At 55.6% G+C, this 57,671-nt stretch carries 54 protein-coding genes (2 of these 54 running past the window's edge); 31 read left to right on the forward strand and 23 right to left on the reverse strand.

From position 1 onward, the window contains the following. Positions 1-519 carry the 3' end of a phosphate ABC transporter permease PstA gene (pstA, locus tag AAGR08_RS04445; RefSeq protein ID WP_345828752.1) on the forward strand. Its footprint begins 1,080 nt before the window's first position, so 519 of the gene's 1,599 nt are visible here — the last part of the coding sequence; the start codon falls outside the window, past its left edge; its stop codon occupies positions 517-519. A 12-nt stretch (positions 520-531) separates the two neighbouring features. Beyond that, positions 532-1,299, forward strand: coding sequence for a phosphate ABC transporter ATP-binding protein PstB (gene pstB / locus AAGR08_RS04450; RefSeq protein ID WP_097096449.1), 768 nt, complete (start codon positions 532-534; stop codon positions 1,297-1,299). Between the two features lie 62 nt (positions 1,300-1,361). Here pstB and purN read toward each other — a convergent pair whose 3' ends face one another. Both purN and purM read right to left on the reverse strand, forming a co-directional pair. Next, a complete protein-coding gene (purN, locus tag AAGR08_RS04455) occupies positions 1,362-2,000 on the reverse strand; it encodes a phosphoribosylglycinamide formyltransferase (protein WP_345828753.1) in 639 nt (212 codons plus the stop codon). Beyond that, positions 1,997-3,037: a phosphoribosylformylglycinamidine cyclo-ligase gene (gene purM / locus AAGR08_RS04460; protein ID WP_345828754.1), complete on the reverse strand. Its 1,041-nt coding sequence runs from the start codon at positions 3,035-3,037 to the stop codon at positions 1,997-1,999. Before purM ends, purN begins: the two co-directional genes overlap by 4 nt. 241 nt (positions 3,038-3,278) lie before the next feature. Here purM and upp point away from each other — a divergent pair, with 241 nt between their 5' ends. From upp to hda, 3 genes are all read left to right on the forward strand, one after another. Next, positions 3,279-3,905 (forward strand): uracil phosphoribosyltransferase, encoded by a 627-nt coding sequence (upp, locus tag AAGR08_RS04465; RefSeq protein ID WP_007884850.1) that lies wholly within the window; start codon positions 3,279-3,281, stop codon positions 3,903-3,905. 123 nt (positions 3,906-4,028) lie between these two features. Continuing rightward, the gene (uraA, locus tag AAGR08_RS04470; RefSeq protein ID WP_097096451.1) at positions 4,029-5,312 is read left to right on the forward strand and encodes a uracil permease; all 1,284 of its coding nucleotides are present in this window, start codon (positions 4,029-4,031) and stop codon (positions 5,310-5,312) included. Between the two features lie 93 nt (positions 5,313-5,405). After that, positions 5,406-6,107, forward strand: a complete 702-nt coding sequence (gene hda / locus AAGR08_RS04475; RefSeq protein WP_176519210.1) for a DnaA inactivator Hda — start codon at positions 5,406-5,408, stop codon at positions 6,105-6,107. 193 nt (positions 6,108-6,300) lie between these two features. On the opposite strand, the gene AAGR08_RS04480 is transcribed toward hda, so the two are convergent. Together AAGR08_RS04480 and AAGR08_RS04485 are read right to left on the reverse strand one after the other, a co-directional pair. Further along, on the reverse strand, positions 6,301-7,764 hold the full coding sequence (locus AAGR08_RS04480; RefSeq protein WP_345828755.1) for a M48 family metallopeptidase: 1,464 nt from the start codon (positions 7,762-7,764) through the stop codon (positions 6,301-6,303). Continuing rightward, positions 7,757-8,095 carry a hypothetical protein gene (locus AAGR08_RS04485; protein WP_345828756.1) on the reverse strand — a complete coding sequence of 113 codons (339 nt, stop codon included), beginning with the start codon at positions 8,093-8,095 and terminating at the stop codon, positions 7,757-7,759. Before AAGR08_RS04485 ends, AAGR08_RS04480 begins: the two co-directional genes overlap by 8 nt. Before the next feature lie 309 nt (positions 8,096-8,404). Here AAGR08_RS04485 and AAGR08_RS04490 point away from each other — a divergent pair, with 309 nt between their 5' ends. The 10 genes from AAGR08_RS04490 to AAGR08_RS04535 all read left to right on the forward strand — a co-directional run bounded on the left by AAGR08_RS04490 (position 8,405) and on the right by AAGR08_RS04535 (position 18,363). Then, positions 8,405-9,010: a DsrE family protein gene (locus tag AAGR08_RS04490; protein WP_097096455.1), complete on the forward strand. Its 606-nt coding sequence runs from the start codon at positions 8,405-8,407 to the stop codon at positions 9,008-9,010. 23 nt (positions 9,011-9,033) lie between these two features. Then, positions 9,034-9,642: a DsrE family protein gene (locus AAGR08_RS04495; RefSeq protein WP_097096456.1), complete on the forward strand. Its 609-nt coding sequence runs from the start codon at positions 9,034-9,036 to the stop codon at positions 9,640-9,642. 126 nt (positions 9,643-9,768) lie between these two features. Next, positions 9,769-10,788 (forward strand): substrate-binding domain-containing protein, encoded by a 1,020-nt coding sequence (locus AAGR08_RS04500; protein WP_097096457.1) that lies wholly within the window; start codon positions 9,769-9,771, stop codon positions 10,786-10,788. Next, complete coding sequence (locus AAGR08_RS04505) at positions 10,785-11,807, forward strand: ABC transporter substrate-binding protein (protein ID WP_097096458.1); 1,023 nt, start codon at positions 10,785-10,787, stop codon at positions 11,805-11,807. Before AAGR08_RS04500 ends, AAGR08_RS04505 begins: the two co-directional genes overlap by 4 nt. Beyond that, complete coding sequence (locus AAGR08_RS04510) at positions 11,807-12,667, forward strand: ABC transporter permease (RefSeq protein WP_345828758.1); 861 nt, start codon at positions 11,807-11,809, stop codon at positions 12,665-12,667. Before AAGR08_RS04505 ends, AAGR08_RS04510 begins: the two co-directional genes overlap by 1 nt. Then, positions 12,664-13,476: an ABC transporter permease subunit gene (locus AAGR08_RS04515; protein ID WP_345828759.1), complete on the forward strand. Its 813-nt coding sequence runs from the start codon at positions 12,664-12,666 to the stop codon at positions 13,474-13,476. Before AAGR08_RS04510 ends, AAGR08_RS04515 begins: the two co-directional genes overlap by 4 nt. After that, a complete protein-coding gene (locus AAGR08_RS04520) occupies positions 13,473-14,456 on the forward strand; it encodes an ABC transporter ATP-binding protein (protein WP_345828761.1) in 984 nt (327 codons plus the stop codon). The genes AAGR08_RS04515 and AAGR08_RS04520 overlap by 4 nt, the downstream gene beginning before the upstream one ends. Positions 14,457-14,602: 146 nt before the next feature. Next, the gene (locus tag AAGR08_RS04525; protein ID WP_345828762.1) at positions 14,603-15,433 is read left to right on the forward strand and encodes a phosphodiesterase; all 831 of its coding nucleotides are present in this window, start codon (positions 14,603-14,605) and stop codon (positions 15,431-15,433) included. Positions 15,434-15,598: 165 nt separating this feature from the next. Next, positions 15,599-17,191: a sensor domain-containing diguanylate cyclase gene (locus tag AAGR08_RS04530; RefSeq protein ID WP_345828764.1), complete on the forward strand. Its 1,593-nt coding sequence runs from the start codon at positions 15,599-15,601 to the stop codon at positions 17,189-17,191. A gap of 98 nt (positions 17,192-17,289) precedes the next feature. Then, entirely contained in the window at positions 17,290-18,363 is a 1,074-nt protein-coding gene (locus AAGR08_RS04535) for an AI-2E family transporter (RefSeq protein ID WP_097096464.1), read from the forward strand. A 34-nt stretch (positions 18,364-18,397) separates the two neighbouring features. Here the strand turns inward: AAGR08_RS04535 and bcp are convergent, their stop codons facing one another. Continuing rightward, positions 18,398-18,865, reverse strand: coding sequence for a thioredoxin-dependent thiol peroxidase (gene bcp, locus AAGR08_RS04540; RefSeq protein ID WP_097096465.1), 468 nt, complete (start codon positions 18,863-18,865; stop codon positions 18,398-18,400). A 142-nt stretch (positions 18,866-19,007) separates the two neighbouring features. Beyond that, a complete protein-coding gene (locus AAGR08_RS04545; protein ID WP_097097667.1) occupies positions 19,008-19,574 on the reverse strand; it encodes a glycine cleavage system transcriptional repressor in 567 nt (188 codons plus the stop codon). A gap of 143 nt (positions 19,575-19,717) precedes the next feature. On the opposite strand from AAGR08_RS04545, the gene dapA reads away from it, so the two are divergent. The 6 genes from dapA (at position 19,718) to ypfH (ending at position 26,311) form a co-directional block, all read left to right on the forward strand. After that, entirely contained in the window at positions 19,718-20,596 is an 879-nt protein-coding gene (dapA, locus tag AAGR08_RS04550; protein WP_345828766.1) for a 4-hydroxy-tetrahydrodipicolinate synthase, read from the forward strand. A 14-nt stretch (positions 20,597-20,610) separates the two neighbouring features. Continuing rightward, complete coding sequence (gene bamC, locus AAGR08_RS04555) at positions 20,611-21,639, forward strand: outer membrane protein assembly factor BamC (protein WP_097096467.1); 1,029 nt, start codon at positions 20,611-20,613, stop codon at positions 21,637-21,639. A gap of 184 nt (positions 21,640-21,823) precedes the next feature. Next, on the forward strand, positions 21,824-22,537 hold the full coding sequence (purC, locus tag AAGR08_RS04560; RefSeq protein ID WP_097097668.1) for a phosphoribosylaminoimidazolesuccinocarboxamide synthase: 714 nt from the start codon (positions 21,824-21,826) through the stop codon (positions 22,535-22,537). A 165-nt stretch (positions 22,538-22,702) separates the two neighbouring features. Then, positions 22,703-23,572, forward strand: coding sequence for a neutral zinc metallopeptidase (locus AAGR08_RS04565; protein ID WP_097096468.1), 870 nt, complete (start codon positions 22,703-22,705; stop codon positions 23,570-23,572). Further along, on the forward strand, positions 23,572-25,542 hold the full coding sequence (locus tag AAGR08_RS04570; RefSeq protein ID WP_097096469.1) for a GNAT family N-acetyltransferase: 1,971 nt from the start codon (positions 23,572-23,574) through the stop codon (positions 25,540-25,542). Before AAGR08_RS04565 ends, AAGR08_RS04570 begins: the two co-directional genes overlap by 1 nt. A 73-nt stretch (positions 25,543-25,615) precedes the next feature. Next, positions 25,616-26,311: an esterase gene (ypfH, locus tag AAGR08_RS04575; RefSeq protein WP_097096470.1), complete on the forward strand. Its 696-nt coding sequence runs from the start codon at positions 25,616-25,618 to the stop codon at positions 26,309-26,311. Positions 26,312-26,401: 90 nt separating this feature from the next. Here the strand turns inward: ypfH and AAGR08_RS04580 are convergent, their stop codons facing one another. From AAGR08_RS04580 to narQ, 6 genes are all read right to left on the reverse strand, one after another. Then, positions 26,402-26,590, reverse strand: a complete 189-nt coding sequence (locus AAGR08_RS04580; RefSeq protein ID WP_097096471.1) for a YpfN family protein — start codon at positions 26,588-26,590, stop codon at positions 26,402-26,404. Positions 26,591-26,611: 21 nt separating this feature from the next. After that, a complete protein-coding gene (gene dapE / locus AAGR08_RS04585; protein WP_345828771.1) occupies positions 26,612-27,739 on the reverse strand; it encodes a succinyl-diaminopimelate desuccinylase in 1,128 nt (375 codons plus the stop codon). Between the two features lies 1 nt (position 27,740). Further along, positions 27,741-28,109 carry an ArsC family reductase gene (locus AAGR08_RS04590; protein ID WP_097096473.1) on the reverse strand — a complete coding sequence of 123 codons (369 nt, stop codon included), beginning with the start codon at positions 28,107-28,109 and terminating at the stop codon, positions 27,741-27,743. A 657-nt stretch (positions 28,110-28,766) separates the two neighbouring features. Beyond that, complete coding sequence (gene acrD / locus AAGR08_RS04595; protein WP_097096474.1) at positions 28,767-31,883, reverse strand: multidrug efflux RND transporter permease AcrD; 3,117 nt, start codon at positions 31,881-31,883, stop codon at positions 28,767-28,769. A gap of 195 nt (positions 31,884-32,078) precedes the next feature. Next, positions 32,079-32,711, reverse strand: coding sequence for a response regulator (locus tag AAGR08_RS04600; protein ID WP_097096475.1), 633 nt, complete (start codon positions 32,709-32,711; stop codon positions 32,079-32,081). Positions 32,712-32,769: 58 nt separating this feature from the next. Next, entirely contained in the window at positions 32,770-34,458 is a 1,689-nt protein-coding gene (gene narQ / locus AAGR08_RS04605) for a nitrate/nitrite two-component system sensor histidine kinase NarQ (RefSeq protein WP_345828773.1), read from the reverse strand. A 241-nt stretch (positions 34,459-34,699) separates the two neighbouring features. On the opposite strand from narQ, the gene AAGR08_RS04610 reads away from it, so the two are divergent. The 8 genes from AAGR08_RS04610 to nudK all read left to right on the forward strand — a co-directional run bounded on the left by AAGR08_RS04610 (position 34,700) and on the right by nudK (position 41,898). Further along, positions 34,700-34,972 (forward strand): YdgH/BhsA/McbA-like domain containing protein, encoded by a 273-nt coding sequence (locus AAGR08_RS04610; protein ID WP_097096477.1) that lies wholly within the window; start codon positions 34,700-34,702, stop codon positions 34,970-34,972. 278 nt (positions 34,973-35,250) lie between these two features. Continuing rightward, positions 35,251-36,753 carry an L-asparagine permease gene (ansP, locus tag AAGR08_RS04615; RefSeq protein WP_097096478.1) on the forward strand — a complete coding sequence of 501 codons (1,503 nt, stop codon included), beginning with the start codon at positions 35,251-35,253 and terminating at the stop codon, positions 36,751-36,753. Between the two features lie 162 nt (positions 36,754-36,915). Further along, positions 36,916-37,386 carry a ferredoxin-type protein NapF gene (napF, locus tag AAGR08_RS04620; RefSeq protein ID WP_345828775.1) on the forward strand — a complete coding sequence of 157 codons (471 nt, stop codon included), beginning with the start codon at positions 36,916-36,918 and terminating at the stop codon, positions 37,384-37,386. Then, positions 37,376-37,654 (forward strand): chaperone NapD, encoded by a 279-nt coding sequence (locus AAGR08_RS04625; RefSeq protein ID WP_345828777.1) that lies wholly within the window; start codon positions 37,376-37,378, stop codon positions 37,652-37,654. Before napF ends, AAGR08_RS04625 begins: the two co-directional genes overlap by 11 nt. Continuing rightward, complete coding sequence (gene napA / locus AAGR08_RS04630; protein WP_345828778.1) at positions 37,651-40,137, forward strand: nitrate reductase catalytic subunit NapA; 2,487 nt, start codon at positions 37,651-37,653, stop codon at positions 40,135-40,137. The genes AAGR08_RS04625 and napA overlap by 4 nt, the downstream gene beginning before the upstream one ends. A gap of 11 nt (positions 40,138-40,148) precedes the next feature. Further along, positions 40,149-40,580 carry a nitrate reductase cytochrome c-type subunit gene (gene napB, locus AAGR08_RS04635; protein WP_097096482.1) on the forward strand — a complete coding sequence of 144 codons (432 nt, stop codon included), beginning with the start codon at positions 40,149-40,151 and terminating at the stop codon, positions 40,578-40,580. A gap of 7 nt (positions 40,581-40,587) precedes the next feature. After that, the gene (gene napC, locus AAGR08_RS04640) at positions 40,588-41,172 is read left to right on the forward strand and encodes a cytochrome c-type protein NapC (RefSeq protein ID WP_345828780.1); all 585 of its coding nucleotides are present in this window, start codon (positions 40,588-40,590) and stop codon (positions 41,170-41,172) included. A gap of 147 nt (positions 41,173-41,319) precedes the next feature. Further along, a complete protein-coding gene (nudK, locus tag AAGR08_RS04645; protein WP_097096484.1) occupies positions 41,320-41,898 on the forward strand; it encodes a GDP-mannose pyrophosphatase NudK in 579 nt (192 codons plus the stop codon). A 95-nt stretch (positions 41,899-41,993) separates the two neighbouring features. On the opposite strand, the gene AAGR08_RS04650 is transcribed toward nudK, so the two are convergent. From AAGR08_RS04650 to AAGR08_RS04685, 8 genes are read right to left on the reverse strand one after another with little or no spacing between them, the layout of a single operon-like run. Further along, positions 41,994-42,956, reverse strand: a complete 963-nt coding sequence (locus tag AAGR08_RS04650; protein ID WP_345829859.1) for a ribokinase — start codon at positions 42,954-42,956, stop codon at positions 41,994-41,996. Beyond that, entirely contained in the window at positions 42,956-43,849 is an 894-nt protein-coding gene (gene alsK / locus AAGR08_RS04655) for an allose kinase (protein ID WP_345828782.1), read from the reverse strand. The genes AAGR08_RS04650 and alsK overlap by 1 nt, the downstream gene beginning before the upstream one ends. Next, complete coding sequence (gene alsE / locus AAGR08_RS04660; protein WP_345828784.1) at positions 43,846-44,538, reverse strand: D-allulose 6-phosphate 3-epimerase; 693 nt, start codon at positions 44,536-44,538, stop codon at positions 43,846-43,848. The genes alsK and alsE overlap by 4 nt, the downstream gene beginning before the upstream one ends. Continuing rightward, positions 44,538-45,587 (reverse strand): ABC transporter permease, encoded by a 1,050-nt coding sequence (locus AAGR08_RS04665; protein WP_097096488.1) that lies wholly within the window; start codon positions 45,585-45,587, stop codon positions 44,538-44,540. The genes alsE and AAGR08_RS04665 overlap by 1 nt, the downstream gene beginning before the upstream one ends. A 15-nt stretch (positions 45,588-45,602) precedes the next feature. After that, positions 45,603-46,592 (reverse strand): ABC transporter permease, encoded by a 990-nt coding sequence (locus AAGR08_RS04670; RefSeq protein WP_345828786.1) that lies wholly within the window; start codon positions 46,590-46,592, stop codon positions 45,603-45,605. Then, positions 46,585-48,090 (reverse strand): sugar ABC transporter ATP-binding protein, encoded by a 1,506-nt coding sequence (locus tag AAGR08_RS04675; protein WP_097097669.1) that lies wholly within the window; start codon positions 48,088-48,090, stop codon positions 46,585-46,587. Before AAGR08_RS04675 ends, AAGR08_RS04670 begins: the two co-directional genes overlap by 8 nt. 2 nt (positions 48,091-48,092) lie before the next feature. Then, a complete protein-coding gene (locus AAGR08_RS04680) occupies positions 48,093-49,076 on the reverse strand; it encodes a substrate-binding domain-containing protein (RefSeq protein WP_097096490.1) in 984 nt (327 codons plus the stop codon). Positions 49,077-49,088: 12 nt separating this feature from the next. Next, entirely contained in the window at positions 49,089-49,919 is an 831-nt protein-coding gene (locus AAGR08_RS04685; protein WP_097096491.1) for a DeoR/GlpR family DNA-binding transcription regulator, read from the reverse strand. Between the two features lie 490 nt (positions 49,920-50,409). Here AAGR08_RS04685 and AAGR08_RS04690 point away from each other — a divergent pair, with 490 nt between their 5' ends. Further along, the gene (locus AAGR08_RS04690) at positions 50,410-51,483 is read left to right on the forward strand and encodes a DUF1176 domain-containing protein (RefSeq protein ID WP_097096492.1); all 1,074 of its coding nucleotides are present in this window, start codon (positions 50,410-50,412) and stop codon (positions 51,481-51,483) included. Between the two features lie 156 nt (positions 51,484-51,639). Here the strand turns inward: AAGR08_RS04690 and ampH are convergent, their stop codons facing one another. The 3 genes from ampH to tal all read right to left on the reverse strand — a co-directional run bounded on the left by ampH (position 51,640) and on the right by tal (position 55,985). Then, on the reverse strand, positions 51,640-52,809 hold the full coding sequence (gene ampH, locus AAGR08_RS04695) for a D-alanyl-D-alanine-carboxypeptidase/endopeptidase AmpH (protein WP_345828788.1): 1,170 nt from the start codon (positions 52,807-52,809) through the stop codon (positions 51,640-51,642). A 146-nt stretch (positions 52,810-52,955) separates the two neighbouring features. Beyond that, positions 52,956-54,965: a transketolase gene (gene tkt, locus AAGR08_RS04700; protein ID WP_097096494.1), complete on the reverse strand. Its 2,010-nt coding sequence runs from the start codon at positions 54,963-54,965 to the stop codon at positions 52,956-52,958. A gap of 69 nt (positions 54,966-55,034) precedes the next feature. After that, a complete protein-coding gene (tal, locus tag AAGR08_RS04705; protein ID WP_097096495.1) occupies positions 55,035-55,985 on the reverse strand; it encodes a transaldolase in 951 nt (316 codons plus the stop codon). 342 nt (positions 55,986-56,327) lie between these two features. Here tal and maeB point away from each other — a divergent pair, with 342 nt between their 5' ends. After that, positions 56,328-57,671, forward strand: partial view of an NADP-dependent oxaloacetate-decarboxylating malate dehydrogenase gene (maeB, locus tag AAGR08_RS04710; protein ID WP_345828790.1) — the 5' portion only. It continues 936 nt past the right edge of the window; only the first 1,344 of its 2,280 coding nucleotides appear in the window; it begins with the start codon at positions 56,328-56,330; its stop codon lies off the right edge, out of view.

A 57,671-nucleotide genomic window follows, 5' to 3' on the forward strand; every position in this document is an offset into this window, starting at 1 on the left:
GCGTTACCTAATCCCACCTTTGGCACGCCAGGTTTACTGTGGGCCGCGCTAACGCTGGCGCTGCTGACGCTGCCAGTGGTTATCGTCGCGACCGAAGAAGGATTGTCGCGTATCCCGGATAATCTGCGTCAGGGATCGCTGGCGCTGGGTGCAACCCAGGCGGAAACGCTGTGGCGCGTGGTGCTGCCGCTGGCGGTACCGGCAATGCTGACCGGCCTGATTCTGGCCGTGGCGCGCGCAGCCGGAGAAACCGCGCCGCTGATGCTGGTGGGCGTGGTGAAAATGGTGCCAGAGCTGCCGGTGGATGCGGTATTCCCCTATCTGCACCTCGATCGCAAATTCATGCACCTCGGTTTTCAGATCTACGATTTGGCGTTTCAAAGCCCAAATCTTGACGCTGATCGACCGCTGGTTTACGCCACTGCATTGCTGCTGGTGGTGATCATTCTGTCGCTCAATCTGCTGGCCAAGGCGCTGCGTCATCGGCTGCGTGAGCGTTACCGGCTCATGACGCACTAAAAAGGTTTTCTGATGACGCGCGATCACGACATTGCTCTTACCGTTAATCAGCTATCGCTGTGGTACGGCGAGCGCCAGGCGTTAAATAATATTGATCTGCAGATCCCCAAAAACTGTATCACGGCGCTGATTGGTCCTTCCGGCTGTGGCAAATCCACGCTGCTGCGCTGTTTTAATCGTATGAATGATGTGATTGATCGCTGTCGCATTGAGGGCGAAATTTTGCTCGATCGTTACGCCGTGATGCAGGCGAATCAGGATCTGCCCGCCCTGCGTCGCCGCATTGGCATGGTGTTCCAGCGGCCGAATCCGTTCCCGAAATCGATCTACGAAAACGTGGTGTACGGCCTGCGCTTGCAAGGCGTGCGCGATCGACGCGTGCTGAATGAAGCCTGCGAACGTGCGCTGCGCGCGGCGGCGCTGTGGAGCGAAGTGAAGGATCAGCTGGGACAGAATGCGTTAACGCTCTCGACCGGTCAGCAGCAGCGTTTAGTGATTGCGCGCGCCATTGCGATTGAACCCGAGGTGTTGCTGCTGGATGAGCCGACGTCGGCGCTCGATCCGATTTCAACTCTGGTGATCGAAGAGCTGATGACCACGCTGAAGCAGCATTTCACGCTGGTGCTGGTGACGCACAACATGCAGCAGGCGGCGCGGGTGTCGGATTACACCGCGTTTATGCATAACGGTCAGCTGGTGGAATTTGATGAAACCGATCGCATCTTTACCTCGCCAAAAGCGCGACGCACCGAAGATTACATTACGGGAAGGTTTGGTTAATGACGGTCGCCATGAATGGCGACCCTACATCGTAGGGTGCGCATTTATGCGCACCAGAGAAATCAGTCGTGGGCGTAGCCTTCGGGCGGCAATGGTTCACCATCCAACCACGCTTTACCCGCACGCATCTGCAAACGCCCATCAACAAACCAGCTGATGACCAGTGGATAAATCGCGTGTTCCTGATGCTGCACGCGCGCGCTGATGTCGTCTTCGCTATCGCCCGCAAACACCGGTACGCGCGCCTGCAAAACGATCGGTCCGCCATCCAGCTCGTCAGTCACAAAATGCACCGAGGTGCCATGCTCCTCGTCGCCGTTTTCCAGCGCCTGACGATGAGTATGCAAACCCGGATACTTCGGCAATAGCGACGGATGGATATTCACCAAACGATCGTGATAGTGCGCGACGAAGGTCGGACTGAGGATACGCATATAGCCGGCGAGCACCACCAGATCGGGCGCGTAAGCATCAATCTCCTGCATCAGCTGGCGATCAAAAGCATCACGGTCGGCAAACTCGCTGGCGGCTAACGCGTGGCTGGGAACATGGGCTTCCCGCGCGCGCGTCAAACCATAGGCGCTGGCTTTATTACTGAAAACGGCAGCAACGCTGCCGTTAATCCGCCCGCTTGCGCAGGCGTCGAGGATGGACTGAAGATTGCTTCCGTTGCCGGAGATCAGCACAACCAGTTTTTTCATGGGTTAATAACCACACGCTCTTCAGCATCAGAGGCTTTAATCACACCAATTTTCCACGCTTTTTCGCCAGCGTCGGTCATTAGCTGTACCGCTTTATCCGCATCCGCTGGGCTCAGCGCAATCACCATGCCCACGCCGCAGTTAAAGGTGCGGTACATTTCGTGACGGCTGACGTTGCCGGCCTGCTGCATCCAGGTAAATACTGACGGCCACTGCCAGCTGCTCTCTTCCAGCACGGCTTGGGTGTTGTCTGGCAACACGCGTGGGATATTTTCCCAGAAGCCGCCGCCGGTCAGATGTGAAATCGCATGCACATCAACCTGTTCAATCAGGCTAAGGATGTTTTTCACGTAAATGCGGGTAGGTGCCAGCAGGTGATCGGCCAGTGATTTGCCGTCCAGCTGCTTGGTTTCTGGATCGGTCTGGCTGACTTCCAGAATTTTGCGCACCAGCGAGTAACCGTTCGAATGCGGGCCGCTGGAACCCAGCGCAATCAGCACGTCGCCGTCCTGCACTTTCGAACCGTCAATGATTTCTGATTTTTCCACCACGCCAACGCAGAAACCGGCCACGTCGTAATCTTCGCCGTGATACATGCCTGGCATTTCAGCGGTTTCGCCGCCCACCAGCGCACAGCCCGACTGCAAGCAGCCTTCGGCGATGCCGGTGATGACCGATGACGCGGTTTCTACATCCAGCTTGCCGGTCGCGTAATAATCGAGGAAGAACAGCGGCTCTGCACCTTGCACGATCAGGTCGTTGACACACATCGCAACCAGATCGATGCCGATGCTATCGTGGCGTTTGAGATCCATCGCCAGACGCAGCTTGGTGCCGACGCCATCAGTTCCGGAGACCAGCACCGGCTCGCGGTACTTTTGCGGCAGCGCACAGAGCGCACCGAATCCGCCCAATCCACCCATGACTTCCGGGCGGCGGGTTTTTTTCACTACGCCTTTAATACGGTCAACCAGATCGTTACCAGCATCGATATCGACACCGGCGTCTTTGTAGCTGAGAGAGGTTTTGTCGGTCACTGCGGAATCCCCACGCGAGTTGCGGTTGGTGGCAAAAATTAAGCGCGGCAATTCTAACAGCGCAGGCAAACGTTTGCGAGTCCCATCTCACGCTGCCTTTGCACAGCGTCAGATTTTCGCCAATCCTTACTCTTGAGCTGATTAAGGCAAGCCATTGACCGATGACAAGTGGCGCGGCGGCGAAAAGGCGGTATAATCCGGCGATTTTTTTTTAGCTCAACTCAATTCCGGGAGAACAATCATGAAGATCGTGGAAGTCAAACACCCGCTGGTCAAACATAAACTGGGCCTGATGCGTGAGCATGATATCAGCACCAAGCGTTTCCGCGAGCTGGCCTCGGAAGTGGGCAGCCTGCTGACCTATGAAGCCACAGCCGATCTGGAAACCGAGCGCGTAACTATCGAAGGCTGGAACGGTCCGGTCGAAATCGATCAGATCAAAGGTAAAAAAATCACCGTCGTTCCGATTCTGCGTGCGGGCCTGGGCATGATGGAAGGGGTGCTCGAGCACGTACCGAGCGCGCGTATCAGCGTGGTTGGCGTCTATCGTGATGAAGAGACGCTGGAGCCAGTACCGTACTTCCAGAAGCTGGTATCGAATATTGAAGAGCGCCTGGCGCTGGTGGTCGATCCGATGCTGGCAACCGGTGGTTCCATGATTGCGACTATCGACCTGCTGAAGAAAGCCGGTTGTACCAGCATTAAAGTGCTGGTGCTAGTGGCCGCGCCGGAAGGCATTGCGGCTTTAGAAAAAGCGCATCCGGATGTGGAGCTGTACACCGCATCTGTCGATCAGGGATTGAACGAAAAGGGATACATCATCCCGGGACTCGGCGATGCCGGGGACAAGATTTTCGGAACCAAATAAAGCAACCAGCCGGCCAGAGAGTCGGCTTTTTTTTGTCTAAAAACACAACAATGTCATCCTTGAGTTATTCACGCCCGGGCAATGCAGCCATAGCGTGAAGAACGTAGAGGATAGGGGATAATAATGACTCGTCGCGCTATTGGCGTTAGCGAACGCCCACCGCTACTGCAAACCATTCCACTCAGCCTGCAGCACCTGTTCGCCATGTTTGGCGCAACCGTGCTGGTGCCAATTCTGTTCCACATCAACCCGGCTACGGTGTTGCTGTTCAATGGCGTCGGTACGCTGCTCTATCTGTTTATCTGTAAAGGCAAAATTCCGGCCTATCTCGGCTCAAGCTTTGCTTTTATTTCGCCGGTGCTGCTGCTGTTGCCGCTCGGTTATGAAGTGGCGCTTGGTGGCTTTATCCTCTGTGGTTTCCTGTTCTGTGTGGTGGCATTGATCGTGAAGAAAGCCGGTACCGGCTGGCTTGATGTGATGTTCCCGCCAGCGGCGATGGGCGCGATTGTGGCGGTTATCGGCCTGGAACTGGCGGGTGTGGCGGCGAATATGGCTGGTTTGTTGCCTGCTGACGGTACCTCGCCAGACAGCAAAACCGTGATCATCTCGATGGTGACGCTAGCGGTCACCGTATTTGGTTCGGTGCTGTTCCGTGGCTTCCTCGCCATCATCCCGATCCTGATCGGCGTACTGGTGGGTTATGCGCTCTCGTCTGCGATGGGCATTGTTGACTGGAGTACGGTAGAGAATGCGCCCTGGTTTGCGCTGCCAACCTTCTACACGCCACGCTTTGAGTGGGTGGCGATGCTGACCATTCTGCCTGCCGCGCTAGTGGTGATTGCCGAGCATGTCGGCCACTTAGTGGTGACGGCCAACATCGTGAAGAAAGATCTGATTCGCGATCCTGGGCTGCATCGCTCCATGTTTGCCAACGGTTTATCCACCATGATCTCCGGCTTCTTCGGCTCAACGCCAAACACCACTTACGGCGAGAACATCGGGGTAATGGCGATTACCCGCGTTTACAGCACTTGGGTGATCGGTGGCGCGGCAATCTTCGCTATCCTGCTCTCTTGCGTTGGCAAGCTGGCGGCGGCAATCCAGGCGATTCCGGTGCCGGTCATGGGCGGCGTATCGCTGCTGCTGTACGGCGTGATCGGCGCATCGGGTATTCGTGTGCTGATCGAATCCAAAGTGGATTACAACAAGGCGCAGAACCTGATCCTGACGTCGGTAATCCTGATCATCGGCGTGAGCGGTGCCAAAGTGCACATTGGCGCCGCCGAGTTAAAAGGCATGGCGCTGGCGACGATTGTTGGCGTGGGCCTGGCACTGATTTTCCGTTTAATCAGCCTGTTACGTCCTGAAGAAGTGGTGCTGGATGCGGAAGAGAAGCGCGAAAGCTAAGGCTGCAAGCCGGGCAGGGAAGCCCGGTTCATCTCCGACAAAGATCGTGATAAACTTGCGCGGTTTTCTGCCCGCTCATCCGTTGAGGTACTTCTGAACACGCCGGCACAGCTCTCACTGCCACTCTATTTACCCGATGATGAAACCTTCGCCAGTTTCTGGCCGGGGGAAAACACGTCTCTGCTGGCGGCGCTGCAAGGCGCACTTTCACAGCAACACGGCAGCTATCTCTATTTCTGGTCACGCGAAGGCGGCGGCCGCAGTCATTTGCTGCACGCGGCTTGCGCCGAACTCTCGGCGCGCGGCGAAGCGGTGGGTTATGTGCCGCTGGATAAACGTACGTGGTTCGTACCGGAAGTGCTGGAAGGCATGGAGAATCTGGCGCTGGTATGCATCGATAATATCGAATGTATTGCGGGCGATCCCGAATGGGAAATGGCGATCTTCGATCTCTATAATCGCATCCTGGAAATCGGTAAAACGCGTTTGCTGATTACGGGCGATCGACCGCCGCGCCAGCTCAATCTCGGCTTACCGGATCTGGCTTCGCGTCTTGATTGGGGGCAGATCTACCGTTTGCAGCCGCTGTCGGATGAAGATAAATTGCAGGCGATGCAGCTGCGTGCGGGATTACGTGGCTTTGAGCTGCCGGAAGATGTTGGGCGCTTCCTGCTGAAACGACTCGATCGCGAAATGCGCACGCTGTTTGATACGCTGGATCGCCTCGATCGCGCCTCCATTAGCGCGCAGCGTAAACTCACCATTCCGTTTGTTAAGGAAGCGCTGGAGCTTTAACGCATTGTAACGAATGGCTTTAAGCTGAATTAACCGCGCCACATGCCGTAGCGGCGCAATTCATTGCGCGATAAATCGCGCCGCTACGGAACGTGCGATGATTTATTCACGCTTAAGCGATCGGCATTAAGCCATGAATGGCGACCCTACGTGCGCGGTTTTCGTAGGGTGCGCATTTATGCGCACCTGGACATTATCCCTTCTGATACACCTTGAAGCGCTTCTGCAGTTCACGGAACTGATCGATGCGCGCGTCATAGCGCGCCTGCTTCAGGCTGCCGAGCGGTACCTGCGCACTGGCGCTGCTCAAGGTGCTTATGGCCTGATCGAGTTGCCCATTTAGCGCTAAACCTTCGGCACGCGCCGAGAGTTCTTCATCACGCAAGCCCTGTGCGGCCGAAGCCTGCGCCAGCAGATCCCAGGCGTTGAGATCGTCCGGATGCGCGAAAGTGTAGCGGTTGAGAATGAGGCTGGCGTTCGCCGGCTGTTTCGCTTCAACATAGGCGTTGGCGAGGTTCAGTTGCAGCACCGGATTGGTGCTGCTGCCTTTGGCGCTACTCAGCATGGTGATTGCCTGCTGTGGCTGCTTCAGTCCGATGTCGATATCGGTCATGATATCGAGAAACCAAACGTTGTCCGGCTGCTTCGCCAGCAGCGGCGCAATCACACGCTTCGCGCTATCAAAGCTTTTCGCCTGCAGGAACTGCACTGCTTTACCATACTGCGCCGCTTGCTGTTCACGCACGTTGCCTTTGCTGTACTCATTTAACAAATCATCGGTCAGCTGATTACGGCCAGTAGAGTACATGCCCAGCGAGCGTACCTTAGCCATATAAAAATCCTGTGAGGATTGCACCACCACTGGACGCATCTGGTTGGCACGGTTGCGCGCATCGGCCAGGCGGCTGTCGGGCAACGGATGCGTTAGCAAAATTTCCGGCGGCTTGGAGGAGAAGCGGCTTTGATCGGCCAGTTTTTGCAGGAAGTTTGGCATCGCTTGCGGATCGAAGCCGGCCCGTTGCAGCACCTGGATGCCGATGCGGTCCGCTTCCTGTTCATTGCCTTGCGTAAAGCTGATGATGCCTTGCTGCGTGCCCGCCAGCGTACCGGTCAACGCTGCCATGCCTGCTTGTGGACTGGCCATCGCCAGCAGAATGGAACCCAACGCACCCACCCAGGTAAGGGGCGCGTTACGTTTCTGCTCTTCCATGGCGCGCGCCAAATGGCGCTGAGTCACGTGCGAGATTTCATGCGCCATGACCGAGGCGAGCTGGCTTTCATTATCGGTGTAGCGGAACAGCGAGGAGTGCAGCACTACATTGCCGCCAAAGAAGGCAAAAGCGTTAAGCTCATCGTTTTGAATCAGAAAGAAGTGAAACGGCGTGCGTACCGAATTGGCGTGCGCCACCAGACGCTGGCCAAGTTCATTAATGTATTGATTTAGCAGCGGATCGTTAATCAGTGGCGCACTGGCACGCAGCTGGCGCACGTAGAAGTCGCCCATCTGCAATTCCTGATTAATCGACAGCGTTGAACCTGCCGTGGTGCCCATATCAGGCAGCGTATCACTCAGGTCGGCACGCGCACTGAGTGCGGGCGTAAGCAGCAGCGTAGGAATAAGGGCTGCCAGCACTGATTTTTTCAACCGGTTAAACATGCCTTGATCCTGTAAAAGTCACCTGATTTTGGACAGGTAAGAGGTTCAAATGTTCTGCGCTCTCATCCATTTGTGCAGCGCGCTCTATCTTAACCAGCCTGCCGCGACAAGCAAAGCGTGTCGCAAAATGAAGGTGAAATGAAAAAATGGTCGCGATAATGAAAAATTGCAGCAAAAAATTGAATAGCTGTGCACTTATAACTAGGCGTTGCTTAACATCAAAACTTAAAGTTAAGTAAAGTTGCTCAAAATTACTGAATTTGGCATGAACTTTTCCAGGTTTACTCTGAAAAGCAGTGGACAATCTGAGGTATTGGCCCATTTTATCCATCAATTAATTTAATCGTGATTGAGACGGGCGTTACGCGCTATACAGTTATTAACGGATAGATTTTAAACGCACGTAAACTTATTTCATCTGGATTGTGCTCACCATTTCACGGCCAGCCATTTCTGCGCTTTCCCCGCCGTAACAATCGAAAGGCTTTTTCAATTAACCCTGCTAATTATTTTTCGCGCAATGAATATACCGGACACCCCGTCAGTACAGGACTTTTGCCCAGCGTGCGCTGTGGTATAGATAAGGCACTTTATTCAAACGGACTGTGAATTGACGCGCAGTGCATGCCGGAGAATCTTTATGCGTTCTGTTGTTTCATATGCCCTGATTGCCATTGTGGGTGGTTTTGTGGGCGCCACCGTGAGTAAAGGTGATGACCTGTATCAGCGCGTGGTAAGTCATTTTTCCTCCGAACCGACCGATCCGGATGGTTTCTGGAGCACTCCCGCCGTCGATGGCTACGGCAAAATCCATTATGAAGCTGACGCGGCATTTAAGCCGGTTGTGGGCCTGAGCAACAAAGTGGTGTTTCAGATCACCAAAAGCGAAGGGGATATGAAGCGGCCAAATCTTGGACTGGAGCGCGTGGCGCGCGTGGTCAATCTCTATATCGCTTCAGGCGTACCAGCCGAGGATCTGCATTTTGTCGTTTCGGTAACCGGTGATGCCACACCCGCGATGCTGGATAACGCGCATTTTCAGCAGTTTTACAAAGCCGATAACCCGAACTTAGCGCTGATTGGCGCACTGAATAAGTTGGGTGTGAAGGTGTCGGTGTGCGATCAGTCCGTGGCGTTCCATCACTTCCCCAAAGCGTGGATCGATGCTTCCGTGATTCATGCTCTCTCCAGTCCGACCACCGTGTCGACGCTGGAAAATCAGGGTTATGCCCTTTTACAGATGTAAATTTCAGCTACAGGAGAAGTGAAATGCGTCCAGCATCCTATATTGTCATCGCCGCACTGGCAGGTTTTGTCGGCGGTAATGTGTTACAGCTTCCGGAATGGGTAGATAAAGTCAGCGGCAAGTTTGCGGACAAGAAAAGTGAACCCGCCGATTTCTGGAGCACACCTGCCATCGCGGGTTATGGCAAGATCCACTTTGTCAGCGTACCAGACTACAATCCCGCCGCCACGCCGGGTTTGAGCAATAAAGTTGTCTTCCAGATTAACCGTAGCGAAGGCGATATTCGTCAGCCCAACCTTGGGCTGGAGCGTGTGGCGCGCGTGACAAACCTCTATTACGCAGCGGGCGTACCGCTGGATCAGCTGAAGTTTGTGGTATCGATTAATAGCGATGCGGTGCCAGCGGCGCTGAATAACGACCAGTTCCGCAAAGCGTATGGCACCGATAACCCAAACCTTAAGCTGATTGATGAGCTTAAAAAGGCGGGCGTGAAAGTGACTATTTGCGATCAGTCGGTGGCTTTCCATCAGCTGGAACGTAACTGGATTGATACCCGCGTCACGCATACGTTGTCGAGTGGTACCACCGTCGCCTCGCTGCAAAACGAAGGTTACGCCTTCCTGATGTTGTAATTTCTGACTGACAGCAGTTGGCGCTGCTGTCATCTTCCCGTCATTTTTCCGCGATGTTGCTGTCACAGTTCGCCGCTAGTTTAAGCGCCAATGAGATCGATCTCATTGGTACTTTACGAGGCGAATATGTCCGATTTGATCAATGTGGCCAAACTGGCTGGCGTTTCTCGCGCCACCGCCGCACGCGCTTTTTCCGATCCTCATCTGTTGCGCACTGACACCCTGCAGAAGGTGTTGATGGCATCCGAGCAGCTCGGCTTTCGCCCCAATCATATTGCCCGCCAGCTGCGTACCCAGAACTCCACCACGCTCGGCGTGCTGCTGCCGTCGCTGCTCAATCCCATCTTCGCCCGCCAGCTGCAGGCGATGGAGCGCCAGGCACGCGTGGCCGGTTATGGCTTGCTGGTGGCGACCAGCGATTATCAGCCCGAGCGTGAAGCGGCCATTGTTGAACACATGCTGCGCCAGCGCGTCGCCGGTTTGGTTCTGACCGTGGCCGATGCCGACCACAGCGCGGTGCTGCAAACCTTACAGCAGGCGGAAATGCCGTTTGTGCTGACGCATAACGTGCCTCAGGAGAGTCATTGGCCAGCGATTTGCGTCGATAACCGTCAGGCGATGCAGGAAGCCACCGACCATCTGCTGGCGCTTGGGCATCGCCACATCGGCATGGTGGCGGGGCCAATGCTGCAATCGGACCGCGCGCGTCTGCGCTATCAAGGCTATGGCGATGCGATGCAGCGGGCGGGATTGCTTTCGCTGCCGGTGATCGAAATGGCCAGCCACACGCAATCTGATTTCGCGCGGTTGCAGCCTCAGCTGCAAGGCGATACGCCGCTCAGCGCCGTAATTTGTACCAATGATTTGCTCGCCATCAGCCTGATTGGTGCCGCGGCACGCGCTGGCGTGCGCATTCCAAAGCAGCTGTCGGTAATGGGCTTTGATGGCATTGATATTGGCGAGCACATGGCGCCCTCGCTGGCGAGTGTCACACAGCCAGTCGATCTGCTTGGCGCTGGCGCTATCGACATGTTGTTACAACAGGCCAGCCGCGGTACGCGCGTGCTGCCACATCAAATACGGCTCGGCGCCAGCATCGCCGCCCCCGCTTTATCTTTGATCGCTAACTCCAGGGAACCATCATGACGCTGCATAAAAAAGTAAAAATCGTTGCCGGTGCGCTTGTAATCAGTGCCGGTTCGCTGTTCAGCATGACCTCTCACGCCGCCGATACCGCGATTTGCTACAACTGTCCGCCCGAATGGGCTGACTGGGGAACCCAGCTTAAAGCTATCGCCAAAGACACCGGTATTCAGGTGCCGCAGGACAACAAAAACTCCGGTCAGGCGCTGGCGCAGATGGTGGCGGAGAAAGGTAATCCGGTGGCAGATGTGGTTTATTACGGCGTCAGTTTTGGCATCCAGGCCGACAGCGCCGGCGTTATCACCGGTTACCAGCCCGCCCATTGGGACGAGATCCCAGCCGGCATGAAAGATCCGGACGGCAAATGGGTGGCGCTGCACTCTGGCACCATGGGCTTTATGGTTAACGTTGATGCCCTTGGCGGCGCACCGGTACCGCAATCCTGGGACGACCTGCTGAAGCCAGAATATAAAGGCATGATCGGCTACCTCGATCCGGCCAGCGCCTTTGTGGGCTATGTGGCGGCGGTGGCGGTGAATCAGGCGAAGGGCGGCAACATGCAGGACTTCACGCCTGCGCTCAACTGGTTCAAAAAATTGCAGGCCAACCAGCCGATCGTACCGAAGCAGACTGCATATGCGCGCCTGATTTCCGGTGAGATCCCCATCCTGCTCGATTACGACTTCAACGCCTATCGCGCCAAATATAAAGATCACGCCAACGTGGCCTTTGTTATTCCCAAAGAGGGCACGGTGACGGTGCCGTACGTCATCAGCCTGGTGAAGAACGCACCGCACCCAGCCAACGGCAAAAAAGTGATCGACTACGTGCTGTCGGATAAAGGTCAGGCAATTTGGGCCAATGCCTTCCTGCGTCCGGTGCGTCCTTCAGCGATGTCGGCCGACGCGAAGAAATTCTTCCTGCCAGATAGTGATTATGCACGTGCGCAAACCGTGGACTACCAGCAGATGGCGGATGCGCAGAAAGCCTTCTCGGCAAAATACCTGAGTGAGATTCGTTAATGTCGATGTCTGACACCCTGGCGACCACGCGTCGCCAGATTCGCACACTGCCGGGCAGCCGCTGGCTGTGGCTGACGCTGCCCGCGCTGTTATTCTTCTGCGCCTTCTGGCTGTTGCCGTTTGCCCGGTTGCTGCAAATGGGGATGCAAGAAGACCGCAGCACCCAACACAGCGGTTACTGGACGGTATTCAGCCAGCCGCATTACCTGGTGAGTTTGCTAAACACGGTACTGCTGTCGCTGGCGGTGACGCTGGTGACGTTAATGATTGCCGCCATCGTTGGCTGCTTCCTCGCGCGCCAGCGTTTTGCTGGACGCGGTATCTTGCTGGCACTGCTGACGTTTCCGCTGGCGTTTCCCGGCGTGGTGGTGGGCTTTCTGGTGGTGATGCTCGCTGGACGTCAGGGATTGCTGGCGCAAATTAGCCTGCACCTGGTGCATGAACGCTGGACGCTGGCCTATTCGCTGGCCGGTCTGTTTATCGGCTATCTCTATTTCTCGCTGCCGCGCGCCATCGTCACGCTGGTGGCAGCCAGTGAAAAACTCGATCGCTCGCTGGAAGAGGCGGCACGTTCGCTCGGTGCCAGCCAGTGGCGTATCACCTGGGATGTGATTGTTCCCGGCCTGCAGCCCGCGCTACTCTCGACCGGCGCACTCTGTTTCGCCACCAGCATGGGCGCGTTCGGCACGGCTTTTACTCTCGGCACGGATTTAGCGGTGCTACCGCTCACTATCTACGGCGAATTCACCAACTATGCCAACTTTGCGACGGCTGCCGCGCTATCGGTGGTGATGGGCGGATTCGCCTGGCTGGCGCTGATGCTGGCGCGTCGTCTGGCGCAGGCTAAGGGGGCGCAATGAGACGTCGCGGCATGTTTAGTCTGCAACTGCTAATCACCACCTTTACCGCGCTGTTTATGATCGTGCCGGTGGTGCTGTCGATGCTGGCAGGCGTGACCAATAACTATTTTATCGGCCTGCGCAGCGGCCTGACGCTGAAGTGGGTTGAGCAGGTGTGGCAAATGTACGCTGATACCTTCTGGCTCTCGCTGCTCATCGCGCTGTTTTGCCTGCTGGTGACCTTAGTGATTGGCGTGCCGGCGGCGTGGGGCTTGCTGAAAGCGCCGGGACGCTGGGCGGCACGCATTGAAGCGTGTTTGATGCTGCCGGTGGCGCTGCCGGGGTTGGCCACTGCGCTGTGTATTATTCTGCTCTACGGCCAGTTTTCCGGCCTGCGTGATAGCTGGCTGTTCATCCTGATTGGTCACGTGCTGTTCACCTTGCCGTTTATGATGCGGCCGGTATTGGCAGTCATGCAGGCGGTGGATATGCCGCGGCTGGAGGAGGCCTCGGCCAGTCTTGGCGCCACGCTGTGGCAGCGCTTCTTTACCGTGGTGGTGCCGAACTGCCGCAACGGTGTTCTCGCTGGGGCTTTTATGGTGATTACGCTCTCAGTGGGCGAATTCAACATTACCTGGATGCTGCACACGCCGCTGACCAAAACCTTGCCGGTTGGCCTTGCCGACAGCTACGCCTCGATGCGGCTGGAAGTAGGATCTGCCTACACGTTAATTTTTATTCTGATGATTCTGCCGCTGCTGCTGATGCTCAATGCCGTGAATCACTGGCTTAACCGCGCGGTCTCGCGCCAACACAAGGAGGCGGCATGAATCCTTTGGCCGTTACCGTAACGCTGCGCCGCTGCGCGCGTCATTTTCACCACCATCAGGCTCTGCAACCGCTCGATCTCACCGTCCATCCCGGCGAAACGCTGGTGCTGCTGGGGCCTTCCGGCTGTGGCAAAACCACCACGCTGCGCATTATCAGCGGACTGGAGAGCTGCGATGCAGGGGGGGAAGTGTGGTTTGACGATCGTAACGTCACCGCCTTGCCGATTGAAAAACGCAACGTCGGCATGGTGTTCCAGAACTACGCCTTGTTTCCAAATCTGAATGTAGCGGAGAACGTGGCATATGGGCTGAAAGTGCAAGGCGTGGCGCGCGCCGAACGGGAAGCGCGCGTGCAGGAGATGCTTGAACTGGTGGATCTCAGCGCGCTTGCACAGCGCAGTATCGACAAACTTTCCGGCGGGCAAAAGCAGCGTGTGGCGCTGGCGCGTGCGTTAGCCGCACGACCCAAAGTGCTGCTGTTTGATGAGCCGCTGGCAGCGCTGGATGCGCGCCTGCGCGATCGTCTGCGGCTGGAAATTGGCGCACTGTTGAAAAAACTGGCGATCACCGCCGTTTACGTCACTCACGATCAGCAGGAGGCGATGGCGCTCGGCGATCGTATTGCGGTGATGGAGCGGGGCCGTTTGGTGCAAATCGATACGCCGCAGAATATCTACCAGCAGCCGGCTTCGAAGTTTGTCGCCGATTTCGTTGGGGCAATTAACTGCGTGGATGTGGATGCGCGCGGCAATCCGCTGCGTTTCTGCCGTCCTGAAGATGTGCTGCTGGCCAGCGACAATCGCTATAGGCGACAGGGATTTATCCTGGCCAGTACCTTTTTAGGTGCCTCGCAGCGGTTGATGATCGACATTGGGCTGGCGACACCGATTCAGGTGGATCGCCACGCGCGTGAAGTCTGGCATGCCGGCCAGCCGGTGAGCTGGATGCTGGCGCAGGACGCCGCGCTGCAATTTGCTTGACAGGTTCCGCTGCCCGGTGCGCTTACAGTACGCACATTCCGTAGCGGCGCAATTTATTGCGCGATAAATCGCGCCGCTACGGAATGTGCGTTGATTTAATACTGTGCTAGATGATCAGCATTTCAAATATCCAGAGGAAAAGAGTTGTGTCTGAAGCCATGACGCTGATCGCGCAAATCAGCGATTTACACATTAAGGCGAACGGTCGCCTGTCGTACAAAAAAGTGGATACCCAGGCCGCGCTGCTACGCGTGATTGAGACACTGAATCGCCTTGCGCCGCACCCTGATATGGTGGTGATTACCGGTGATTTGGTCGATTTTGGCACGGCGGAAGAGTATCAAACCCTGCGTCTGGCGCTGGGTCAGCTGCAGTTGCCGTATCGGTTGATGCCCGGCAATCACGACGATCGCCAGGCCCTGCGGGCGGCGTTTCCCGATCATCACTATCTGCAACGCGGTGAAACGCTGAACTGGCAAGGGCAAGTAAAAGGCGTGCAGCTGCTGGCGCTGGATTCCAGCGTGCCGCAGCAGCCGTGGGGCTATGTCGATGAAACGCAGCTGCAGTGGCTGGATGAGCAGCTGCAGCGTGCGCCGCAGCTGCCGACGCTGGTGCTGTTGCATCATCCGCCCTTTGCCTGTGGTATTGAGCATATGGATAAACAGCCGCTGCGCAATCCCGATGCACTGGCGGCGATTATCCAACGCCATCCACAGGTGGAGCGCGTGCTCAGCGGCCATTTGCATCGTTCGGTACAGGCGCGTTTTGCCGGGACGCTGGCGTGCGTTGCGCCTGGCGTATCGCATCAGGTGGCATTTGATCTCGCGGAAAATGGCCCGGCAAACTTTGTGCTGGAGCCGCCCGGATTCTTGTTACATCGCTGGCATGCAACGCAGGGCATGAGTACGCATCTGTGTGCCATTGGGGAATATCCGGGACCATGGCCGTTTTACGATGCGAATGGCCTGATTGATTAGTTCCAGCCTAGAGAAAGAATTGCGTGGGTCTGCCAGGATGCGTCGTGCTCAATCTGGCTTGTCGGTGTACAATTGCCCGTTCCTTCACCAGGACAAAGTATTCCAACAATAACAAGACTGTCAGGCACTCGAATTTATGAATCTACTCATTAGAGCGGGGGCGTTATGTTAGCGCGTCTCCGGCCAAAAACAGACCTGCGAACCCTGATCGCGCTCTTAGCGATTACCAGCATCGTGATCACGCTGGCCAACACCTTGTACGCCACCTGGCGCGTGCAGCGTATGGTCCTAATCGAAAGTACTTTGGAAGCCAATCGCGCTTACGCCGCTAAACTGGCAGCCACGACCGAAGTCTTCTTTCAGCTGGCTCAGTCGCAGCTGCACTACAGCGCGACGCAGTTGGGCAATGATTTTGATAATGCCGATCTGGCGCAGCAGGAAGTGAACCGCCTGCGTGAGCAAACCAACAGCTTTAACTCGGTTGCGGTAGTGGACAGTAATGGGATTGTGAAAGCGATTTCGCCGGAATCACTGATGCTGAAAGGCATGCAATTGACCAGCCAGTCATCGCGTGAAGCGCTAGCAAAGCGTCAGCCGATGGTAAGTAAGCCCAGCATCTCCGCCGCCAATAACCTGATTGTCTTTGTCTCCTGGCCGATCATCAGCAAAGACGGCCGCTATCGAGGCTATGTTGGTGGCACCATTTATCTGAAAAAGAAAAGCATTCTGAACGCGCTGCTCGGCGAGCAGTACTATCGCGATGGCACCCATGTTTACGTGTTGGACCGCAATAATCAGGTGCTCTATCACCAGAATAGCCAGCTGATTGGCAAAAGTGTGCCTGGCATCATTAGCGATCGCCAGCGTCAGGAGCACACCAACGGGGAAGTGCAGCTGACCGAAGGGGATGTGCCCAAACTTGCCGGCTACGCCATCGTCCCCACGACCGGTTGGATGGTGGTGGCATTGAAGCCGACCCATGTTACGCTGGCGCCGCTCTCGGGTTTGTTATTGAAAGTATTGAAAAACTCGGTGCCATTTGCGCTGCTGACCCTGTTGGTGGCGGTGATTCTGGCGCGATTGATTGCGCTGCCGCTTTGGCAATTGGCGCGGAAAGCCAGCCAAATGGATTCACAGGGCGTATCGAGCGAGATTCGTGGCATTCGCGCCTGGTATTTTGAAGCGGCGCAGGTGAAACGCGCGCTGCTCACCGGCATTGGCTTAGTACAGGACAAGATTGGCCGGCTGAAATCCGAAGTGCAAACCGATCCCATGACCAATCTGCTTAATCGGCGTGGCCTGAGCGCGGTGCTCGACTACTTCGCCACCATGCGCCAGCCTTTTTCGGTGCTGGCGCTGGATATCGATCACTTCAAGCGGGTTAACGATACCTTTGGCCATGATGTCGGTGATGAGGTCATCAAGCATGTCGCGCGAACTCTGCGTAACTGTGCCCGTCAAACCGATGTGGTGTGTCGCAACGGCGGGGAGGAATTCCTGATGCTGCTGCCGGCCACATCAGTGGAGGATGCACGTATACTGGCCGAACGTGTGCGCACCAGTATCGCGGAAAACTGGATTGACGATGTGGGCAATGTCACGCTATCGGTGGGCATTGCCGATTGGCAGCCTGATGAGGGAACGCAGGAGCAGAGCCTGAAGCAGGCCGATGCCGCGCTCTATCAAGCAAAAAACGCCGGACGAAACTGCGTGATGATCTCCGGCCAGGATGCGTTGGTCAGTAGCATTACCCATTAACCCTCCCTTTCATGCACGTTGTGCAGCGGCGCAATTTATTGCGTGATCTATCGCGCCGCTACAGAATGTGCGCTCTTCTGTTTTCAAGGATGTTTTGCATGCTCGTTCTGCTTTATCAATGGTACAAACGCCGCTTCAGTGATCCGCAAGCCATTGGCCTGTTAGTGATTCTGCTGGCGGCGTTTTGTATTTTGTTCTTCTTCAGCGGCTTGCTGGCACCGCTGCTGGTGGCATTAGTACTGGCGTATCTGCTTGAGTGGCCAACGGTACGTTTACAGCGGGTAGGCTGTAGCCGCACCTGGGCAACCAGCGTGGTGTTAGTGATGTTTGCGGGCATTTTGTTGGTCATGGTGTTGATTGTCGCCCCCGTGGCCTGGCAGCAGGGTATTAATCTCACGCGTGATTTACCTAATATGCTGAATAAACTCTACGTATTTGCTGCCGGCTTGCCGAAGCGCTATCCGGCGCTGGTTGATGCCGGCATCATTGATATTATCGTTGAAAACCTGCGCAGCCGTTTAACGGGGCTGGGCGATTCGCTGGTGAAGTATTCGCTGGCGTCGCTGGTGGGATTGATGACGCTGATGATCTATCTGGTGCTGGTACCGCTAATGGTGTTCTTTCTGCTGAAAGATAAAGAGCAGATGCTGAACGCGGTGCGTCGCGTGCTGCCGCGCAATCGCGGTCTGGCGGGCGTGGTATGGCAAGAGATGAATCAGCAAATCACCAACTACATCCGCGGCAAAGTTCTGGAAATGGTGGCGGTGGGGTTTGTCACCTGGCTGGCCTTCCTGATGCTAGGACTTAACTATTCCCTGTTGCTGGCGGTGCTGGTAGGCGTTTCGGTGTTGATTCCTTATATCGGTGCGATGGTCGTCACCCTTCCCGTGATCGGCGTCGGCTTGTTCCAGTGGGGATTAGGCAGCGATTTCTGGACGATGATCGCCATCTATCTGGTGATTCAGGCGCTGGATGGCAATATTCTGGTGCCGATTCTGTTCTCTGAAGCGGTTAATTTGCATCCGCTGGTGATCATTCTGTCCGTGGTGATTTTTGGCGGAATGTGGGGATTCTGGGGCGTGTTCTTTGCGATTCCGTTGGCAACGCTGGTGAAGGCCGTGGTGCGTGCGTGGCCTGAAACGCCAGCGCTGGACGCGCCACACGCGGAGTGACAGAAAACGGGTGCGATAGTCGCACCCGTTTTCTTTAGGCTGATTTCAAATAATCCAGCACGATATCGTGGTGGTTAGCGGTTTTGAAATCGTCGAACACTTTCTCGACCTTGCCTTCGCCATCGATCAGGAAGCTGATGCGGTGAATGCCGTCATAGGTTTTACCCATAAAGGTTTTCTCACCCCACACGCCAAACTGCTCGCACACCTGATGATCTTCATCGGATAGCAGCGTGAAATTCAGCATCTCTTTATCGGCAAAGCGCGACAGTTTCTCGGCTTTATCGGTGCTGATGCCCAGTACCGTGACACCCTCCGTTTTCAACTCATCCATGTTGTCGCGCAGACCGCAGGCCTGCACGGTGCAACCCGGCGTCATGGCTTTCGGATAGAAATAGACCAGAACACGCTGTCCCTGGAAGTCGGCCAAATTTACTTGTTCGCCGTCCTGATCGGGCAAGCTAAATTTCGGTGCAGTATCACCGGCTTTCAGTGGATTCATCACAACTCTCCATTTTTTCGACATGCTGTGGGTAATACACCATCAAGAGCGAAAGTGCCAGATGGGGTTTACCGTCAGGGTTATTTCACTACACGGTTTGCGTATGACGGCAGAGTGTGTGGCGAAATAACCCGGAGCCTGATTAAACGCTGCTGTCTGCATCGTCGGTGACACTATAAAGACGAATTGAGCCTTGTGCATGCAGTTCTTCACACAGCTGATTAAACGCCTGCTCAATTGGCGCGCTGACGGGATTTGCCGGGCTGTGCGCCGTCATCTGAATATAGAGCGTAGGCGCCACGTCGTCCTGTGCCGGTTTAATCCGCGAAACCAGTTCGGCGATATTCATCTGGTGTTTATCGAACAAATCGGTGAAACGCTCAATAATATGCGGTGAATCGGGCACTTCAACCTGCACCCAAACTGTTGCCGGCATCGGTGGCGTGGCGCGCGCATTGGTGCGCTTCATCACAATCAGCAGCTCCAGTTCGGCACCTTTCATCGGCAGCGTTGATTCAATCAGGGTTATCGCATTCCAGCTACCGGATAACAGCATAATAAAGGTGAACTCATCACCCAGCATTGCCAGGCGGCTGTCTTCAATATTACAGCCGCAGCTGCTGACGTGGCGGGTGATGGTATTGACGATACCTGGACGATCAACGCCCAACGCGGTGATCACCAGATGGTGAGGCTGTGACTGCGGCAAAATGGCATTTCCTGTACGTTCGCTAATAACCATAAGGTAAACATAAAAAAAACTGCTGACAAGGGCAGGAATGGCGTGGCTCACTTGCTTTTCTTTCAATGTAAAACGTAACATGAGGCACTTGTTTGTCGAGGGGATAGCCCATGTTCACCGGAAGTATTGTTGCGCTCATTACGCCAATGAATGAAAAAGGTAATGTCTGCCGCGAAAGTCTAAAAAAACTGATTGATTATCATGTTGCCAGCGGCACCGCGGCGATTGTTTCTGTTGGCACTACCGGCGAATCTGCCACGCTGAGCCATGAAGAGCATGGTGATGTTGTTATGCAAACGCTGGAACTGGCGGATGGCCGTATTCCGGTTATCGCAGGCACCGGCGCTAATGCCACAGCCGAAGGCATCTCTCTGACAAAACGCTTTACCGGCAGCGGTGTGGTGGGCTGTTTGACAGTAACGCCTTACTACAACCGTCCCACTCAGGAAGGGCTGTTCCAGCACTTTAAAGCCATTGCCGAAAGTACCGATCTGCCGCAGATGCTGTATAACGTTCCTTCGCGTACCGGTTGCGACATGCTGCCGGAAACCGTCGCGCGTTTGGCCGAAATAAAAAATATTATCGGAATCAAAGAGGCCACCGGGAACTTATCGCGTATCTCACAGATCCAAGAGCTGGTTAATGATGAGTTCATCATCGTCAGTGGCGATGACGCCACGGCGCTGGACTCAATGCAACTGGGCGGCAAAGGCGTAATTTCGGTCACGGCTAACATTGCAGCGCGTGAAATGGTAGAACTCTGTGCCTTGGCGCAACAGGGCAAATTCGCCGAAGCGCGTCGCCTGAATCAGCGTCTGATGCATCTGCACCAGACGCTTTTCTGTGAACCCAATCCAATCCCGGTGAAATGGGCAGCAAAACAGCTAGGATTAATCGCGGATGACACGCTGCGCTTGCCAATGACGCCTCTGACCGATGCCGGTCAGACAAAAACGGCTCAAGCGCTGATTAAAGCGGGTCTGCGATAATTTAGGGAGAATCAATGAGTTATTCAGTTAAGCGCTCGACGCTGGCAACGGTTGTGGGCCTTTCCACCCTGATGCTGCTAACAGCGTGTTCCAACGATCAGCGTTATAAGCGCCAGGTCAGTGGTGATGAGTCTTACCTGCAGGCGCCGGAACTGCATGATTTAAAAGCCCCGGCGGGCATGATTCTGCCGCTGCAGAATGGTGATTACGATGTTCCGCATAGCGTGGCAAAAGGCGCGGTAGGTAAAGAGCTCGATATTCGTCCACCTGCCCAGCCGCTGGCGCTGCTGAACGGTACGCGTGCGCAGTTCACCGGTAACACCGGCGTGCTGGCTATCGAAAGCAGCCGGGGTTCTATCTGGTCACAGGTTGTTGGCGTTATTCAGTCTTACAAATTCCCGATTGCCCAGCGTGATGATGCTTCACAGCAGCTGACCACCGATTGGGTGCAGTGGAACCGTGCAGACGAAGATAACCAGTATCGCGGTCGCTACCAGATCAGCGTACAGAATCAAAGCTACCAGCAAGTGCTGACGGTACGTCTGCTTGAGCTGCAGCAGTCAGGACAGGCCGTAACGTCTCCGGCGCAAATCCAACGCTATACCGGCCAGATGTTGAACGACATCAGCACCGGCCTGGATAAAGTGGATTCTGCCAGCCAGGATGCGGCCGCAAACCGCGCGACCGGACAGATTGACGTCCAGAGCGGTGCGGATGACACCGGTTTACCGCTGCTGATTCTGCGTGCACCGTTTAACGTCACCTGGCAGCGTTTGCCAGCAGCGCTAAAACGCGTGGGGATGGAAGTCACTGATGACAACCGTTCGCAAGGTAGCCTGAAAGTCACCTACAAGCAGCCGGGCAGCGGCGTGTGGGATGAAATTGGCGCCAAAGATCCGGAATTACCGAACGGCGATTACAAATTGCAAGTTGGCGATCTGGATAACCGCAGCAGTCTGCAGTTCATCGATCCAAAAGGTCATGTGCTAACCCAGACGCAGAACGATGCGCTGGTGCAAGTGATTCAAGGCGCGTTGAAATAAATTGCCAAAGGGCCGGAGATTCTCCGGCCTTTTTGTTTTGGAATTGTCATTCGTTTGCCGCCTTCCTGCATCTCGAATTATTTTGTGTATAATAGCGCCCGGCGAAGTAAACGATTGCGTCACGCAGTCGGCGCGCGGTGAAGCACCGCTGAACACGGGTTCTTTCATGTTTGGAGTTAACAAGATGCAAAAGCGAGCTGAGTTGTATCGCGGTAAAGCGAAAACCGTATACAGCACCGATAATCCGGATCTGCTGGTACTTGAATTCCGCAACGATACGTCAGCAGGAGACGGTGCACGAATCGAGCAGTTTGATCGCAAAGGAATGGTCAATAACAAGTTTAACCATTTCATCATGACCAAATTGCAGGAAGCGGGCATTCCTACCCAGATGGAAGCGCTGCTGTCAGATAACGAAGCGCTGGTGAAAAAGCTAGAGATGGTGCCGGTCGAGTGCGTGGTACGCAACCGTGCGGCAGGATCGCTGGTAAAACGTCTGGGCGTGGAGGAGGGCATTGTGCTCAATCCACCGCTGTTTGATCTCTTCCTGAAAGATGACGCTAAACACGACCCGATGGTCAACGAATCCTATTGCGAAACCTTCGGCTGGGTCAGCAAAGCCAACCTGGCGCGAATGCAAGAGCTGACCTTTAAAGCCAACGATGTGCTGAGCAAGCTGTTTGATGACGCGGGCTTAATCCTGGTCGACTTCAAGCTGGAATTTGGCCTGTTCAACGGCGAAGTGGTGCTCGGCGATGAGTTCTCGCCAGACGGCGCGCGTCTGTGGGATAAAAACACCCTGGACAAAATGGATAAAGACCGTTTCCGCCAGAGCCTCGGTGGGCTGGTTGAAGCCTACGAAGAAGTCGCCCAGCGTTTGGGTGTGAAGCTGGATTAAGTCCATCCATCAAGCTTGTAAGGTCGTCATTTATGACGACCTTTTTTATGTCCGCAATACAGGTCGTCATTAATGACGACCCTACGGTGTTATGTGACTACAACACTGGTGCTTCCCGCTGACGCCAACTAAAATCATGCCAAACATGTTTAAAGGAGTTAGACCATGCGCTGGCAAGGGCGTCGTGAGAGCGACAACGTAGAAGATCGACGCAATGACTCACCCGGCTTTGGCAGCGGCGGTGGGCGGCAAATCCGCATTCCACGCGGCAAAGGCGGCCTGATTTTACTGGTGGTAGTCGCCGTGGCGGGCTATTACGGTTACGATCTTACCGCGTTGCTGGAAGGCGGTGGCAGTGTCGCACCCACATCGCAGCAGCGTCAGGTGAACTCGGCGCAAAGTAATGAAGATGCCAAATTCACCTCGGTAATTCTGGCGACGACTGAGGATACCTGGAGCAAGCTGTTCCAGCAGATGAATAAACAGTACGTGCCGCCGAAGCTGGTGATGTACCGCGGTGCGACGCGTACTAATTGTGGTACCGGCCAATCGGCGATGGGACCGTTTTACTGTCCAGCCGACCAAACCGTCTATATCGACTTGTCGTTTTACGATGATATGAAAACCAAACTGGGTGCCGGCGGCGATTTTGCTCAGGGCTATGTCATTGCTCATGAAGTCGGCCATCACGTACAAAAACTGTTGGGCATTGAGCCTAAAGTTCGCCAGATGCAGCAGGGCGCGAGCCAGGTGCAGGCAAATCAGCTGTCGGTGAAAATGGAGTTGCAGGCTGACTGCTTCGCCGGCGTCTGGGGCCATTACATGCAGCAGCAGAACATCTTAGAAGTGGGCGATTTGCAGGAAGCGCTGAATGCCGCTGAAGCGATTGGCGACGATCGCCTGCAGCAGAAAGGGCAGGGCCGCGTGGTGCCGGATAGCTTCACTCATGGCACCTCGCAGCAGCGTTACACCTGGCTGAAGCGCGGTTTCGATAGTGGCGATCCGGGCCAGTGCAACACCTTCGCTAGCAACTGATGTCTTTAGTTGACGTGACGGCGGCAATGCAGCGTGCGGGCATTCGTCGCCTGGGCGCGATCGGCGGCGATGCCGATTGGGTATGGCAGCAAGCCGCCCGCTGGCGCGCAGAGCTACCCGGTGACTGGCTCACGCTCAGCGACAGCCATGAGTTTCCAGACGCCGTTGCGCCCACCGCACTGCGTACTTTGTTAGGGCGTGAATTCCAGCATGCAATCTTTGATGCGCGTGACGGTTTCCATGCCGAAGCCTTTGCGGCGCTGGCGGGCACCTTGCGTGCGGGCAGCTGGCTGTTGCTGCTGACGCCCGCGTGGGAAAGCTGGCCGAATCAACCTGATGCTGACAGCCTGCGCTGGGCTGATGTCGCAGAGCCCATCGCCACACCGCATTTCATCCAGCATCTGCAATCGCTTATGCTGCGCGATCCGCAGGTGATGTTACTGCGTCAACATCAGGCCGTGCGCCAGGCCGCCGGGATAGATTGGCCGGCGTGGCGCTGTCAGGCACCGCAGCAGCAGGCACAGATGCTGCAACAGCTCTCAGCAATGCCCAAAGGCGTTGCGGTGATTACCGCCGCGCGCGGTCGTGGTAAATCAGCGCTAGCCGGCATGCTGGCGCAGCACAATCAGCACGCCTTAGTTACCGCGCCAGCCAAAGTTTCAACCGACGTGCTAGCTGCGTTTGCCGGTGAGCATTTCCGTTTTATGGCGCCGGATGCCATCCTCGCACTGGAATCGCCTCCACTGGCGCAATGGCTGATTGTTGATGAAGCGGCCGCGATCCCTGCGCCACTGTTGCAGCAGCTGGTGCAACGCTTTCCACGCGTACTGCTCACCACCACCGTGCAAGGTTATGAAGGCACCGGGCGCGGTTTTATGCTGCGTTTCTGCGCCACGTTGCCCGATGTGCGCTACTTCCAGCTCGACGAGCCGTTGCGCTGGTCGCCCAACGATCCGCTGGAGCAGTGGCTCAGCCAGGCGCTGCTGTTTGAAGATGCGCAGGAAAACCGCGTAAACGCTGAAATCGCGATTTATCCAGCCACGCCACAACACAATTTACCGGCGCTGGAGGCGGGTTATCGCCTGCTTGCCAGCGCGCACTATCGTACTTCACCGCTGGATTTGCGTCGGATGCTGGATGCGCCCGGCATGCGCTTTTGGTTAGCCGGCGAAGCTGAACACATCACCGGCGCGCTGTGGCTGGTGGAGGAGGGCGGTTTAGCGCAGCCGCTTGCCGATGCAGTATGGGCGGGTTACCGTCGGCCGCGCGGTAATCTGGTGGCACAGTCGCTAGCGGCACATGCCGGGTTCGCTGCGGCAGCAACATTGCGCTCACTGCGTATTAGCCGAATTGCGGTCCAGGCGGCCAAGCGCCAGCGCGGAATCGGCAAAACCCTGGTGGCTACCGCACGGCAGCAGGCACAGGATTATGACTACCTTTCCGTGAGCTTTGGCTACACTGAGGCGCTGTGGCAGTTCTGGCGCGCCTGTGGTTTTACGCTGGTACGTATTGGTTCGCAGCGCGAAGCCAGCAGCGGTTGTTATGCCGCCATGGCGATGTTGGCGATCACGCCGGCGGGAAGTGCCTTACAGCAGCAGGCTGCACAGCGGCTCGCCCGTGATTGGCCGTGGCTACAAGATCTTATCGATCTGCCGTTGGTGATTGCTAGCGATGCCAATCAGCAACTGAATGAGGATGATGAGTGGCTGCTGGCAGGGTTTGCCTGGGCACTGCGACCGTTTGAAGCCAGCTATGCCGCGCTGCAGCGTTTGGTACGCCACTCTCCTTCACCGCTATTGAATGCCATCCTGCTGCAAAAACAAACGCTACACGATGTCGCGCAATATGTCGGTCTTAACGGGCGTAAAGCATTGATGCATAAGCTGCGCGGCGAGGTTGCGCAGGTGCTGATCCAACACGATGCACAAGCCGCAGATCGCTGGCAGCAGCGGCTCCGCTCGTTGCAATAAATCCATTATCTCGTTCAAATTTTCCCGATATCTCTGTGCGAGCAGCGGCGTATAGTGATTGCAGGAGGATCTTATGGCACTACGATATGTAATTGTTCAGCAGCCGAGCAGTGCAGCACAGCTGTTTCTGCTGTATCACGGCGTAAACGATAACCCTGATTCGATGGCGCAGATTGGCAGCTGGTTCGCCAAAGCGTTTCCGCAGGCGCTGGTGGTTTCCGTTGGTGCGCCCTATGCCGGCAGTGCGCCGCAGGGTCGGCAATGGTTTGTCGAAATTCCGCCGCACGATCGTTCGGAGCAGCAGGGCGTGGATGCGATAATGCCTGAATTCATTGCCTCGGTGCGTCACTGGCAGCAGGAGAGCGGCGTTCGTGCTGAAGCCACTGCGCTGGTGGGATTTTCGCAAGGTGGAATGATGGTGCTGGAAGGCATAAAAGCGCAGCCGGATCTGGCAGGGCGAGCCATTGTGTTTAGTGGACGCTACGCCACGCTGCCGCAGCGTGCAACCACGCGCAACACCATCCATTTGATTCATGGCGATGAAGACGATCAGATTCCGCTACAGCATGCGGAGGCGGCAAAGCAGCGGCTCATTTTATTAGGCGGCGATGTGACGTTGGATATTGTTGAAGACTTGCCACACGCGATTGACGACCGCAGCATGGAACTGGCGCTCAATCACCTGCGCTATACCGTGCCGCGTCGTTACTTCGATGAAGCGTTGAGCGGCGCTAAGCCTGGCGATGATGATGTGGTGATGATGATCTAGCCGCGCAACGTAGGGGGTGCATTAATGCACCCCGGGAATCGGTCGCCATAAATGGCGACCCTACATTTTCAGAATGGCTTTTAACTGTGGTTATTTCTTTTTCGGCCAGTCGTCCTCATCATCCCATTTATCGTTAAAATCACGATGCGGCGGCAAATCCGGTTTGTTTTCCATGAATTTTTTATGGTCGATACGTTTTAGGTCTTTGTAAACGTTCATCAAAATACCGACCATTAGCAGGATCACCAAGATCCACCAGTACTCTTTAAAGAATTCCATCCCTTATCTCCTTCTGCGCGCTTAGGCGATCAGCTGTTCCATGATGCGCTGGTACATACGGCTCAACATCTGCAAATCTGACGCCTTCACGCACTCATTAATCTTATGAATGGTGGCATTCACCGGGCCCAGTTCTACCACTTGCGCTCCCATGCGGGCGATGAAGCGCCCATCGGAGGTGCCGCCGGTGGTGAGCAACTGCGGCTTAATCTCATTATAGTGCGTGACAGCATTCACTACGGCATCAACCAGCTTACCGCGTGAAGTCAGGAACGGCTGACCGGAAACATTCCACTCCAGCGTATAGCGTAACTGGTGACGATCCAGCAAGGCTGCCACGCGATCTTTAATCATTTGATCGGTGAGCTGCGTGCTGAAGCGGAAGTTAAACTGCACAAAGCATTCACCGGGGATCACGTTATTGCTGCCGGTACCCGCCTGTACATTGGCAATTTGCATGCTGGTGGGCGGGAAGAATTCGTTACCTTCATCCCACACCGTCGCCACCAACTCATTCAACGCGGGCATGGCGCGATGTACCGGATTATCCGCCAGATGCGGATACGCCACATGGCCCTGCACGCCGTGAAGGGTTAGATTTGCCGTCATGGATCCGCGACGACCGTTTTTCACCACGTCGCCAACAATCTCGGTGCTTGACGGCTCGCCGACCAGGCAGTAATCCATGCGTTCGTTGCGCGCCATTAAACGCTCAACCACTTTTACCGTACCGTTAACCGCGCTGGCTTCTTCATCCGAGGTAATCAGGAAAGCCAGACGCCCTTTATGCTGAGGATGAGCGGCGACAAAGCGTTCTGCTGCCACCACCATCGCCGCCAGCGAGCCCTTCATGTCAGCTGCACCGCGGCCAAACAGCATGCCGTCGCGGATGCTGGGTTCGAACGGCGGGCTGATCCAGCGATTGGCATCGCCTGGCGGCACCACATCGGTATGACCCGCAAATGCCAGCGTTTCGCCCTGACCGCGCGTTGCCCAAAAGTTTAGCGTATCGCCAATGTGCATCGGTTCAACGCGAAAGCCGATAGCCTCCAGACGCGCAATCAGCAACGCCTGGCAACCGGCATCATCCGGGCTGAGAGAGGGGCGACGGATAAGCTGCTGAGCCAGCTCAATGACCGGACAAAACATGTTATGACTTCTCCTGGATAAACGCGTGGTAAAGGGAATCGTTGAAGCCGACCAGCAGATCGCCCTGCGGCGACGCCAATACCGGGCGCTTGATGATGGCCGGCTGGGCGAGCATCACGGCTTTGGCGCTGTCTGCATCGTTAACGGCCGCGCGCTCGGCTTCTGGCAGCTTACGCCAGGTGGTGCCCCGCGTGTTGAGTAGCGCTTCATAACCTAACTGATCAATAAAAGATTGCAGCAGCGCATCATCAAGGCCATCAACGCGATAATCATGAAAACGATAGTCGATGCCGGATGATGCTAAAGAGTTGCGTGCTTTTTTTATCGTGTCGCAATTTTTAATTCCGTACATCACCCACTGCGCTGTCATCGCTTATTCCCATTTTGATAAAAATAAAGCGCGAGTTTACCACAGCGCTCTAAGTGCCGTGAGCGTTGACGGCGGCTGTACGCTTTATTGCTGGATTTTTCATGACAATTTTACGGTGATAAATTTTATTACTTAGATCCAGTAAGCGCTTTCATTCACGCCTTCAATAATCACCTGCAGCATCATCAGGCCACTAAGGATTATCTTAAGCGCGAATGTGTGCTACTCAATGCAAAACTCACTTTTTTCTAGCTGCATTAGCGGGTTGCTGAAATGTGCGTCAGTACGCAATTTCAGAAAATTGCAGCTTTTGTTTACTTTTGCCGATAGTGATAACAGGTGGAAGCGTATTCACCTGTAGAAAAAATCGGCGTAGAATCGCCACTACAATAAGAGAGGGTTTTATGGTCGACACTGAAATGGGAAACTGGAAAGAATTTATCGAAGCGATGTTACGTAAGTAACACGTGAAGAGAAAAGCAGGGCACTTCCCAACTTGCTGTAATTCTTACCACACACAACAATAAAGCCGCCATGTATGCAATGGCGGCTTTTTTATTGCGTCGTCACGGGCCTTTAAAACGGTCGCCAAAATGGCGACCCTACGGTTGGGGTATGCACGAACGTAGGGGCGTCATTTATGACGACCTAATAAACTTAATCGTGCGGCTTCTCTTTCAGCGGGAATCTTCGGCGGACCACCACGAAGAACAGCGGCACGAAGAAGATGGCCAATACGGTGGCCGAGATCATCCCCCCCATTACACCGGTACCCACCGCGTGCTGGCTGCCGGAACCTGCGCCACTGCTGATCGCCATCGGCAATACGCCAAAGATAAACGCCAGCGAGGTCATCAAAATCGGGCGCAGACGTTGACGTGAGGCTTCCAGCGTCGATTCCAGCAGTTCCCGGCCTTTGCTGTTGATCTCATTGGCAAATTCTACAATCAGAATGGCATTCTTTGCCGAAAGGCCGATAACGGTGAGCAATCCCACCTGGAAATAAACGTCGTTCTCCAGTCCGCGCAGCCATGTCGCCACCAGTGCGCCCACGACGCCGAGCGGCACCACCAGCATTACCGAGAAAGGAATCGACCAGCTCTCATATAAGGCCGCCAGACACAGGAACACCACCAGCAGCGAAATGGCATAGAGCGCCGGCGCCTGCGAGCCGGACAAGCGTTCCTGATAGGATGCGCCAGTCCACTGGAAGCCTACGCCCAGCGGTAACTGCCCGACCAGTTTTTCCATGACGTCCATCGCCGTGCCGCTGCTGACGCCGTTTGCCGCCTCGCCAACAATCTCCAGTGAAGAGTATCCGTTGTAACGTTCCAGACGCGGCGAACCGGTTTCCCAATGGCTGGTGGCGAAGGCCGAGAAGGGCACCATGCCGCCGCTGTTGTTGCGCACATACCACTTATTCACATCTTCCGGCAGCATACGGAACTCTGCCGCGGCCTGTACATAAACCTTCTTAACGCGTCCGCGATCGAGGAAGTCATTAACGTAGGTTGAACCCCATGCGGTGGTTAAGGTGTCGTTGATGGTGTCCAGCGATACGCCGAGCGCCTGCGCTTTACGCTGATCGACATCAATCTGTAACTGTGGACTGTCATCAAGGCCGTTGTGACGCACGCGCGACAGCGAAGGATTGCTGTCCGCCAGCTCCAGCAATTTATCGCGCATCGCCATTAGCTGGGTATGCCCGATGCCGCCGTGATCCTGCAGTTCCATGTCGAAGCCCGATGAGCTACCCATGCCGGTAATCGCTGGTGGACTGCTGGCAATCACGCGCGCTTCTTTAATCTTGTGGAAAGCTTTCGTTGCCCGTTCGATGATCGCGAAAGAGGTGCGATCGCTGCCTGGACGTGCTTCCCAATCTTTCAACCGCACAAACAGGCGCGCTACGTTCTGTCCGTTGCCGCCAGGACCGGCACCGATGGTTGAGAACACCGAGAGCACGTTATCTTTCTCGCTGGTCATGTAGTAATTTTCGACTTTTGCCACCACGTCTGAGGTTTGCTCCAGAGTGGCACCGGCGGGTAATTGCACCTGCGTCAGAAACACGCCGCGGTCTTCCAGCGGCAGGAAGGAGGTTGGCAGGCGAATAAACAGAAACGCCATCACGCCGATAATGGCGAGATAGAGCAACAGCCAGCGCCCGCCTTTCAGTAGAATTTTTGCCACGCCGCGCTCATAGCGCTCCGCGCTGGCGTTGAATGTACGGTTGAACCAGCCGAAGAAGCCGCTGCGGCCATGATGATGGCCCTGCGCCAGCGGTTTCAGCAGCGTCGAACAGAGCGCGGGCGTGAGAATCATCGCCACCAATACCGACAGCACCATTGCCGAAACAATGGTGATTGAGAATTGACGATAGATCGCGCCCACCGTGCCGCCAAAGAACGCCATCGGTACAAATACCGCCGACAGCACCAGCGCAATGCCCACCAGCGCACCCTGAATCTGTCCCATCGATTTGCGCGTCGCCGCGCGCGGTGAAAGGCCTTCTTCGCTCATGATGCGCTCAACGTTTTCCACCACCACGATGGCATCATCCACCAGCAAGCCGATGGCGAGTACCATGGCGAACATGGTGAGCGTATTGATGCTGTAGCCAAAGGCGTAGAGCACCGCAAAGGTGCCAAGCAGCACCACCGGCACCGCAATGGTAGGAATCAGCGTAGCGCGGAAATTTTGCAGGAACAGATACATCACCAGGAACACCAGCAGGATGGCTTCCAGCAGGGTTTTTACCACGTCCGTAATTGAGGCTTTAACGAACGGCGTGGTTTCATAGGCGACTTTAGCTTCCAGCCCGTGCGGGAAGTAGTGTGATAGCTCCGCGATGCGCGCGCGGACCAGCTTGTCGGTGTTCATCTCGTTGGCGCCAGATGCCAGCTTGATACCAAGCCCGGAAGCCGCCTGGCCATTGTAGCGGCTAAGGAAGTCATATTTCTCCGCGCCCATCGCCACGTTCGCCACGTCGCCCAGCGTTACCACTGAGCCATCGCTGTTGGTTTTCAGCGTCACCGCTTTGAACTGCTCGGGCGTTTGCAGCATCGATTGCGCATTTACCGTGGCGTTAAGCGCCTGCTTGTCCACCGACGGCAACCCGCCCACCTGACCCACCGCTACCTGAGTGTTCTGTGATTCAATGGCGCTGACCACGTCTTCGGTCGTCAGCGCATAGGCAATCAGCTTGTTAGGATCGAGCCAGATACGCATCGCATATTGCGAACCGTAGGCATCCACCTGGCCCACACCGTCAATGCGGCTCAGCGGATCCTGAATGTTACTGGCGACATAATCTGAAATATCCTGCTTGTCCATACTGCCGTCGGTCGAGACAAAGGCAATCATCAGGATGTTGCTATCACCAGTTTTATTTACCGTCACGCCCTGTGATTGTACCGCCGCGGGTAGTTTGCGCAGCGCACTTTGCAGCTGGTTCTGGACCTGCTGACGCGCTTCGTCGGGATTGGTACCGGCCGTAAAGGTGAGAGTGATTTGAGCCTGGCCGGTATTGCTGCTGTTCGAGGACATGTACATCAGGTTATCGATACCGGTCATGTTCTGTTCGATAACCTGCGTGACGGTATTTTCCAGCGTCTCCGCCGATGCCCCGGGATAGTTCGCGGTGATACGCACGTTAGGCGGCGCGAGATCGGGATACTGCTCAATCGGCAGCGAGATGATCGCTAGCGTGCCGCACAGGCAGAGCAAAATAGACAGAACCCAGGCAAAAATGGGGCGGTCGATAAAAAAATTCGACATGGAACCGACACTCCTCAGCTGCGTATTTTTTACTTTTATTATGTTGAGCGCGAAGTAAGGATGGCTTCACGCTGGCGGAGTGCAAAGTGCTCTCTCAGAAAACTCCTGCTGCTGCTACTCTACGCGGCACAAATTAGAGAATCGTGGATAAATTAAGGAGAAAGTGTAAATGTGGTCGCGGCTTTCTGTGCGCTGCTACACATTACGGCTCTCCAGCCACAATACCGTGGCGGCCACGCGCGAGCGCACGTCCAGCTTGCGCAGCAGATTGCGAATATGCACTTTTACCGTCTCTTCGGAGATATGCAGGGTTGTTGCGATCTCTTTGTTCGACAAGCCGCGCGCCACTTCCTGCAGCACATCCAGCTCGCGTTCGGTGAGCTGCTTAAACGGATTCGAGGTTGGCTGGCGCGTGGTGAGGTAGTCGGCGACCGTTTCGCTAAATACATTCTCACCTTTGGCTCCCCGCATGATCTGCGCCAGCAACAGCTCAGGTTCACTGTCTTTCAGCAGATAACCGTCGGCGCCGGCATCCACCATGGCGTAAATATCATTGCGCGCATCGGAAACCGTTAATATCAAAATGCGTGCGGCAATGCCTTCGTTACGCAGGGCTTTCAGCGTATCCAGCCCGGACATGCCTTTCATATTGAGGTCCAGCAGGATGACATCGGGTGATAGCCGGCGCGCTTCTGCCAGCGCTTCGGTGCCATTATTCGCCTCGGCCACCACTTCCAGGCGTGGCTCCAGCGCCAGAAGCTGGCGGATACCGCGGCGCATCAGCGGATGATCGTCAACGATCATAATTGTCAGGGAAGGGTTGGCCATAATGTCTCCAGTATCAAATTTTGTAGGGTCGCCATGCATGGCGATCTCATGCTCATTGTTAACTCAGCCGGTGCGCTGGACGCGGCGGAAAACGCAGCGTGACGCGCGTACCTTGCGTCTGCGGGGTGATCGATAGCGTACCGGAAAGCCGTGCGGCGCGTTCTGCCATGATGGTCAGGCCGTAATGTCCCGGCGGCTCTTCAAGGCTAGGAATGCCGCAGCCATCGTCATCAATAGTCAGCAGGTGGTCCTCATCAGCGACACGCTGGTAGCGAATATGAATATTCTGCGCCTGTGCGTGGCGAATAGCATTCAGCAGCGCTTCGCGTGCAATCTGCAGCACATGCACCTGCTGCTGGGCATCGAGCATTTGCAGACCGGGTTGATAATCGAACTCGATTACCGCCTGCGACTGCTCTTGCAGCGGTGCGATCATCGCCTGCATCGCCTGAACCAAATCCGCTTGTTCAATAGTCAGACGGAAGGTGGTGAGCAGCTCGCGCAGTTGCTGATAAGCTTCTGACAACGCGCGATCAAAATCGGCAATAATCGCCTGCGCCTGGGGCTGAGTGTCATCAACATTACGTCGCAGCAGCGCCAGCTGGATGCGCAGGAAGGAGAGCGATTGGGCCAGCGAGTCGTGTAATTCGCGCGCGATGGTGGCGCGTTCTTCTATTAATAGCATCTGTTGATACTGTTTTTGCGTCTGCCAGATCCACAGCGCACGAGCCAGCATATTCGCCAGGCTCTGCATTAACTCGTCGGCCGGGGGCGCGCGGCGAGTTTGCCAGCGCAATTCACCTAAGGTCTGATCTTCCTGCATTAAGGCGAGACGCTGCCAGCTGAGGTCGTCCGCCGCCACACCCGCCTGAAACTCAATTCCTTCGCTGGTAATTTGCAGCACCGTCAGCGCTTCACGGCGCTGTACCAGCCGTAGCAAACCCTGAAACAGTTCTGGATTGGGTGGACTACTGGTGAGGATTTGTGAGCTTTCATATAACAGTGACAGCGTGCGGTTGGCCTGAGTGAGATCTTCGGTTTTCTCCCGCACCGCGCACTCCAGCAGGCGGTAGTGGGAATGCAGGCGTTCCGCCATGGTAGTAAATGCCTGCGCCAGTACGCCAAGTTCATTTGGCTGTTCCACCGGCAGGGCGGGAAAGGTGAAATTCGCCTGCTCGACAGAGTGGCTGGCGGTCACTAGCGTATTGAGAGGACGCACCACATTGCGGCGAATAAAACGAATCGTCCATAGCGCCAGCGCGACAATAGCTAAAAAGCCAAACAAACTACTGGCCGCCACCAGGTGCATTTTCAGTTCGGCGTAATGCTGCACCGCCAGTACAAAACGGTCGATTTCGCTGACATAGCCAGCGACACGCTGCTGATAAACTTGTGCACGCTCAGGCTGCAGCGTTTGTTGCAACATCGGCCAGCTATCCCGCAGATAACGATAGCGACTGCTGACTTCCAGCGGTACCCACGGGCGTTCCAGATGTTGTAATGCCGGGGATTCCAGCGTTTGCTGGTAGAGCGCCATGTGATGTGCCAATTGTTGCGGATCGCGCGCGCTATCCCATGCGAGACGATAAATCTGCATACGCAGCGAACCGGCAACATTTACGGCTTCAGCATCGCGCAGGCTGCTGGAGAGCGTCATCAGCGCCAGTCCGGAGGTCAATAGCGACAGCAGCACAATCATGCCCAGTGCGCGGGCAATAGTGCGAGTAACGGGACGTTTCACAATCACAATAATAACCCTTTTAAGAGCGGGGGATTATAGGGCAGCAGCGCAGTGACGGCGAGGTTGATTTCGACACATCAGGTTACTTTTAGCAGAGAAAACCATTTCTCTTTACCTTTCCCTGGATAATCCGCGCTTAGCTGGCGAATTATTAAACGCCTTTACCCCATGCTCAACCTGGTTTTCATTCCCTGCGTGATAATGAGTTTCGTAACGCTTAACCAATGGAAGACAACCGGAGCATCTCATGAAGACACGTTATGCCATTCTGACCGCCGCACTGCTGGCCACCGCCAGTTTCTCGACGCTGGCGGCTGAGCCGTTAAGTGCCGCGCAAGCGCAAAACCTGCAAAGCGCAGGCACCGTTTCTATAAGCGGTGTGCGCGGTTCGCTGGATGATGCAACGCGCCATCTGTCGCAAAAAGCGCAAGAGCAAGGTGCCAGCAGCTATCGCGTTATTGGCCTGCAAACCCCAGGTGATTCAAGCCTGTGGAGCGGTACCGCAGAGATTTACCGTTAATTCCCTCCAGTAGTTATCCCTGTAGCCATCCCTTTACCGGTCAGCCCTCTGGCCGGTTTTTTTGTGCACCGCGACGGATTATTACAATTCAACTCGTGCAGCCTGGCGGTATTTTTTGCTTCGTTCTTGCAGAACGGGTAGGATTCATCGCCGTAAATTCCCGCCCCGCCACGTGACATCGTTCCGCCGCTGTGGCACCGGGTTTTACCCCATTTCGCACCGCCATACGCAATCGTTTGGTTAGGCGGTGATTGATGGTCAGGACAAACAGGATAGCTATGAAATCAATTAAAAAAACCGCAGCCGAACAACGCGCTGCGAAAAGACGCTGGCTCAACTCCCACGACAGCGGTTACCACAAAGCGATGGGTAACCGTCAGGTACAGATGATCGCCATCGGCGGTGCCATCGGTACCGGTCTGTTCCTCGGTGCTGGCGCGCGCCTGCAAATGGCCGGTCCAGCACTGGCATTGGTTTATCTGGTGTGCGGTATCTTCTCCTTCTTTATCCTCCGTGCGTTGGGCGAGTTGGTATTGCATCGTCCTTCCAGCGGCAGTTTTGTCTCTTATGCGCGTGAATTCCTTGGGGAAAAAGCGTCTTACGTGGCAGGCTGGATGTACTTCGTAAACTGGGCAATGACCGGTATCGTCGATATCACCGCGGTCGCGCTGTATATGCACTATTGGGGCGCGTTTGGCGATGTGCCGCAGTGGGTGTTTGCCCTTGGCGCATTGGCGATTGTCGGTACCATGAACATGATCGGCGTGAAGTGGTTTGCCGAGATGGAGTTCTGGTTCGCACTGGTGAAAGTGCTGGCTATCGTGGTGTTCCTGATCGTGGGTGTGGTGTTCCTCGGTACCGGTAAACCGCTGGACGGCAACACCACCGGTTTCCATCTGATCACCGATAACGGCGGCTTCTTCCCGCATGGCTTGCTGCCCGCGCTGGTGCTGGTGCAGGGCGTGGTATTCGCTTTCGCCTCAATTGAGCTGGTGGGGACCGCGGCGGGAGAGTGTAAAGACCCGAAAACCATGCTGCCGAAAGCCATCAACAGCGTGATCTGGCGTATCGGCCTGTTCTACGTCGGTTCAGTCGTGCTGCTGGTGCTGCTGCTGCCGTGGAATGCCTACCAGGCGGGGCAAAGTCCGTTTGTAACGTTCTTCTCCAAGCTGGGTGTGCCTTATATCGGAAGCGTGATGAACATCGTGGTGCTGAGCGCCGCACTGTCGAGTCTGAACTCGGGCCTCTATTCCACCGGACGTATTCTGCGCTCCATGTCGATGGGCGGTTCTGCGCCACAGTTTATGTCGAAGATGAGTAAGCAGCAGGTACCGTTCGCCGGCATCCTGGTGACCATCGCCGTCTACGTCATCGGCGTGGTGCTGAACTATTACGTCCCTTCACAGGTATTTGAAATCGTTCTGAACGTGGCATCACTCGGCATCATCTCGTCGTGGGGCTTCATCGTGGTGTGCCAGATGCGTCTGCGCAAAGCGATTAAAGAGGGCAAAGCGGAGGACGTCAGCTTCAAGCTGCCCTGGGCGCCGTTCACCTCGTGGCTGACGCTGCTGTTTCTTGTGAGCGTATTAGTGCTGATGGCGTTCGATTATCCCAACGGCACGTACACCATTGCCTCGATTCCACTGATTGCCGTGGTGCTGATCCTTGGCTGGTTTGGCGTGCGTAAACGCGTCAATGCCGAAGCCATGAAAGAGCATGAACATCATGCTGACGATCAGGATGATGCACCGCATAAGCTGGCGGACGATAACGCGCGTTAACGTTAGCGATTCTCATCTCCGGGGGCCTTTTGGCCCCTGTTTTTATTTCAATTCCCCTTCACTTGATCCGACGTCGGGATTTACACCTTTCGGGTGATATAGCCCTCATTAATGTCAGGCTATTTTACGCACCATCTCTTTCTCCCCGTTTAAGGTGAACCGATGGCGTTGTCGCGACGCGAACTTTTTACCGGGCAGCGCGTAGCGCCTGCTGACGGCATCCCTTTACCCTGGTGGCGGGGAGAGCGCGGTTGTGATGGCTGTGGCAAATGCGTTACGGCCTGCGAAACGCAGATCGTCCGGCTTAGCCGCGGAGAAATACCCCAGCTCGATTTTCGACAGGGCGAATGTACTTTTTGCGGCGCCTGCGCCGAAGCCTGCCCACAGCCGCTGTTCCATGCCCGTGAAACGGAGCCCTTTTCACAGCGCATTCGCATTGATAACCGCTGCATCACTTTTCTTGGCGTCAACTGCCGCAGTTGCCAGGAGAGCTGCGAACAGCAAGCGATTCGTTTCCACCTGATGCCCAACGGTGTCGCACAGCCTGAAACCCTGCCGCAGCATTGCACCGGCTGTGGCGCCTGCATTGCGCCTTGCCCGGTTTCAGCCACAGGATTACACCATGAACCATGAAAAAAGTTGGCACGTCTGCGGCCTGGTGATTCAGGCGCGGCCTGCGTCCATACCTGCCGTAAAAGATGCGCTGCTGGCGTTTGCCGATAGCGACATTGCCGCTGAAGATGCGGCACGCGGCACGCTGGCTGTCACGCTGGGCGCAGCGGATAGCGCCGCCCTGCTACGTAATATTGAAGAGAGCCGCAACATTCCTGATGTGTTGGCGGTATCGCTGGTTTATCACCAGCAAGACGAGATTGAAGAACCTTGTAAGGAAGCATCATGAGCATAAGTCGTCGTGATTTTATGAAGGCCAATGCTGCGGCTGCAGCTGCAACGGCTGCAGGACTCACTATTCCCACCGTCACTAAAGCCGCGACCTCGCTGGTATCGCCAATTCGCTGGGAAAAAGCACCGTGCCGCTTCTGCGGTACCGGCTGTGGCGTGCTGGTTGGCACCCAGGATGGACGTGTGGTGGCCTCACAGGGCGACCCGCAGGCAGAAGTGAATCGTGGATTAAACTGCATCAAAGGCTATTTTCTGCCGAAGATCATGTACGGAAAAGATCGTCTGACTCAGCCGCTACTGCGCATGACCGACGGTAAATTTGCTAAAGACGGCGAATTCACCCCGGTAAGCTGGGATCAAGCCTTCGATATTATGGAAGAGAAGTTCAAAGCGGCGCTGAAAGCCAATGGGCCGGATTCGGTCGGCATGTTCGGGTCTGGCCAGTGGACGGTATGGGAAGGCTATGCGGCGTCCAAGCTGATGAAAGCCGGTTTCCGCACCAACAACCTCGATCCGAATGCGCGTCACTGCATGGCGTCGGCGGTGGTGGGCTTTATGCGCACCTTCGGCATGGACGAGCCGATGGGGTGCTATGACGACATTGAGCAGGCCGATGCTTTCGTGCTGTGGGGCTCCAACATGGCGGAGATGCACCCGATTCTCTGGTCGCGCATCACCGCACGCCGTCTGAGCAGTGACAATGTCAAAGTCACGGTCTTGTCGACATATCGTCATCGCAGCTTCGAGCTGGCTGATAACGGTATGGTATTCACGCCGCAGAGCGATCTGGCGATCCTCAACTTCATTGCCAACTACATTATTCAGAACAACAAGGTCGATAAGACCTTCCTGCAGAATCACGTCACGCTGCGTAAAGGCGTCACCGATATCGGTTACGGTTTACGTCCAACCGATCCGCGTCAGGCCTCGGCGAAAAATCCCGACAGCGGCGAATCGACGCCGATGAGCTTTGATGAGTTTGCCAAATTCGTCTCGGAGTACACGGTAGAAAAAGCCAGTGCCATGAGCGGCGTTGAGCAGGATCAGCTGATCGCGCTGGCTGAGCTGTACGCCGATCCGAAAGTCAACGTGGTGTCGTACTGGACCATGGGCTTCAATCAGCATACGCGCGGCGTGTGGGCGAACAACCTGTGTTACAACCTGCACTTGCTAACCGGCAAAATCTCGCGTCCGGGCACCGGTCCATTCTCGCTCACCGGTCAGCCGTCGGCGTGCGGTACGGCACGTGAGGTGGGCACCTTCTCACACCGTTTACCGGCTGACATGGTGGTAAACAATGACAAACACCGCGCCACGGCGGAGAAATTATGGAAGCTGCCGCAGGGCACCGTACCGGCCAAAATCGGTTTGCATGCGGTAGCGCAGGATCGCGCGCTAAAAGATGGCAAGCTCAACGCTTATTGGGTGATGTGTAACAATAATATGCAGGCCGGGCCAAACCTGACGCAGGAGCGTATGCCAGGCTGGCGTGATGAGCGCAACTTTATCGTGGTCTCCGATCCTTACCCAACCGTGAGCGCGCTGTCAGCCGATCTGATTCTGCCAACCGCCATGTGGGTGGAGAAAGAGGGCGCCTACGGCAACGCCGAGCGTCGTACGCAATTCTGGCATCAGCAGGTGAAAGCGCCGGGCGAGGCGAAATCCGACCTATGGCAGCTGGTGAATTTCTCCAAACGTTTCAAGGTTGCTGAAGTCTGGCCGCAAGCGCTGATCGCGCAGAATCCAGAACTGCATGATAAAACGCTGTTTGACGTGCTGTACGCCAACGGCCAGGTCAATCAGTTCCCGCTGAGCGAAGTGGCGGATGACCAGCTGAATGATGAAGCGCGCGAGTTCGGTTTCTATATCCAGAAAGGTTTGTTCGAAGAGTATGCCAGCTTTGGTCGCGGCCACGGCCACGATCTCGCGCCGTTCGATGCTTACCATCAGGCGCGCGGTCTGCGCTGGCCGGTAGTGGATGGCAAAGAGACGCGCTGGCGCTATCGCGAAGGCTACGACAGCTATGTTAAAGCCGGCGAAGGCGTGCGTTTCTACGGTAAGCCGGATGGCAAAGCGACCATTTTCGCTCTGCCATATGAAGCCCCGGCGGAATCACCGGACGATGAGTACGATCTGTGGTTCTGTACCGGTCGCGTGTTGGAGCATTGGCACACCGGCACCATGACGCGCCGCGTGCCGGAGCTGCATCGTGCGGTGCCGCAGGCCTTGCTTTACATGCATCCGCTGGATGCCAAAGACCGCGATTTCCGTCGCGGTGAAAAAGTGCGCGTAATGTCACGTCGTGGTGAAACCCTTGCTACCGTCGAGACGCGTGGTCGTAATCAGCCGCCAAAAGGACTGGTGTTTATGCCGTTCTTCGATGCCGGCGTGCTGGCAAATAACGTCACGCTGGACGCTACCGATCCGCTGTCGAAGCAGACCGATTACAAAAAATGCGCCGTCAAGCTGGTTAAAATTTAAGGCAGGATGCAATGAAACCCTTAATCACATTCGTTACGTTGGCCGCCCTGATGCTGGGCGGCACGGTTTACGCTAATAACGGCGTCGATCTTAATCAGTCACCGGAAGTGACGGCCACGCAGCAGGGCACCATTCATCAGCCCAAAGAGCAGAGCCGTAAACCCCTCAACTACGTGAACCAGCCGCCGGTGATCCCGCATAGCGTGGATGGCTATCAGGTGACGAAAAACGTTAACCGCTGCCTGCAGTGCCACGGTACGCAGAGCTATCTCACCACCGGTGCGCCGCGCGTCAGTCCTACGCACTTCACCGATCGCGATGGCCAGGTCAGCAGCACCGTCTCGCCGCGTCGCTATTTCTGCCTGCAGTGTCACGTGCCGCAAACCGATGCCAAACCGGTGGTAGAAAATACCTTCAAACCGGCTGACGGCTTCGGTAAGTGAGGAATAAATGAAAGAGAAACTTCTGCGCATCTGGCGCTGGTGGCGACGTCCCAGCCGTCTGGCGCTGGGCACGCTGCTGATTGCGGGTTTTGCCGGCGGGATTATTTTCTGGGGCGGTTTCAATACCGCAATGGAGATGACCAACCGCGAGCAGTTCTGTATTGGCTGCCATGAAATGCGCAACAACGTCTATCAGGAATATATGCAGACGGTGCACTACAACAACCGCAGCGGCGTGCGTGCCACCTGTCCAGATTGCCACGTACCGCACGAATGGGGCCCGAAAATGCTGCGTAAGCTGCAGGCGAGTAAAGAGGTGTATGCCAAGATTTTCGGCCTGATTGATACGCCGAAGAAGTTCGAGGAGCACCGTATTGAGCTGGCGCGCAATGAGTGGCGCAGGATGCAAAACAATAATTCGCAGGAGTGTCGAAACTGTCACAACTTCGATTATATGGATTTCACCGCGCAGAAAACCGTGGCGGCGAAGATGCACAGCAAGGCCATTGAAGAGGGAAAAACCTGTATCGATTGCCACAAAGGCATTGCGCACCATTTGCCGGATATGAAAGATCAGCCAAACGGTTTTTGATAGGTAAACCGTGCAGGCCTAAAACGTAGGGTCGCCATTTATGGCGGCCTGGTTTTTATCAAACTTCCCAACTTCACAATTCAGATAGTTTTCCCCGCCGCTTCGGCCTATTATCTCAGGCTCCCTCAAATGAGCAGTGGAGCGGCTATGTCGTTAAAGATCAACATCATCAAAGATAAGTTGCTATCAGAAAACTGGTTTGTGCTGCGCAACTACACCTACGAACTCACCCGCAACAATGGCGAAGTCGTACGCCATAAACGCGAAGTTTACGACCGCGGTAATGGTGCGACCATCCTGCTGTATAACACTGAAAAGAATAGCGTTCTGCTGGTACGTCAGTTCCGCATCGCCACCTATGTCAATGGCAATACCAGCGGCGAGCTGATTGAAACCTGTGCAGGATTACTGGATGACGATTCGCCGGAAGATTGCATTCGTAAAGAAGCGATTGAAGAGACCGGCTACCAGGTGGGGAAAGTAGAGAAGATTTTCGAAGCCTATATGTCACCGGGCGGCGTAACGGAACTGATTCACTTCTTTGCGGCAGAATATACCGATGCGCAGCGCGCCACGACAGGCGGCGGCGTTGAGGATGAGGAGATTACCGTGCTGGAGCTGAGTTTCCCGGAAGCGTTGATGATGGTGAAAGATGGCCGCATCCGCGACGGTAAAGCCATTATGCTGCTGCAGCACGCTCAGATCGCCGGTTGGTTGCAGGCGTAAATTTCGGCCAGGTCGCCATGAATGGCGACCTTACAGCGTGCGCGTTTTAATCGTAGGGTCGCCATTCATGGCGACAAATCATTCACCGCACGACATCAAACACACTCTCCCAACGTTTCTGGGACACATTCCGGATACGCCTGCAATCTTGCCAGCGCTTCGGCATACGAAGGCATCGAGTGCGCTGCACCAGAACGCTCCACGCACAGTGAAGCATAGGCTGCGGCAAACAGCGCCGCCTGTGTCAGTTCGTCACCGGAAGCCAGACGGGCCGCTAATGCACCATTAAACGCATCGCCCGCGCCGGTGGTATCCAGCGGCTGCGCCGGGAACAGGGGAATGCGCAGTGGTGCTTGGCCTGCAACCGACAGCAAGGCACCAGAGGTTCCCAGCGTGATGATCACCTGACGCGCGCCTTTGCGGTGCAGCACCTCTGCCGCGCGCTGCGCGCTGGCGAAGTCGGTCACTTTCACGCCGCTGAGCTGCATCGCTTCGGTACTGTTCGGCGTTAGCAGATCCACTTTCGCCAGCAGCGCATCACTCACTTTCTGCCACGGTGCCGGATTCATAATCACAAAAGTGCCGCCAGCACGGGCGTTATCGATCATGCGCTGAATGGCGCTGAGGTTGTTCTCCAGCTGCACCAGCAAAATATCCGCGGCGGCAACGGTGGGCTGACAGCGCGTCACTTCGGCGGCGGTGACGGTAGTGTTGGCGCCAGGATAGACCGAAATCATGTTCTCAGCATCGTCACCCGCAACGTAGATCAGCGCGTTGCCGGTGGGTTTCTCTTTGCAGGTAAACAAGGTGATCGCATCGAAGCCGGTTTTTTCCAGATGGCGGCGGGCAAACATGCCGAAGTCGTCATTGCCAATTTTACCGATGTAGTGCACGCGAGCACCGGCACGCAATGCGGCCGTGGCTTGGTTCGCGCCTTTGCCGCCTGGCCCCATCATGCTGTTATGGGCGGTGAGCGATTCGCCGGGCATCGGGAAGCGGTTCATCACCGCCACCACATCGAGGTTAAACGAGCCAAACACACACACTTTTCCTTTCATCATGCACTCCTGAACAGACGTTCTGCAGCTAAACAGGCCCCGCGGCAACCGGTGTGGTCGGTGGATTGGCTAAACACGATCTTCAGGCCATCGCGTGTGGCGGGCGGTCGTAAATGCTGCTGAATCTGGCTACGCAATTGCGCCAGCGGGAAGTCAGCCATTGCCAACACACCGCCGCCAAGAATCAGGTATTCCGGATCGAGAATGTTCATCTCAGTAGCAATGAGTTGCGCCATCCGCTGCACAAAAGCCTGCAATTCCGGATGGTCGCGGTGCTGGCTAAACAGCGCCGACATGCCGGTTTCTGGCACGTTAGCGGCCGCCCAGCGGCTCAGCCAGTGGCCTGAGGTGACCGTTTCTGCGCAGCCGTGATTGCCACACGGGCAGGGCAGATCGTTACCGGCAATCGGCACATGGCCAAGTTCGCCGGCGCCACCGTGTTGACCGTGATAAAACTGGCCGTTGATCCACAAACTGTTGCCCATGCCAGTTCCAGGATACAAGCCCACGGCGTTGTCTGGCAGTTGCTCCAGCTGCAGCAAATCCCACATCATCAGATGGTTAACATCTTTATCCATCGCCACCGGCACGCCCAGGCGCGCGGTGAGCATGGCAGCAACGGGCTGACGATCCAGAGCCTGAATAAACGGCAGCGAAATCACCTGCTGACGATCGCGACTGAGAATGCCGGGTAAACCGAGCATCACGCCGCTGACCGGCTGCTGCTCTAAGGTTTCACTGATTAACTGACCCAATGCGGTTAACGCATCGGGCTGCTGCGCCCAGCTGGCCGTCGGCACCTTGCGGAAGCTCGACCATATGCGACCTTCTTCCATCAGTTGCAGACGTGTGCCGGTGCCGCCAATGTCGATACCGAGCCAGCGTTGTATCATGCCGACACCTGCGCCAATCCCTGAGCCTCATCAATGCTTTCGCGCATCATATTCCAGGCGGTTTCCAAATCGTCGTGAATATTGAACAGGCCAGACGTCCCGACAATCAGCACTTCGGCGCCCGCGCCGACCAGCGTGTGGTAGGTGCGGGTGTTGCAGGAACCGTCAATTTCAATCAGGTATTTATAGCCGTTGGCCTGCTTCAGCGCTTTCAGCTCCTGCACCTTCTGCACCATTTCCGGAATAAACGGTTGTCCGGCATAGCCAGGATCGACCGTCATCACGGTGATCTTGTCGACCAGATGAATGTAGTGATGGATAAACGAGACCGGCGTAGCCGGGTTTAGCACCACGCCGACTTTCTTGCCGAAGCTGCGGATCAGATTGATCACGCGGAACGCATCGCGGTTGATGGTTTCGGCGTGCGGGCAGATGTAATCGGCGCCCGCTTTGGCAATCACTTCGATGAAATCGGTGGGCTGCTCGACCATCAAATGGACATCCAGCGCTACCTTGGTGAAGGGGCGGATCTGCTCAATAAAGAACGGCGACAGCGTGATATTTTTCACGTAGTGGCCATCCATAATATCGATATGAAGAAAGTCTGCGCGGGAGTCCAGCACGGCGAGCTGGTGCTTGATCTCCATCAGATTCATACACATCAACGACGGGGAGACTTGAATACGCATCATACTTCCTTTTTTTCGGTCAAAGGGTTAAGTGCCGCGGCCAGCTTGCTGAGTCTGACGGCACGATGTTCGTTAAAACGGGTTTTAAAGTGTTTGAAGGCCAGCACCACAATCAGCACCGCGCCCCACATCGCCAGGCTGACGTGCTGGCTGATATTCATCAGATTGAAACCGGTGGAGAGCACCTGCAGCGCGATCAGCGCCAGCACCACGCCGGTGACGCGGCCAAAACCGCCGTTGGGATCGGTGCCGCCAAGGATGATTGCCAGCACTGTGAGCAGCAGGTAAGCGTCGCCGTAGCCCATACGCGCCGAGTTAAAGCGCGCCATCATGATCAATCCGGCTAACACGCACAGCAGGCTAGAAATGACGTACACCAGAATCACCATACGATGGGTATTAATGCCGCTGAACCAGGTGGCGTTGATGTTGCTGCCGCCCATGTAGATGCATTTACCGGCGCGGGTTTTGCCGAGGAACAGCGCCAGCAGCGCGGCGGCAATCAGGAATACCCACAGCGGTAGCGGCACGCCGAGCAGCGTATTGGAACCCAGCGCCTGCACCACCGAAGGCATTCCACTGACGGCCGCCCCTTTGGTCAGCCAGATGCCGATACCGTTCAGCGTCATCATCGTGGCCAGCGTCACCAGAATCGGATGTGCGCCGATACGCGTCACCATCACACCGGTTATCACGCCGATCACCGCCGCAATCAGCATTGCGCCGATGATCGCAATCACCAGCCACAGTAGCTGCATGCCGGTACCCGCATCGGCGGGCAGGGCGCTCATCAGCGTCCAGGCGATAAACAGCGCCGTCAGGTTGGCGGTGGCGATGATCGCCAGATTAAGCCCGCCGCTGAGAATGGCGATAAACATTGCCAGCGTTAGCAGGCCGAGTTCAGGCAGCTGGAACGCCATACTCATAAAGGTTGAATCGGTGAGAAAGCGCCCCGGCAACATCACGGTGAACAGCGCCAGCGCCAGTGCAATCAGCAGCATCAGGCCGATATTGGTGCCGTCCGGACGCAGAGCAGAGAGTGATTTCATATTTTGCCCCTTCGGTCAGACGAAACTGACGTCAGTTTCTTTACGTTTTTTGTAGTGAGTCACGGCGATAGCCACCATGATCACGCCGCCTACCACGATGTTCATGAAGTAGTTGGAGACGCCAATCAGATTCAGGCCGTTCTTCAGGATGGCGATAAGAAAGACGCCCATCAGCGTGCCGCTGACCGTACCTTTGCCGCCCATCAGGCTGGCACCGCCTAGAACGGTGGCGGCCAGCACATCTAGCTCGCCGCCGACCAGCGCGTTCGGCACCACTTCACCCATGCGATAGACCTGCACTAATCCGCCAATCGCCGCCATCGCACCGAGCCAGCCGTAGGCGAAAATATGAATCAGGCCCACGCGAATCCCGATACGCCTTGCCGATTCCGCATCGCCGCCGACTGCATACAGCTGGCGACCAAGATTGGTCTTGTTCAGCAGCAGTGCGGTCAATCCGGCAATCACCAGCATGGTCACCAGCGGTAGGCCAACCTGAAAACTGTTGCCCTGCCACGTGAACGGCAGCACGCTGCGCAGGGTGATCCACCAATCCGGCAGCGAGTAGAGGCTTTTGCCGCCGGTCGCCCACATTAGCAGTCCAAACAGCAGCGATTGCATGCTGATGGTGATGATGATCGACACCACGCGCAGCGTGGTAATCAGCAGGGCGTTGATGACGCCAAACAGCGTGCCGCATACCACCGCCAGCACGATGCTGAGCACGGCGTTATCAAACTGGAACTGCACAAACAGCGAGGCGATCAGGTATTGCACTACCGACGCCACCGCCGCGAAGGAGATATCGATGCCGCCGGTCACCAGCACCACAAACAGGCCGAGCGCGAAAATACCTGTCACGGCATAGCTTTCCGCCAAATCCAGCAGGTTTTGCACCGTCAGGAACTGGTCGCTGGCCATCGAGAAGAACAGGATGAAAGCCAGCAGCACCCAGGCGAGCCAGCCCTGGCTGGAGTGCGGGCGTAAACGAGAAAAATCAGGCATTGATCACCTCCGCCAGCTGGTGTTGCTCAACGGTATCGGGTTGGTATTCGGCATGTACGGTGCCATCACGGAAGTGCAGGATGCGGTCGCAGTTGTACCAAACCTCGGGCACTTCGTCGGAAATCAGAATGATCGACAGACCTTCCTTCGCCAGCGCATGAATCAGCTGATAGATGCTGGCTTTGGCGCCGACATCCACGCCCACGGTCGGCGAATCGAGAATCAAAATGCGCGGCTGGGTCAACACCCATTTCGCCAGCACAATTTTTTGCTGGTTGCCGCCGGAAAGCGTGGAGATCGCCAGATTGGGATCGGCAACGCGCACGCCGAGCTGCTGAATCCACTGCAAAATCAGCTTGTTCTTGCGGTATTCATCAATGATGTGAAAACGGTTCTGCAGCTTGTCGAGGATCGGCAGCACCATGTTGTCGGCCACCGATTGCTGCTGTACCAAACCGAGGGTGAGACGATCTTCGGAGACGTAACCGATCCCGGCTTTGATCGCATCTTCATGGCCACGGAAGCGCACCGGTTTGCTGTCGAGCCAGATTTTGCCGCTGTCCGGTTTGGTCATGCCAAACAGTGACAATGCCAGTTCGGTGCGGCCGGAGCCGAGCAGGCCGCACAGGCCGAGTACTTCGCCTTGATAGAGTTTGAAATTAACGTCGTGATACTGGCCCGCGCGCGTCAGTTTCTCGACTTCGAGAATCAGGCGATCGTCATTGCGGGTCGGCGTTTTTAGCTGATAGTCCAGCTTCAGGCCGGTCATCAGTTCGGTGAGATGGTGCGGCGTCATCTCTTTGGCGGGCCAGCAGCCCATTTTGCGCCCGTCGCGGATGACCGTGACGCGGTCAGAGATCTCCAGTACTTCATCCAGGCGATGGCTGACAAACACCACGCAGATGTTTTTATCCTTCAGATAACGCACGGTGCGCAGCAGCTGATTCACTTCGGTACGCGTTAATGATGCCGTTGGCTCGTCCATAATCACCAGCCGCGCATCTGCCACCAGCGCCCGGCAAATCGCCACCTGCTGGCGCTGCGCAATCGATAGCGACGACACTTTCGCGTCGAGATCGAGTTCGAACTTCAATTCATCAATGATGCGCTGCGCCGTGGTACGCAGTTTGGCTTTGCGATGCCAGCCGAGCAGGCTATTCAGGTTATGCTCGAAGGCGATGTTCTCCGCCACGCTGAGATTGGGGAACAGCGACAGATCCTGGTAAATCACCTGGATGCCGAAGTCACGCGCCTGACGGGTGGTCAGACGCGGAAAGGTTTGCCCATCACCAAGGGTAATGCGGCTGCCGCTATCCGGGGCATGCACCCCGGAGATGACTTTGATTAAGGTGCTCTTGCCACAGCCGTTGGTGCCAGCGAGACAGTGCACTTCGCCAGCCAGTAAGGTCAGCGAGATATCGCTCAGTGCGCGGTTACCACCAAAGGTTTTCGACAGGTTATCGAGCGCAATCAGCGTCTGTGGGATCACCTCATTCATCATTACAGCCCCATTTTCACCAGTTTTGGCAGATTCTCTTTGTCCAGGCTTTCGGTGTTGTTGCCGAGGATGGTGTGGGTCGCCTCGTCAACTTTCACTTTGCCTAAACCCTCAATGGTCATTCCGTCGGTGATGGGCTCTTTCTTCTGCATCATGTCAGCGATACGCACAAACACTTCGCCAGCGGTCTGTGGGTTCCAGATGTAGCCGCCTTTGATGGCACCGCGCTGCACCAGCGATGCGCCCTGGCCAGGGCTGAAGGCACCGATCACGCATACCTGGTCAATCTTGTTGCGGTTCATCACCGCACGGCCGGCACCAATTGGGCCTTGTGAACCGAAGGCCATAATGCCCTTCAGATCCGGGTACTTAGACATCAATTCGTTGGTGGTGCGAATGGAGTCATCCAGCGATTCGCCGACGCCAAATTTGTCGGTAACCATCTGCATTTTTGGATAATGCGCTTTCTGGTAATTCAGTGCGGCGTCGGTCCATTGTTGGTGCAGCGGCACCGTCAGGCTGCCGACATACATGGCGTATTTGCCTTCCTCGTGCATGCATTGCGCTAGCGCTTTCATGTGATTGATGCCGTGCGTTGACGCATCCACCAGTTCGAAATCCCAGTTCGCGCCTTTCTGATCCGGTGATTCATGGGTGATCACCTCAATACCGGCATCACGCGCGCGTTTCAGCACCGGCTCCAGCACTTTCGGGTCATTCGGCACCACGCCAATGATGTCGACCTTCTGCGCAATCAAATCTTCAATCGCACGCACCTGCAAAGCCGGATCGGCGGCAGTTGGACCGACCATCCACGCGTCAATGCCACGTTTGGCTGCTTCACTCTTAATGCCCGCTTCCATGGCGTTGAACCACGGAATACCGCCAATTTTCACCACGATGCCCATGCGTAATTTGTCAGCGGCGTGTGCGCCAGTGGCAGCGAACAGGGCGAGTAAGGAACAGGCGATAAGATGTTTTTTCATAAAGACTCCGATTTAATTTTTTATTAGCTGCATAGAATGGCTGCGCTGGGAGCAATCAATAATATTGACGCCGTTCCAGGCTAATTCTTGTTCCAGCTCTTTGTCTTTTAATTGGTCAGTAATAAGGAAGTCCACATCGCGATAATGGCAAATACGCGCGAATGAGGGCCGCAGGAATTTACTTCCGTCAAGCAGCAGATGCTTTCTTTCCGCTGCTAATAACATCTGTTGTTTTAAATGTGCGTTGTTTTCGTTACCTTCACGTAAATAACCGTCATTGCCTAAGCTGCTACAGGAAAAAAAGATCTTGTTAATCTGAAATTCTCTGAGCGGCTGCTCAGCGACGACGCCGTGGAAATCTTCATAACGGTCTGAATATTCTCCACCCAGGCAGATAGTGCGGATGCTGCCGCGTGCTGCAAGGGTTTGCACTATTCGGATTGAATTGGTTAACACCGTTAATTCAATATCCGGAAGCTGTCGCGCTAAATACCAGCAAGTGGTGCTGCTATCGAGTAATATACAATCCCCTGGACTAATGAAATCGAGTGCACGTTTGGCGATAACCATCTTTGCATCGACGTTTTCATTTACCCGCTGGCGGAAAGATAGATCATACTCGTTAACACCTCTTGTATTTCCCTGAATGTTGGCGGCCTGTCTTTTTGCTGGTACCGCACCTCCGTGGCTGCGTTGTAACAGACCACGTTTCTCCAGCTGAGTTAAATCACGACGAATAGTTTCTTGTGAAACCTGACATAACGTGACTAATTCAGCGACAATGACCCGACCATTTAAATTTAATTCATCAATAATTCGCTGCTGTCTTTCAATCGGCAACATGACTCCCTCCGATGGTTATAAATTACTGGATAGTGCCGCAGGAAAGTGTGGGCTGCGCACGAGTCCGCAGTCGTCAAAATGCCTGACCCCAGTAGAGTGATTTGGATCTGATATTTATGTAAATAAGATGTCTGGTTATCAAAAATAAGTGACATGAGTCACAACAATAAGCGTCATATGGCTTAATTAGCTATCTACGCGCGTTGAATGCCGACCATGGCAAATAAAGCTACCATGACCGCTTATGACCGTTTATGTGTATTTGACCGTTTTGTGATGGTGCATCATTTGTCCGACGAATCCGATTGAGTACTAATCGTGCGAAAAGGATGATGGAGATATCGCGTTATCCCGTACCCGATCGACATAGGGTGACTGCTTTTGCAGCAGTTAACCCCGCTTTTAGGGCCGGCTCACAGTTTAGGCCTGCTGACAGCGTTCCCGTTGCGCTATCATTTTCTTTCCAGGAATTTGGGGACCGATTTTTTTAATGTCGTATTGGATGAAGTTACTGCTTTTATTGCCTTTCCTCTTTGTCGCGTGCGTACAGGCCGAACCGTTGCAAAAGTCGTTTTCTGACTGGCAGCTAACCTGTAACAATGCGGCTTTTTGCGTGGCGCGCAGTTTTCCCGGCGATAACGGCCTGGTGATGACACTCTCGCGTCATGCTGGCGTTAACGATCGTCCACTGCTGCGTATCGATTACGGCAGCGCCTACAGCGGTGAGCTACCGGGCGGTCCGCTAAAAGATAACCTGCTGCTCGATCAGCGCCGTTTAACGCCCGATCTGAAACACTGGACAGTAGAACCTCACCATCTCGCGACCAGCAATGCCATCGCTATTGACGAGTTTCTGGCTCAAACGCTGGATGCACAAAATCTGCAATTAACTTACAAGGCTAATGCCACCATTCCGCTCAGCGGTATGAAGGCAGCGCTGCTGTTGATGGATGATGTGCAGGGCAGGGTGAACGGTGCCAGCGCATGGGTGAAACGCGGCGATCGCGTGCAGTGGGACGTGCCGCCGCAGCCGCTACTGCCGCTGCTCCCAACGCCGTTGCCGCCGCCTGCGCCGTTGACTCAGGAAGAGACCAGCGGATTGATTGATTACGGCACCTGGCGCGTAAATACCGATAACTGCTCGCTCGATCCGCTGCGGCGCGAAGTGAGTGTCTCACCGCTCACCGACAGCAAAGCGCTGCTGCTGGTCAGCTGCGAAACCGGCGCTTATAACGTTATCGATTTGGCATTTGAAGTGACGCGTAGCGCGCCTTATGTGGCGCGCGGTCTGAGCTTAACGTTGCCATTCACCCCCGCTTCCCGCAGCGATAATCAGCTGGAGTTAGTCAATGCGGAGTTCGATGCCAGCAATGGCTTGCTCTACACCTTCAGTAAAGGGCGTGGCTTGGGAGATTGCGGTGTGGCAACGCGCTGGCAATTTGACGGCAACGAGTTTGTGCTGGCGGAATATGCGGAGGAGAAAACCTGTGATGCATGGCACAGCAGTGATGACTGGCCAACCTTGTGGGTTAGCCAATCGCAGAATGCAGTGCAATCGCGTTAACCCGGTGCGCATAAATGCGCACCCTACGGTTGTTTGTAGGGTCGCCATTTATGGCGACCGTGTTAATCGCGGCATTGGAGTTGGCGCCATTTATGGCGACCGTGTTAATCGTGGCATTGAAGTTGGCGCCATTTATGGCGACCGCCATCCATCTCGTTAGCGAATCGCTTGCACCGTCATAGGTGAACCGGACTGATTCCCCACCAGTTCGGTCAGCATATTGTTGACGCCATCGCTCATCGGGGTGAAACGCGTGAGCGGTGAACGCGTCACCACCACAAAGACGCCTACGTTGTGTTGCGGCACCATCGCCATATAGGTGATGAAGCCGCCGCCGCCGCCGGTTTTCTGAATAATCCCCGGACGCCCCTCCTTCGGTCCCATATATACCCAGCCCATGCCCAGCGCATCCGCGCGCCCCGGCACATCCATACCTTCTACTTTGGTTAATTGGTCACGGCGGTAAATCAGGGTTTGCAGGCGATCGATTTGTGGCGTGCGGTGATTCACGGCGGAATTGAGAAACTGCTGCATCCAGCGCCCCATATCGTCTGGCGTTGAGTAAACGCCACCGCTGCCAATCGCTGCCAGCGTGTTGTTACACGGGCTGGCGCCTTTTTCCGCCACCATCAGGCGCTGGCACTGATCCGGTGATGGCGTAAAAGTGGTGTCTTTCATACCGAGCGGACGTGTCACTAACTGCTGCAATAGCGCCGGATACGGCGTGCCTGCCGCCTTGGCCAGCGCATCACTCAGCAGATCGAAGCCGAGATTGGAATACGCCGCGCGCGAGCCGGGCGTCGCTTTCAGTTCGGCACCGCTCAGCCACTGCCAGCGATCGGATTTGGTTGGCCAGACAAACACCGGACGATGCGGTTTGCCGCCCGGCTGCTCGCGCGGCAGCCCGCTGGTGTGCGTGGACAGGTTAATCAGGCGAATCGGTTGTCCGTTATAGCTCGGCACGCGCGCGCCGGGTGGGGCATATTTGCTCAGCGGATCGTCAAGACGAATCTGGCCACGCTCGGCCATTTTCACCATCACTTCGCTGGTCATTAACTTGCTTAGTGAGGCGATACGAATGACGGAATCAGGCTGTGGACGCACGTTATTGCCGGGACGCGTGTCACCAAAGCTGGCGAAAACGCGCTGGTTACCATCAATAGCCACCAGCGCCATACCGGTGGCACCGCTGCCATAGAAAATGTGCTCGGCGTAGCGATCAACAATCTGTGAAGCCAGTAACGGATCGGGCGACGACTGCGCCATGCTTTTTAATGGAAGCACTGAAACCATTAAGGCCAGTAAAAAAGGGGTACGTTTTTTCAACGGGAAAGCGTCCGCTATCAGAATCGGAGGAAAGCTTATAGTAATCAGTTTGTGCGAGGCGTGAAGAGGGCAGAGCGGATTTTTTTCTGTATCAGGCTGTGATCAAAAAATGGCCCTTACGCCAAAAAGACGCAGGGCCAAATTAATTAGTGCGGCTTGAGTAAGGCTTCGGTGTGGCTGACGATGTTCTCGACGGTGAAGCCAAATTCCGGGAACAGTTTGCCAGCTGGTGCAGACTCACCGAAGGTGGTCATGCCGACAATTGCGCCGTCCAGACCGACATACTTGTACCAGTAATCGGCGATACCGGCTTCCACCGCCACGCGCGCTTTCACGCCGGATGGCAGTACCGATTCACGATAGGCAGCATCCTGCTTATCAAACACGTCGGTGCTTGGTAGTGAAACCACGCGAATTTTATGGCCGCCAGCGGTCAGCTTCTCCGCTGCGCCCAGCGCGATTTCGATCTCTGAACCGGTCGCGATGATGATCGCTTCCGGTGCACCGTCGCTGTCTTTCAGCACATAGCCACCGCGCGCGATATTCGCCACCTGTTCCTGGCTGCGTTCCGGCTGCAGCAGGTTTTGACGCGACAGAATCAGCGCCGTTGGGCCGTGATGGCGCTCAACGGCGGCTTTCCACGCGACGGCGGTTTCCACCTGATCGCACGGACGCCACAGGCTAAGGTTTGGCGTGACGCGCAGGCTGGCAATTTGCTCAACCGGCTGGTGCGTGGGACCATCTTCTCCGAGGCCGATCGAGTCATGTGTATACACCAATACCTGACGCGCTTTCATCAACGCCGCCATGCGCACCGCATTACGCGCGTACTCAACGAACATCAGGAAGGTGGCGGTATAAGGCACGAAGCCGCCGTGATGGGCGATACCGTTACCGATTGCCGTCATACCAAACTCACGCACGCCGTAGTGAATGTAGTTACCGGCAGTATCCTCTTTGATCGATTTCGAGCCCGACCAAATGGTGAGGTTACTTGGCGCCAGGTCGGCAGAACCGCCAAGGAATTCCGGCAGCAGCTTACCAAACACTTCCAGCGTATTTTGCGATGCTTTACGGCTGGCGATTTTTTGCGGATTAGCCTGTAGCTCTTCAACAAACTTCTGTACTTCGCTGTTCCAGTTGGCTGGCATTTCACCGTTCAGACGACGGCTAAACTCTTGTGCCAGCTCGGGATGCGCCTCTTTATACGCGGCAAATTTCTCATCCCAGGATTTCTCACGCTGTGCGCCCGCTTCTTTAGCATCCCACTGCTGATAAATCTCTTTCGGGATCTCAAACGGTGGATAGTGCCAGCCCAGTTTCTGCCGCGTCAGCGCCACTTCTTCTTCGCCCAGCGCCGCGCCGTGCGACTCCTCTTTACCGGCTTTATTCGGCGAGCCGAAGCCAATGGTGGTGCGGCAGATAATCAGCGACGGTTTATCGGTGACGCTTTGTGCTTCTTTAATTGCGGCAGCAATGGCTTCTGAATCGTGGCCGTCAATGCCTTCTGCGCTGCCGATCACATGCCAGTTATAGGCTTCGAAGCGTTTGTGGGTGTCATCGGTGAACCAACCTTCGGTTTCACCATCGATGGAAATACCGTTGTGATCGTAGAAGCCAATCAGTTTACCAAGGCCGAGCGTGCCGGCCAGCGAGCTGACTTCGTGCGAAATACCTTCCATCAAACAGCCATCGCCCATAAACACGTAGGTGTGATGGTCAACGATGTCGTGACCGGGACGGTTAAACTGCGCCGCCAGCGTACGTTCAGCAATCGCCAAACCGACCGCATTGGCTAAGCCCTGGCCCAGCGGCCCGGTGGTGGTTTCCACGCCTGGCGTGTAACCAATTTCCGGGTGACCGGGGGTTTTTGAATGCAGCTGACGGAAATTTTTCAGCTCTTCCATCGGCAGATCGTAGCCGGTGAGATGCAGCAAGCTGTAGAGCAGCATTGAGCCGTGACCGTTGGAGAGGATAAAGCGGTCACGATCGGCCCAGGCCGGGTTGTTCGGATTGTGCTTCAGGACATCGCGCCATAACACTTCGGCGATATCTGCCATGCCCATTGGCATGCCGGGGTGGCCGGAATTTGCTTTTTGTACCGCATCCATGCTGAGTGCACGAATCGCGTTTGCCAACTCTCTGCGTGAAGACATAAGGTTCTCCCTTGTGATTTGGCGATAGCGGATGAGCCGTTGCCCATCCGCCATAAGAGTGATTGCGGGTTACAGACGTGACGAGAGGACGTCTTCCAGCTTCTGTTGGTCAATGGCGAACTGACGGATGCCGTCTGACAGTTTTTCAACCGCCATCGGATCCTGATTATGTTCCCAACGGAATTCCGCTTCTGACAGTGAAGCCGGCTGATGGAAGCCTTCGGTTGATGGCTCCAGTTTGCGTTCCAGTGGCGCGTCGCTGTTGGCCAGCTCTTCCAGCAGATTTGGCGAAATGGTCAGGCGATCGCAGCCGGCCAGCGCCAGGATCTGTTCCACTTTACGGAAGCTGGCGCCCATAATGACGGTGCTGTAACGGTGCTTTTTGTAGTAATCGTAGATACGACGCACAGATTTCACGCCTGGATCTTCATCCACCACATACGGATCGATAGGTTTGCGTGAGTTGTACCAGTCGTAAATACGGCCAACGAACGGTGAAATCAGGAACACACCGGCTTCGGCACAGGCGCGCGCCTGGGCGAATGAGAACAGCAGCGTCAGGTTGCACTGAATACCATTTTTCTCCAGCTCCTCGGCGGCTTTGATGCCCTCCCAGGTGGAGGCCAGTTTGATCAGAATGCGTGAGCGATCGATACCGTGCTCTTCGTACAGACGCACCAGCTTCTCGGCTTTGGTGACACACATGCCACGATCGAAGGAGAGGCGCGCATCCACTTCGGTCGAAACACGGCCCGGCACGCTTTTCAGAATTTCCATACCGAGATTAATCGCCACTTTATCGCTGGCGTTGATAATTTGCGTCTCTTTGCTGCCGCCCTGTTTTTTTGCGTAGTCGATGGCGTCATCAATCAGGTGCTTGTAACCCTCGAGACCGGCGGCTTTCAGGATCAATGATGGGTTGGTGGTCGCGTCTTGTGGGTGATAATTGCGAATAGATTCAATGTCGCCACTGTCAGCCACCACGGTGGTGTACTGTTTTAATGCATCTAGCTGGTTCATCGCTTAACTCCTTGATTAGCAATAATGTGGGCAAACGTGCTGCACCCATTCCTGTTAAGTAGTGGTCCAACACAGTGCTACAGACGTTGCACGAAGAAAATGCGTTTTCTCTGATTGTGCCGTCGTGGCGCTTAAGAGGTGCGATAGTGAAAGGAGGACGGGCCTTAATCGGTTCAGCTACGCTTTTTGCCATCACTAAGAATAGCAGGCTGTGGCAAAGCCGCAGGCGAAGCGGTAGCAATCCGTGCCTTTCAGACTGCGCGTTCTTTGAGCGCCTTCACCCTCTTTTGCTGCACAGATTCCTATACTGAACGCTCGTTTAGCTGCGCCACAGGATGCCTAATGGACGATCAACTCAAGCAAAGCGCTCTCGATTTTCACCAATATCCCACCCCCGGAAAAATTCAGGTTTCACCCACCAAACCTTTAGCTACGCAGCGTGATTTGGCGCTGGCCTACTCGCCTGGCGTAGCTGCGCCCTGTCTGGAAATCGCCGCCGATCCGCTGGCCGCGGGCAAATACACCGCACGTGGCAATCTGGTGGCGGTGATCTCCAACGGCACCGCGGTGCTGGGGCTCGGCAACATTGGCGCGCTGGCGAGTAAGCCGGTAATGGAAGGCAAGGGCGTGCTGTTTAAAAAGTTCGCTGGTATCGATGTGTTCGATATCGAAATTGATGAGCACGATCCCGACAAGCTGATTGAAGTCATCGCCGCGCTGGAGCCGACCTTTGGCGGCATCAACCTGGAAGATATCAAAGCGCCGGAGTGTTTTTATATTGAGCAGCAGTTGCGCCAGCGCATGCAGATTCCGGTGTTTCACGACGATCAGCACGGTACGGCGATTATCTGCACCGCCGCAGTGCTTAACGGCTTAACCATCGTCAAAAAAGCCATTAGCGATGTGCGGCTGGTGGTATCCGGTGCGGGCGCCTCGGCCATCGCCTGCCTTAATCTGCTGGTGGCGCTCGGCATGCAGAAGCACAACATTGTGGTGTGCGATTCCAAAGGGGTGATCTATCGCCATCGCGAGCCCAACATGACGCCGACCAAAGCTGAATATGCGGTTGCCGACAGCGGCGCACGCACGCTGGATGAGGTGATTGGCGGCGCGGATATTTTCCTCGGCTGTTCCGGCCCTAAAGCGCTGACGCCGGAGATGGTGCAAAAGATGGCGCAGGATCCGCTGATTCTGGCACTCGCCAATCCTGAACCGGAAATTATGCCGCCGCTGGCGAAGCAGGTACGACCTGACGCCATTATCTGCACCGGGCGCTCTGATTTCCCTAACCAGGTAAACAACGTGCTGTGTTTCCCGTTTATCTTCCGCGGCGCGCTGGACGTGGGCGCTACGGCCATTAACGAAGAGATGAAGCTGGCGGCGGTGCATGCGATAGCGGCGTTAGCGCAGGCGGAGCAGAGCGATGTGGTGGCCTCAGCGTATGACGATCAAGACTTGAGTTTCGGTCCGGAATACCTGATTCCTAAACCTTTTGATCCGCGATTGATTGTGCAGATTGCGCCAGCGGTGGCAAAAGCGGCGATGGAATCTGGCGTGGCTACGCGGCCCATTGACGATTTTGATGCCTACCGTGAGAAGCTCACCGAGTTCGTTTACAAAACCAACCTGTTTATGAAGCCGATCTTCTCGCAGGCGCGCAAAGATCCGAAACGCGTGGTGATGGCG

The organism is Pantoea sp. BRR-3P (assembly GCF_039621635.1).
Lineage (GTDB): Bacteria > Pseudomonadota > Gammaproteobacteria > Enterobacterales > Enterobacteriaceae > Pantoea > Pantoea floridensis.

Coding starts and splice junctions, on each gene's coding strand:
- pstB (WP_097096449.1), top strand. CDS start 532: ATGACGCGCGATCACGACATTGCTCTTACCGTTAATCAGCTATCGCTG.
- purN (WP_345828753.1), bottom strand. CDS start 2,000: ATGAAAAAACTGGTTGTGCTGATCTCCGGCAACGGAAGCAATCTTCAG.
- upp (WP_007884850.1), top strand. CDS start 3,279: ATGAAGATCGTGGAAGTCAAACACCCGCTGGTCAAACATAAACTGGGC.
- uraA (WP_097096451.1), top strand. CDS start 4,029: ATGACTCGTCGCGCTATTGGCGTTAGCGAACGCCCACCGCTACTGCAA.
- AAGR08_RS04480 (WP_345828755.1), bottom strand. CDS start 7,764: ATGTTTAACCGGTTGAAAAAATCAGTGCTGGCAGCCCTTATTCCTACG.
- AAGR08_RS04485 (WP_345828756.1), bottom strand. CDS start 8,095: ATGGATAAAATGGGCCAATACCTCAGATTGTCCACTGCTTTTCAGAGT.
- AAGR08_RS04490 (WP_097096455.1), top strand. CDS start 8,405: ATGCGTTCTGTTGTTTCATATGCCCTGATTGCCATTGTGGGTGGTTTT.
- AAGR08_RS04495 (WP_097096456.1), top strand. CDS start 9,034: ATGCGTCCAGCATCCTATATTGTCATCGCCGCACTGGCAGGTTTTGTC.
- AAGR08_RS04500 (WP_097096457.1), top strand. CDS start 9,769: ATGTCCGATTTGATCAATGTGGCCAAACTGGCTGGCGTTTCTCGCGCC.
- AAGR08_RS04505 (WP_097096458.1), top strand. CDS start 10,785: ATGACGCTGCATAAAAAAGTAAAAATCGTTGCCGGTGCGCTTGTAATC.
- AAGR08_RS04510 (WP_345828758.1), top strand. CDS start 11,807: ATGTCGATGTCTGACACCCTGGCGACCACGCGTCGCCAGATTCGCACA.
- AAGR08_RS04515 (WP_345828759.1), top strand. CDS start 12,664: ATGAGACGTCGCGGCATGTTTAGTCTGCAACTGCTAATCACCACCTTT.
- AAGR08_RS04520 (WP_345828761.1), top strand. CDS start 13,473: ATGAATCCTTTGGCCGTTACCGTAACGCTGCGCCGCTGCGCGCGTCAT.
- AAGR08_RS04530 (WP_345828764.1), top strand. CDS start 15,599: ATGTTAGCGCGTCTCCGGCCAAAAACAGACCTGCGAACCCTGATCGCG.
- AAGR08_RS04535 (WP_097096464.1), top strand. CDS start 17,290: ATGCTCGTTCTGCTTTATCAATGGTACAAACGCCGCTTCAGTGATCCG.
- bcp (WP_097096465.1), bottom strand. CDS start 18,865: ATGAATCCACTGAAAGCCGGTGATACTGCACCGAAATTTAGCTTGCCC.
- dapA (WP_345828766.1), top strand. CDS start 19,718: ATGTTCACCGGAAGTATTGTTGCGCTCATTACGCCAATGAATGAAAAA.
- bamC (WP_097096467.1), top strand. CDS start 20,611: ATGAGTTATTCAGTTAAGCGCTCGACGCTGGCAACGGTTGTGGGCCTT.
- purC (WP_097097668.1), top strand. CDS start 21,824: ATGCAAAAGCGAGCTGAGTTGTATCGCGGTAAAGCGAAAACCGTATAC.
- AAGR08_RS04565 (WP_097096468.1), top strand. CDS start 22,703: ATGCGCTGGCAAGGGCGTCGTGAGAGCGACAACGTAGAAGATCGACGC.
- AAGR08_RS04570 (WP_097096469.1), top strand. CDS start 23,572: ATGTCTTTAGTTGACGTGACGGCGGCAATGCAGCGTGCGGGCATTCGT.
- ypfH (WP_097096470.1), top strand. CDS start 25,616: ATGGCACTACGATATGTAATTGTTCAGCAGCCGAGCAGTGCAGCACAG.
- AAGR08_RS04580 (WP_097096471.1), bottom strand. CDS start 26,590: ATGGAATTCTTTAAAGAGTACTGGTGGATCTTGGTGATCCTGCTAATG.
- dapE (WP_345828771.1), bottom strand. CDS start 27,739: ATGTTTTGTCCGGTCATTGAGCTGGCTCAGCAGCTTATCCGTCGCCCC.
- AAGR08_RS04590 (WP_097096473.1), bottom strand. CDS start 28,109: ATGACAGCGCAGTGGGTGATGTACGGAATTAAAAATTGCGACACGATA.
- acrD (WP_097096474.1), bottom strand. CDS start 31,883: ATGTCGAATTTTTTTATCGACCGCCCCATTTTTGCCTGGGTTCTGTCT.
- AAGR08_RS04600 (WP_097096475.1), bottom strand. CDS start 32,711: ATGGCCAACCCTTCCCTGACAATTATGATCGTTGACGATCATCCGCTG.
- AAGR08_RS04610 (WP_097096477.1), top strand. CDS start 34,700: ATGAAGACACGTTATGCCATTCTGACCGCCGCACTGCTGGCCACCGCC.
- ansP (WP_097096478.1), top strand. CDS start 35,251: ATGAAATCAATTAAAAAAACCGCAGCCGAACAACGCGCTGCGAAAAGA.
- napF (WP_345828775.1), top strand. CDS start 36,916: ATGGCGTTGTCGCGACGCGAACTTTTTACCGGGCAGCGCGTAGCGCCT.
- AAGR08_RS04625 (WP_345828777.1), top strand. CDS start 37,376: ATGAACCATGAAAAAAGTTGGCACGTCTGCGGCCTGGTGATTCAGGCG.
- napA (WP_345828778.1), top strand. CDS start 37,651: ATGAGCATAAGTCGTCGTGATTTTATGAAGGCCAATGCTGCGGCTGCA.
- napB (WP_097096482.1), top strand. CDS start 40,149: ATGAAACCCTTAATCACATTCGTTACGTTGGCCGCCCTGATGCTGGGC.
- napC (WP_345828780.1), top strand. CDS start 40,588: ATGAAAGAGAAACTTCTGCGCATCTGGCGCTGGTGGCGACGTCCCAGC.
- nudK (WP_097096484.1), top strand. CDS start 41,320: ATGTCGTTAAAGATCAACATCATCAAAGATAAGTTGCTATCAGAAAAC.
- AAGR08_RS04650 (WP_345829859.1), bottom strand. CDS start 42,956: ATGAAAGGAAAAGTGTGTGTGTTTGGCTCGTTTAACCTCGATGTGGTG.
- alsK (WP_345828782.1), bottom strand. CDS start 43,849: ATGATACAACGCTGGCTCGGTATCGACATTGGCGGCACCGGCACACGT.
- alsE (WP_345828784.1), bottom strand. CDS start 44,538: ATGCGTATTCAAGTCTCCCCGTCGTTGATGTGTATGAATCTGATGGAG.
- AAGR08_RS04665 (WP_097096488.1), bottom strand. CDS start 45,587: ATGAAATCACTCTCTGCTCTGCGTCCGGACGGCACCAATATCGGCCTG.
- AAGR08_RS04670 (WP_345828786.1), bottom strand. CDS start 46,592: ATGCCTGATTTTTCTCGTTTACGCCCGCACTCCAGCCAGGGCTGGCTC.
- AAGR08_RS04675 (WP_097097669.1), bottom strand. CDS start 48,090: ATGAATGAGGTGATCCCACAGACGCTGATTGCGCTCGATAACCTGTCG.
- AAGR08_RS04680 (WP_097096490.1), bottom strand. CDS start 49,076: ATGAAAAAACATCTTATCGCCTGTTCCTTACTCGCCCTGTTCGCTGCC.
- AAGR08_RS04685 (WP_097096491.1), bottom strand. CDS start 49,919: ATGTTGCCGATTGAAAGACAGCAGCGAATTATTGATGAATTAAATTTA.
- AAGR08_RS04690 (WP_097096492.1), top strand. CDS start 50,410: ATGTCGTATTGGATGAAGTTACTGCTTTTATTGCCTTTCCTCTTTGTC.
- tkt (WP_097096494.1), bottom strand. CDS start 54,965: ATGTCTTCACGCAGAGAGTTGGCAAACGCGATTCGTGCACTCAGCATG.
- tal (WP_097096495.1), bottom strand. CDS start 55,985: ATGAACCAGCTAGATGCATTAAAACAGTACACCACCGTGGTGGCTGAC.